At 68.5% G+C, this 55177-nt stretch carries 59 protein-coding genes and 1 tRNA gene (1 of these 60 cut by a window edge); 35 read left to right on the forward strand and 25 right to left on the reverse strand.

Annotated elements, in window-relative coordinates; genetic code table 11:
- The first annotated feature begins 87 nt into the window (after positions 1 to 87).
- Complete coding sequence (locus tag ACLJPX_RS36785; RefSeq protein ID WP_101611168.1) at positions 88 to 1353, forward strand: aspartate kinase; 1266 nt, start codon at positions 88 to 90, stop codon at positions 1351 to 1353.
- Positions 1353 to 2390, forward strand: coding sequence for an aspartate-semialdehyde dehydrogenase (locus ACLJPX_RS36790; RefSeq protein WP_410604928.1), 1038 nt, complete (start codon positions 1353 to 1355; stop codon positions 2388 to 2390). Before ACLJPX_RS36785 ends, ACLJPX_RS36790 begins: the two co-directional genes overlap by 1 nt.
- 117 nt (positions 2391 to 2507) lie before the next feature.
- Here ACLJPX_RS36790 and ACLJPX_RS36795 read toward each other — a convergent pair whose 3' ends face one another.
- Together ACLJPX_RS36795 and ACLJPX_RS36800 are read right to left on the reverse strand one after the other, a co-directional pair.
- Complete coding sequence (locus ACLJPX_RS36795) at positions 2508 to 3614, reverse strand: DUF4034 domain-containing protein (protein ID WP_410604929.1); 1107 nt, start codon at positions 3612 to 3614, stop codon at positions 2508 to 2510.
- A gap of 9 nt (positions 3615 to 3623) precedes the next feature.
- Complete coding sequence (locus tag ACLJPX_RS36800; RefSeq protein WP_410604930.1) at positions 3624 to 5132, reverse strand: M48 family metallopeptidase; 1509 nt, start codon at positions 5130 to 5132, stop codon at positions 3624 to 3626.
- Positions 5133 to 5365: 233 nt separating this feature from the next.
- Here ACLJPX_RS36800 and ACLJPX_RS36805 point away from each other — a divergent pair, with 233 nt between their 5' ends.
- Together ACLJPX_RS36805 and ACLJPX_RS36810 are read left to right on the forward strand one after the other, a co-directional pair.
- Complete coding sequence (locus ACLJPX_RS36805) at positions 5366 to 6556, forward strand: RtcB family protein (protein ID WP_410604931.1); 1191 nt, start codon at positions 5366 to 5368, stop codon at positions 6554 to 6556.
- Positions 6557 to 6629: 73 nt separating this feature from the next.
- Positions 6630 to 7001, forward strand: a complete 372-nt coding sequence (locus tag ACLJPX_RS36810) for a hypothetical protein (protein ID WP_101611163.1) — start codon at positions 6630 to 6632, stop codon at positions 6999 to 7001.
- Between the two features lie 73 nt (positions 7002 to 7074).
- Here ACLJPX_RS36810 and ACLJPX_RS36815 read toward each other — a convergent pair whose 3' ends face one another.
- Positions 7075 to 8220, reverse strand: coding sequence for an MFS transporter (locus ACLJPX_RS36815; RefSeq protein ID WP_410605077.1), 1146 nt, complete (start codon positions 8218 to 8220; stop codon positions 7075 to 7077).
- Between the two features lie 193 nt (positions 8221 to 8413).
- Between ACLJPX_RS36815 and ACLJPX_RS36820 the strand changes: the two genes are divergently transcribed.
- Complete coding sequence (locus ACLJPX_RS36820) at positions 8414 to 9856, forward strand: catalase (RefSeq protein ID WP_410604932.1); 1443 nt, start codon at positions 8414 to 8416, stop codon at positions 9854 to 9856.
- 445 nt (positions 9857 to 10301) lie between these two features.
- Positions 10302 to 10832, forward strand: a complete 531-nt coding sequence (locus tag ACLJPX_RS36825) for a hypothetical protein (RefSeq protein ID WP_410604933.1) — start codon at positions 10302 to 10304, stop codon at positions 10830 to 10832.
- 272 nt (positions 10833 to 11104) lie between these two features.
- Here the strand turns inward: ACLJPX_RS36825 and ACLJPX_RS36830 are convergent, their stop codons facing one another.
- Entirely contained in the window at positions 11105 to 12151 is a 1047-nt protein-coding gene (locus ACLJPX_RS36830) for an alpha/beta hydrolase (protein WP_101611160.1), read from the reverse strand.
- Between the two features lie 147 nt (positions 12152 to 12298).
- Here ACLJPX_RS36830 and ACLJPX_RS36835 point away from each other — a divergent pair, with 147 nt between their 5' ends.
- The 6 genes from ACLJPX_RS36835 to ACLJPX_RS36860 all read left to right on the forward strand — a co-directional run bounded on the left by ACLJPX_RS36835 (position 12299) and on the right by ACLJPX_RS36860 (position 16363).
- On the forward strand, positions 12299 to 12874 hold the full coding sequence (locus ACLJPX_RS36835) for an NADPH-dependent FMN reductase (protein ID WP_101611159.1): 576 nt from the start codon (positions 12299 to 12301) through the stop codon (positions 12872 to 12874).
- Positions 12875 to 13013: 139 nt separating this feature from the next.
- Positions 13014 to 13436, forward strand: a complete 423-nt coding sequence (locus ACLJPX_RS36840; RefSeq protein WP_076156049.1) for an organic hydroperoxide resistance protein — start codon at positions 13014 to 13016, stop codon at positions 13434 to 13436.
- Positions 13437 to 13493: 57 nt separating this feature from the next.
- Positions 13494 to 13970 carry a DNA starvation/stationary phase protection protein Dps gene (gene dps / locus ACLJPX_RS36845; RefSeq protein ID WP_410604934.1) on the forward strand — a complete coding sequence of 159 codons (477 nt, stop codon included), beginning with the start codon at positions 13494 to 13496 and terminating at the stop codon, positions 13968 to 13970.
- A gap of 135 nt (positions 13971 to 14105) precedes the next feature.
- Positions 14106 to 15479, forward strand: coding sequence for a glutamate decarboxylase (locus ACLJPX_RS36850; protein WP_410604935.1), 1374 nt, complete (start codon positions 14106 to 14108; stop codon positions 15477 to 15479).
- A 62-nt stretch (positions 15480 to 15541) separates the two neighbouring features.
- Positions 15542 to 16168 carry a TIGR03085 family metal-binding protein gene (locus ACLJPX_RS36855; RefSeq protein WP_410604936.1) on the forward strand — a complete coding sequence of 209 codons (627 nt, stop codon included), beginning with the start codon at positions 15542 to 15544 and terminating at the stop codon, positions 16166 to 16168.
- Between the two features lie 9 nt (positions 16169 to 16177).
- Positions 16178 to 16363, forward strand: a complete 186-nt coding sequence (locus tag ACLJPX_RS36860; protein WP_410604937.1) for a 2-hydroxymuconate tautomerase — start codon at positions 16178 to 16180, stop codon at positions 16361 to 16363.
- Between the two features lie 15 nt (positions 16364 to 16378).
- Here the strand turns inward: ACLJPX_RS36860 and ACLJPX_RS36865 are convergent, their stop codons facing one another.
- A complete protein-coding gene (locus ACLJPX_RS36865) occupies positions 16379 to 18223 on the reverse strand; it encodes a prolyl oligopeptidase family serine peptidase (RefSeq protein WP_410604938.1) in 1845 nt (614 codons plus the stop codon).
- A gap of 39 nt (positions 18224 to 18262) precedes the next feature.
- On the opposite strand from ACLJPX_RS36865, the gene ACLJPX_RS36870 reads away from it, so the two are divergent.
- Positions 18263 to 18955, forward strand: coding sequence for a methyltransferase domain-containing protein (locus ACLJPX_RS36870; RefSeq protein WP_410604939.1), 693 nt, complete (start codon positions 18263 to 18265; stop codon positions 18953 to 18955).
- 432 nt (positions 18956 to 19387) lie between these two features.
- Here ACLJPX_RS36870 and ACLJPX_RS36875 read toward each other — a convergent pair.
- The 3 genes from ACLJPX_RS36875 to ACLJPX_RS36885 form a co-directional block, all read right to left on the reverse strand.
- Positions 19388 to 19461 (reverse strand) — tRNA-Pro (locus ACLJPX_RS36875).
- Positions 19462 to 19489: 28 nt separating this feature from the next.
- Positions 19490 to 20470, reverse strand: coding sequence for a metallophosphoesterase (locus tag ACLJPX_RS36880; RefSeq protein WP_410604940.1), 981 nt, complete (start codon positions 20468 to 20470; stop codon positions 19490 to 19492).
- A 231-nt stretch (positions 20471 to 20701) separates the two neighbouring features.
- Positions 20702 to 22876 (reverse strand): transglycosylase domain-containing protein, encoded by a 2175-nt coding sequence (locus ACLJPX_RS36885; RefSeq protein ID WP_410604941.1) that lies wholly within the window; start codon positions 22874 to 22876, stop codon positions 20702 to 20704.
- A 349-nt stretch (positions 22877 to 23225) separates the two neighbouring features.
- On the opposite strand from ACLJPX_RS36885, the gene ACLJPX_RS36890 reads away from it, so the two are divergent.
- On the forward strand, positions 23226 to 23543 hold the full coding sequence (locus ACLJPX_RS36890) for a WhiB family transcriptional regulator (protein ID WP_020632155.1): 318 nt from the start codon (positions 23226 to 23228) through the stop codon (positions 23541 to 23543).
- Between the two features lie 63 nt (positions 23544 to 23606).
- On the opposite strand, the gene ACLJPX_RS36895 is transcribed toward ACLJPX_RS36890, so the two are convergent.
- The 4 genes from ACLJPX_RS36895 to ACLJPX_RS36910 are packed head-to-tail and all read right to left on the reverse strand — an operon-like array spanning position 23607 to position 26966.
- A complete protein-coding gene (locus ACLJPX_RS36895; RefSeq protein WP_101611152.1) occupies positions 23607 to 24737 on the reverse strand; it encodes an ArsA family ATPase in 1131 nt (376 codons plus the stop codon).
- Positions 24737 to 25741, reverse strand: a complete 1005-nt coding sequence (locus ACLJPX_RS36900) for an ArsA-related P-loop ATPase (protein ID WP_410604942.1) — start codon at positions 25739 to 25741, stop codon at positions 24737 to 24739. Before ACLJPX_RS36900 ends, ACLJPX_RS36895 begins: the two co-directional genes overlap by 1 nt.
- Before the next feature lie 22 nt (positions 25742 to 25763).
- Positions 25764 to 26012, reverse strand: coding sequence for a hypothetical protein (locus ACLJPX_RS36905; RefSeq protein ID WP_410604943.1), 249 nt, complete (start codon positions 26010 to 26012; stop codon positions 25764 to 25766).
- A gap of 9 nt (positions 26013 to 26021) precedes the next feature.
- Complete coding sequence (locus tag ACLJPX_RS36910; RefSeq protein ID WP_101611149.1) at positions 26022 to 26966, reverse strand: esterase/lipase family protein; 945 nt, start codon at positions 26964 to 26966, stop codon at positions 26022 to 26024.
- 129 nt (positions 26967 to 27095) lie between these two features.
- Between ACLJPX_RS36910 and ACLJPX_RS36915 the strand changes: the two genes are divergently transcribed.
- The 7 genes from ACLJPX_RS36915 to ACLJPX_RS36945 all read left to right on the forward strand — a co-directional run bounded on the left by ACLJPX_RS36915 (position 27096) and on the right by ACLJPX_RS36945 (position 31452).
- Positions 27096 to 27257 (forward strand): DUF4177 domain-containing protein, encoded by a 162-nt coding sequence (locus ACLJPX_RS36915; RefSeq protein ID WP_005166970.1) that lies wholly within the window; start codon positions 27096 to 27098, stop codon positions 27255 to 27257.
- 12 nt (positions 27258 to 27269) lie between these two features.
- Positions 27270 to 27725, forward strand: coding sequence for a RidA family protein (locus ACLJPX_RS36920; protein ID WP_101611148.1), 456 nt, complete (start codon positions 27270 to 27272; stop codon positions 27723 to 27725).
- Positions 27725 to 28354, forward strand: a complete 630-nt coding sequence (locus tag ACLJPX_RS36925) for a hypothetical protein (protein WP_101613579.1) — start codon at positions 27725 to 27727, stop codon at positions 28352 to 28354. The genes ACLJPX_RS36920 and ACLJPX_RS36925 overlap by 1 nt, the downstream gene beginning before the upstream one ends.
- A gap of 38 nt (positions 28355 to 28392) precedes the next feature.
- On the forward strand, positions 28393 to 29535 hold the full coding sequence (locus tag ACLJPX_RS36930; protein WP_101611147.1) for a hypothetical protein: 1143 nt from the start codon (positions 28393 to 28395) through the stop codon (positions 29533 to 29535).
- Between the two features lie 89 nt (positions 29536 to 29624).
- Complete coding sequence (locus ACLJPX_RS36935) at positions 29625 to 30437, forward strand: NUDIX hydrolase (RefSeq protein WP_410604944.1); 813 nt, start codon at positions 29625 to 29627, stop codon at positions 30435 to 30437.
- Entirely contained in the window at positions 30434 to 31204 is a 771-nt protein-coding gene (locus tag ACLJPX_RS36940) for an MBL fold metallo-hydrolase (RefSeq protein WP_410604945.1), read from the forward strand. Before ACLJPX_RS36935 ends, ACLJPX_RS36940 begins: the two co-directional genes overlap by 4 nt.
- Positions 31201 to 31452 (forward strand): glutaredoxin family protein, encoded by a 252-nt coding sequence (locus tag ACLJPX_RS36945; protein ID WP_101611145.1) that lies wholly within the window; start codon positions 31201 to 31203, stop codon positions 31450 to 31452. Before ACLJPX_RS36940 ends, ACLJPX_RS36945 begins: the two co-directional genes overlap by 4 nt.
- A 126-nt stretch (positions 31453 to 31578) precedes the next feature.
- Here ACLJPX_RS36945 and dnaN read toward each other — a convergent pair whose 3' ends face one another.
- From dnaN to ACLJPX_RS36965, 4 genes are all read right to left on the reverse strand, one after another.
- A complete protein-coding gene (gene dnaN, locus ACLJPX_RS36950; protein ID WP_410604946.1) occupies positions 31579 to 32643 on the reverse strand; it encodes a DNA polymerase III subunit beta in 1065 nt (354 codons plus the stop codon).
- Between the two features lie 9 nt (positions 32644 to 32652).
- Positions 32653 to 33915 (reverse strand): MFS transporter, encoded by a 1263-nt coding sequence (locus tag ACLJPX_RS36955; RefSeq protein WP_410605078.1) that lies wholly within the window; start codon positions 33913 to 33915, stop codon positions 32653 to 32655.
- Positions 33916 to 34383: 468 nt separating this feature from the next.
- The gene (locus tag ACLJPX_RS36960) at positions 34384 to 35058 is read right to left on the reverse strand and encodes a Crp/Fnr family transcriptional regulator (protein ID WP_003081747.1); all 675 of its coding nucleotides are present in this window, start codon (positions 35056 to 35058) and stop codon (positions 34384 to 34386) included.
- A gap of 158 nt (positions 35059 to 35216) precedes the next feature.
- Entirely contained in the window at positions 35217 to 35468 is a 252-nt protein-coding gene (locus ACLJPX_RS36965) for a hypothetical protein (protein ID WP_005166943.1), read from the reverse strand.
- Between the two features lie 238 nt (positions 35469 to 35706).
- Between ACLJPX_RS36965 and nth the strand changes: the two genes are divergently transcribed.
- Genes nth through ACLJPX_RS36985 form a run of 4 tightly spaced genes read left to right on the forward strand, consistent with a single transcriptional unit; the run spans position 35707 to position 38878 of the window.
- Positions 35707 to 36390: an endonuclease III gene (gene nth / locus ACLJPX_RS36970; RefSeq protein WP_410605079.1), complete on the forward strand. Its 684-nt coding sequence runs from the start codon at positions 35707 to 35709 to the stop codon at positions 36388 to 36390.
- Positions 36387 to 36983, forward strand: a complete 597-nt coding sequence (locus tag ACLJPX_RS36975) for a TlpA family protein disulfide reductase (protein ID WP_410604947.1) — start codon at positions 36387 to 36389, stop codon at positions 36981 to 36983. Before nth ends, ACLJPX_RS36975 begins: the two co-directional genes overlap by 4 nt.
- Positions 36980 to 37687, forward strand: coding sequence for an NUDIX hydrolase (locus tag ACLJPX_RS36980; RefSeq protein WP_410604948.1), 708 nt, complete (start codon positions 36980 to 36982; stop codon positions 37685 to 37687). Before ACLJPX_RS36975 ends, ACLJPX_RS36980 begins: the two co-directional genes overlap by 4 nt.
- 6 nt (positions 37688 to 37693) lie before the next feature.
- Positions 37694 to 38878: a MarP family serine protease gene (locus ACLJPX_RS36985; RefSeq protein WP_410604949.1), complete on the forward strand. Its 1185-nt coding sequence runs from the start codon at positions 37694 to 37696 to the stop codon at positions 38876 to 38878.
- 87 nt (positions 38879 to 38965) lie between these two features.
- Here the strand turns inward: ACLJPX_RS36985 and ACLJPX_RS36990 are convergent, their stop codons facing one another.
- Genes ACLJPX_RS36990 through nhaA form a run of 4 tightly spaced genes read right to left on the reverse strand, consistent with a single transcriptional unit; the run spans position 38966 to position 42069 of the window.
- Positions 38966 to 39382: a DUF1992 domain-containing protein gene (locus tag ACLJPX_RS36990; protein WP_410604950.1), complete on the reverse strand. Its 417-nt coding sequence runs from the start codon at positions 39380 to 39382 to the stop codon at positions 38966 to 38968.
- Positions 39379 to 40302: an alpha/beta fold hydrolase gene (locus ACLJPX_RS36995; protein WP_410604951.1), complete on the reverse strand. Its 924-nt coding sequence runs from the start codon at positions 40300 to 40302 to the stop codon at positions 39379 to 39381. The genes ACLJPX_RS36990 and ACLJPX_RS36995 overlap by 4 nt, the downstream gene beginning before the upstream one ends.
- Positions 40303 to 40317: 15 nt before the next feature.
- Entirely contained in the window at positions 40318 to 40818 is a 501-nt protein-coding gene (locus tag ACLJPX_RS37000) for a phage holin family protein (protein WP_101611136.1), read from the reverse strand.
- A 48-nt stretch (positions 40819 to 40866) separates the two neighbouring features.
- On the reverse strand, positions 40867 to 42069 hold the full coding sequence (nhaA, locus tag ACLJPX_RS37005) for a Na+/H+ antiporter NhaA (RefSeq protein ID WP_410604952.1): 1203 nt from the start codon (positions 42067 to 42069) through the stop codon (positions 40867 to 40869).
- Between the two features lie 206 nt (positions 42070 to 42275).
- Here nhaA and ACLJPX_RS37010 point away from each other — a divergent pair, with 206 nt between their 5' ends.
- From ACLJPX_RS37010 to ACLJPX_RS37030, 5 genes are all read left to right on the forward strand, one after another.
- On the forward strand, positions 42276 to 43736 hold the full coding sequence (locus ACLJPX_RS37010) for a peptide MFS transporter (protein ID WP_410604953.1): 1461 nt from the start codon (positions 42276 to 42278) through the stop codon (positions 43734 to 43736).
- A gap of 167 nt (positions 43737 to 43903) precedes the next feature.
- Positions 43904 to 44221 carry an SAV_915 family protein gene (locus ACLJPX_RS37015; protein WP_410604954.1) on the forward strand — a complete coding sequence of 106 codons (318 nt, stop codon included), beginning with the start codon at positions 43904 to 43906 and terminating at the stop codon, positions 44219 to 44221.
- Positions 44218 to 44505, forward strand: a complete 288-nt coding sequence (locus ACLJPX_RS37020; RefSeq protein WP_410604955.1) for a hypothetical protein — start codon at positions 44218 to 44220, stop codon at positions 44503 to 44505. The genes ACLJPX_RS37015 and ACLJPX_RS37020 overlap by 4 nt, the downstream gene beginning before the upstream one ends.
- Before the next feature lie 2 nt (positions 44506 to 44507).
- Complete coding sequence (locus ACLJPX_RS37025; RefSeq protein WP_410604956.1) at positions 44508 to 45671, forward strand: hypothetical protein; 1164 nt, start codon at positions 44508 to 44510, stop codon at positions 45669 to 45671.
- The gene (locus ACLJPX_RS37030; protein ID WP_410604957.1) at positions 45658 to 46479 is read left to right on the forward strand and encodes a hypothetical protein; all 822 of its coding nucleotides are present in this window, start codon (positions 45658 to 45660) and stop codon (positions 46477 to 46479) included. Before ACLJPX_RS37025 ends, ACLJPX_RS37030 begins: the two co-directional genes overlap by 14 nt.
- Here the strand turns inward: ACLJPX_RS37030 and ACLJPX_RS37035 are convergent.
- Positions 46466 to 47185: a VIT family protein gene (locus ACLJPX_RS37035; protein WP_410604958.1), complete on the reverse strand. Its 720-nt coding sequence runs from the start codon at positions 47183 to 47185 to the stop codon at positions 46466 to 46468. The two genes, ACLJPX_RS37030 and ACLJPX_RS37035, sit on opposite strands and share 14 nt — an antisense overlap.
- A gap of 150 nt (positions 47186 to 47335) precedes the next feature.
- On the opposite strand from ACLJPX_RS37035, the gene ACLJPX_RS37040 reads away from it, so the two are divergent.
- Both ACLJPX_RS37040 and ACLJPX_RS37045 read left to right on the forward strand, forming a co-directional pair.
- The gene (locus ACLJPX_RS37040) at positions 47336 to 47788 is read left to right on the forward strand and encodes an AAA family ATPase (protein ID WP_410604959.1); all 453 of its coding nucleotides are present in this window, start codon (positions 47336 to 47338) and stop codon (positions 47786 to 47788) included.
- Positions 47785 to 48567: a tRNA(His) guanylyltransferase Thg1 family protein gene (locus ACLJPX_RS37045; RefSeq protein WP_410604960.1), complete on the forward strand. Its 783-nt coding sequence runs from the start codon at positions 47785 to 47787 to the stop codon at positions 48565 to 48567. Before ACLJPX_RS37040 ends, ACLJPX_RS37045 begins: the two co-directional genes overlap by 4 nt.
- On the opposite strand, the gene ACLJPX_RS37050 is transcribed toward ACLJPX_RS37045, so the two are convergent.
- Positions 48531 to 49211, reverse strand: coding sequence for a DUF2848 domain-containing protein (locus tag ACLJPX_RS37050; protein WP_101611132.1), 681 nt, complete (start codon positions 49209 to 49211; stop codon positions 48531 to 48533). The two genes, ACLJPX_RS37045 and ACLJPX_RS37050, sit on opposite strands and share 37 nt — an antisense overlap.
- Positions 49212 to 49320: 109 nt before the next feature.
- Between ACLJPX_RS37050 and ACLJPX_RS37055 the strand changes: the two genes are divergently transcribed.
- Together ACLJPX_RS37055 and ACLJPX_RS37060 are read left to right on the forward strand one after the other, a co-directional pair.
- Complete coding sequence (locus ACLJPX_RS37055; RefSeq protein ID WP_410604961.1) at positions 49321 to 50628, forward strand: MFS transporter; 1308 nt, start codon at positions 49321 to 49323, stop codon at positions 50626 to 50628.
- Positions 50625 to 50960 carry a cupin domain-containing protein gene (locus tag ACLJPX_RS37060; protein WP_410604962.1) on the forward strand — a complete coding sequence of 112 codons (336 nt, stop codon included), beginning with the start codon at positions 50625 to 50627 and terminating at the stop codon, positions 50958 to 50960. Before ACLJPX_RS37055 ends, ACLJPX_RS37060 begins: the two co-directional genes overlap by 4 nt.
- Before the next feature lie 56 nt (positions 50961 to 51016).
- On the opposite strand, the gene ACLJPX_RS37065 is transcribed toward ACLJPX_RS37060, so the two are convergent.
- Positions 51017 to 51520 (reverse strand): DUF6319 family protein, encoded by a 504-nt coding sequence (locus ACLJPX_RS37065; protein ID WP_410604963.1) that lies wholly within the window; start codon positions 51518 to 51520, stop codon positions 51017 to 51019.
- A 173-nt stretch (positions 51521 to 51693) separates the two neighbouring features.
- Here ACLJPX_RS37065 and ACLJPX_RS37070 point away from each other — a divergent pair, with 173 nt between their 5' ends.
- Positions 51694 to 52548, forward strand: coding sequence for a GyrI-like domain-containing protein (locus ACLJPX_RS37070; RefSeq protein ID WP_410604964.1), 855 nt, complete (start codon positions 51694 to 51696; stop codon positions 52546 to 52548).
- Positions 52549 to 52617: 69 nt separating this feature from the next.
- Here ACLJPX_RS37070 and acs read toward each other — a convergent pair whose 3' ends face one another.
- Together acs and ACLJPX_RS37080 are read right to left on the reverse strand one after the other, a co-directional pair.
- Positions 52618 to 54588, reverse strand: a complete 1971-nt coding sequence (gene acs, locus ACLJPX_RS37075; RefSeq protein ID WP_410604965.1) for an acetate--CoA ligase — start codon at positions 54586 to 54588, stop codon at positions 52618 to 52620.
- Between the two features lie 100 nt (positions 54589 to 54688).
- A protein-coding gene (locus ACLJPX_RS37080; RefSeq protein WP_410604966.1) for a GNAT family N-acetyltransferase crosses the window boundary here: on the reverse strand, positions 54689 to 55177 show its 3' portion. Its footprint extends 90 nt past the window's final position; only the last 489 of its 579 coding nucleotides appear in the window; the start codon falls outside the window, past its right edge; it ends in the stop codon at positions 54689 to 54691.

Raw genomic sequence — 55177 nt, forward strand, 5'->3', positions numbered from 1 at the left:
CCCGGTAGGCTTTCGCTCAAATAAGGGACGCGGGGGCTCCTTCGGTGCCCACCATGGAGCCGCCCGGCCCGTCGAGGAGGTTCGGGCGTGGCCCTCGTGGTCCAGAAGTACGGCGGTTCGTCGCTGGAAAGTGCCGACCGGATCAAACGCGTCGCGGAACGCATCGTCGCCACCAAGAAGGCGGGCAACGACGTCGTCGTCGTCTGCTCCGCCATGGGCGACACGACGGACGAGCTGCTCGACCTGGCTCAGCAGGTCAACCCGGCCCCGCCGGAGCGTGAGATGGACATGCTGCTCACCGCGGGTGAGCGCATCTCGAACTCGCTCGTCGCCATGGCGATCTCCGCGCAGGGCGCGGAGGCGTGGTCGTTCACCGGTTCGCAGGCAGGGGTGGTGACGACGTCGGTGCACGGCAACGCGCGGATCATCGATGTCAGCCCCAGCCGCGTGACGGAAGCCCTCGACCAGGGCTACATCGCGCTGGTGGCGGGGTTCCAGGGCGTGTCGCAGGACACCAAGGACATCACCACCCTCGGCCGCGGCGGTTCGGACACCACCGCCGTCGCACTGGCCGCGGCGCTGAACGCCGACGTCTGCGAGATCTATTCCGATGTGGACGGTGTGTACACCGCCGATCCCCGCGTCGTGCCCGACGCCCGCAAGCTCGACACCATCGCCTACGAGGAGATGCTGGAGCTGGCCGCGAGCGGCTCGAAGATCCTGCACCTGCGCTCGGTGGAGTACGCGCGCCGCTACGGCGTCCCGATCCGAGTCCGTTCTTCCTACAGTGACAAGCCGGGCACCACGGTGACCGGTTCTATCGAGGAGATCCCCGTGGAACAAGCGTTGATCACCGGTGTGGCGCACGACCGCTCCGAAGCCAAGATCACGGTGACCGGCGTGCCCGACACCGCCGGTGCCGCGGCCAGGATCTTCCGGGTGATCGCCGACAACGAGATCGACATCGACATGGTGCTGCAGAACGTGTCCAGCACGTCGTCCGGCCGCACCGACATCACCTTCACGCTGTCGAAGGCCAACGGTGCCAAGGCCGTGCAGTCGCTGGAGAAGATCAAGGACGAGATCGGCTTCGAGTCGGTCCTCTACGACGACCACGTCGGCAAGGTGTCGCTCGTCGGCGCGGGGATGCGTTCGCACCCCGGTGTCACGGCGACGTTCTGCGAGGCGCTCGCGCAGTCGGGCGTGAACATCGAAATCATCAACACCTCGGAGATCCGGATCTCGGTACTGATCCGGGACTCGCAGCTCGACGACGCGGTGCGAGCGATCCACGAGGCATTCGAACTCGGCGGCGACGAAGAAGCCGTCGTCTACGCGGGGAGTGGTCGCTGATGTCGAACGGTTTGCGGGTAGGGGTCGTCGGGGCGACCGGCCAGGTCGGCGCGGTCATGCGCCGTCTGCTGGCCGAACGGGGTTTCCCGGTCGCCGAGATGCGGTACTTCGCTTCGGCGCGGTCCGCCGGTTCCAAGCTTTCTTGGCAGGATCAGGAAATCGTCATCGAGGACGCGACGACCGCCGATCCGTCCGGTTTGGACATCGCGCTGTTCTCCGCCGGTGGCTCGACCTCCAAGGCGCAGGCGGAGCGGTTCGCCGCGGCGGGCGCGACGGTGATCGACAACTCGTCGGCCTGGCGGATGGACCCCGAGGTCCCGCTGGTCGTCAGCGAGGTCAACCCGGAGGCGATCAAGGAAGCGCGCAAGGGGATCATCGCGAACCCCAACTGCACCACGATGGCCGCGATGCCGGTGCTCAAGCCGCTGCACGCCGAAGCCGGACTGGTACGGCTGGTCGCCAGCACCTACCAGGCGGTGTCCGGCAGCGGGCTCGCCGGTGTCGAGGAACTGGAAGGCCAGCTCGCCGCGGCGGCGCCGAACGCGGGCGCGCTGACCCACGACGGCGCGGCGGTGACCTTCCCCGAGCCGAAGAAGTACGCGCGGACCATCGCGCACAATGTCCTCCCGCTCGCCGGGTCCATTGTGGACGACGGCTTGTTCGAGACGGACGAAGAGAAGAAGTTCCGCAACGAGAGCCGCAAGATCCTGAGCATCCCGGAGCTGCGCGTTTCCTGCACCTGTGTGCGGGTGCCGGTGTTCTCGGGGCACTCGATCTCGATCAACGCGGAGTTCTCGCAGGCGCTTTCGGTCGCCCGCGCGACCGAACTGCTGACCGGCGCCCCCGGCGTGGAGCTGTCCGAGATCCCGACCCCGCTGCAGGCCGCGGGCCAGGACCCGTCCTACGTCGGGCGACTGCGGACGGACCCGGGCGTCGACGGCGGTCGCGGTCTGGCGTTGTTCCTGTCGAACGACAACCTGCGGAAGGGCGCGGCGCTCAACGCGGTACAGATCGCGGAACTGATCGCGAACTCCTGACGTACCGAACGCTATGAAAGGCCCGTTACTTGCAAATTTTGCAAGTAACGGGCCTTTCATAGCACGCGCGACCGGAAGACCAACCGCAACTAGAGGACTAAACGCGCGCGAGGGTGGTCAGGGCTTCGTAGCCCCGGCGCAGGCCGCGTACCGCGTCGCCAGGAACTCGCCCCGCGCGTCCCCGCTGTAGGTCCACACCCCGCTGTCGGCCCGGGTCCCCAAGAACCGGAACTGCTCGACGGCCTCGTCGAAGCGCCCGTTCTCCACGAGCGCCTTCGCCGCGTACGCCCGGTCTCCGCGCGTCGCCGGGTGATCGCGCCCTTCGCCGTTCAGCCAGGCCACGATCCCGTCGAGCGCGCCGGCGACCCGCGGGTCACGCCACGCGGGAGTGTCCTGGAACTCGGATTCGTGCGCGGCGATCAGTAGCAGCGGAGCCAGCTTCGGCGACTTCGCCGCGGCGGTCTCGGCGAACTCCCACATCCGCTCGTTCGAGCCGAACCACTTCGCGCACCAGTACTGCAGTGCCCGCGTGTGTGCCCCGCGGTGCTGAGGGTCGCGTTCGGCGAGCTCCGCCCAGATCTCCAGGTACTGGTCGTTCTCGTACTGCCGTCCCATCGCGATCGCGAGCGCGGTCACCCACGGCGTCGGGTCCTCGGGGGCGAGCGCGGACGCTTCGCGCACGGCCTCCTCGGCCTGCTCCAGCACCCGGAAGAACGCGGCGAACTGCTCCTCGGTGACGTGTTTCGCCTGCAGGCCGCTGCGCACCTCCCACGCCACGTGCACCAGCGATTCCGCGTTGACGAGCGCGGCGCCCGGGTCGCCGGGGCGGGCCTTGCGCCACGCCCGCAGCCATTCGTCGTCCTGCGCGGCGGCCTCGCCGAGCGCGCCGTTCACCAGGTTGCGGCGGTCCCAGTTCCCCCAGGTCGACGCGAGCAGTGCGGCGGCGCCTTCCCATTCGCCCCGCGCGGTCGACTCCTGAACAGCGAGCACTTCTTCGTCGGTCCAGTACTCCTTGGTCGACACCTCGCCGTCGGCCGGGAGCCCCCAGCGCGTGACGTCCGGGATCCTGCCCTTGAACTTGGGCTTCTCCTGCGGCAAGAGCGCGGCGAACTCTTCCGGCGTCAGCACGTTCTTGAGTTCGTCGATCTCGACGCCGCGTCGTTTCGCCTCCTTCATCATCGCGAAGACGGCCTTGCGTTCACGGGATTTGAGCAGCCAAAGCATTGAAACTCCTTAGGAACGAACAAGAATGGGAGACGGCCGGTAGCCGGCGGACACCCCGGCGGCCGTCAGCAGCGCGCGCAGCGGCGCGGTGTCGGCTTCGGCGGCGGTGGCCTTGTCGAGCGCGGACGGCAGCCGCTCGTCCAGCGGCTCGTCCACGGTGAACGGCGCCGGTCCGGACCACGAAAGCGACCATCGCGCCACGCCGACGTCGGTGAGGGCCGCGTGGACCACGATCCCCACCCGCCTGCGGACGGAGACGGCGGCGAACTCCCGGCGGGCGCGGGGCCCGGCACCGGCGGGCGGCTTCGCAGCGGTGTCGGCGGGGTCGGCGAGTTCCTCATGCCTGCCCGCGTCGAGCAGGTCCAGCGCCATGTCCAGGGTGCGTTCGCCCAGAATCTCGGCGGCCGCTTCGGCCGCGACGTGACGGCGGCCGATGGCGACCAAGGACTGCCAGTCGGTCCGCCGCATCGCGAGCGCCTCGTCGGAGAAGACGGTGAACAGCGCCCTGTCGAGCATCTTCTCGGCGCTGGTCAGCAGGTCGGCTGCCGGATGCTCGCCGCCGGGGCGGACCGGGATCCGGGCCCCGGCCTCGAGCGTCGCGACGCGGTCCCGGGTCGCCGGGTGCGTGTCCCACCGCGAGGTCTTGTCCTCCGGCGGGTTCCGCCGCATCTCCTCCATCTGCTCCGCCCTTTTCGGGTCGGTGAGCAGCGCGCGGTAGCCCTCGCCGAACCGGTCCGGGAGGTAGCCCGCGTCCCAGCCGATGGCGGCGTAGTTGTTCATGAAGAACCGCCAGGTGACGGCCAGCGCTTCGATCTCACGCAGGGCCGAGGTCGCCGCGTCGGTCCCGGCGAGCCGCGCGGAGACGGCGTCGGCCGCGAGTTCCTGCGCTCGGCAGACACTCATCGAGACGACGAAGTACAGCTTCGCGTACTGCTTGAAGAGCCAGCCGACGAAGCGCTCGAAGTAGCCTTCGCGGCCGAGGCCACTGACGACTCTCGCGATGGATTTGCGCCCGCGATAGGTCAGCGCGGAGAACCGCGTGTCCTTGTTGCCGTAGTGGCCCAGCTCATGCGCGAGCACCGCCCGGAACTGGTCCTGGCGCAGGCCCATGATCAGCGGGACCCCGATGATCATCCGGCGGCGCAGCACCCGCAGCCCGAGCCACGAGGTCCGCTCGGTGACCGCGGCGTTGACGTCCGCGTCGAGATAGATCTCGTCCGGCGGCCGGGTGCCCGCCTCGTCCGCCAGCTCCCGGACCAGCGCCCAGAGCGCGGGCTGGTCCTCCGGTGTCACCGCGACGCCGGGCAGGTCGTCGCCGGTCGCCCGCTCGACCGTGAGCAGGGTCTTGAGCAGGATCCAGCCGACCGGGACGGTGACGATGCCGAGCTTCACCGCCGCGAAAACGTTGTGGCGCAGCGCCAGCACCTCGAGCGTCACGATCCCGCCCACGAACGCCAGCACGAGCAGCGGGAATCCCGCCAGCAGGACGGCAGCGAGCAGCCCACGTAAAGACTTCACTGTGAAACGGACCTTCCCCAGAGTTGGTGTACCCCCGACACCGAGCGCTCATTGTGCCCGAAGCGGCAGTAAGAGCCGAGCACTTTTCGAACACGATCTACGACTTCGCGATGAACATCAGCCCACGCAAACGCACGTGACAGTCCACTGTGGATGGCGGTAATTGCCTTGTCCGGTTCGTCCGGCCCGTGCATCCTCAAGGGTGACAAAACGTTTTCCACGAAGGGAAAGTCATGTACACGGCGGTCGAAGGCTCGCGGGTTCCGATCCGGATGTGGGCCGACCCCACGTCGGTCGAGGACCAAGCCATGCGACAGCTGCACAACGTCGCCAACCTGCCGTGGGTGCACGGCGTCGCGGTCATGCCCGACGTCCACTACGGCAAGGGTGCGACCGTCGGCAGCGTGATCGCGATGCGCGACGCCGTGTCCCCGGCCGCCGTCGGCGTGGACATCGGCTGCGGGATGAGCGCGGTGCGGACCTCGCTCACCGCCGCCGATCTGCCCGACGACCTGCTGAAGCTCCGCCGCCGGATCGAGTCGGCCGTCCCGGTCGGCTTCGGCCTGCACAAGACCCCGGTGAACCCGGCGAAGGTGCACGGTGTCGGTGGCTGGGACGCGTTCTGGAAGTCCTTCGGCGATTTGCACACCGGCGTCCAGGACCTGCACGACCGCGCCGCCCGTCAGATCGGGAGCCTCGGTGGTGGCAACCACTTCATCGAGGTCTGCCTCGAACAGGACGGCGACGACGAAGGCCGCGTCTGGCTGATGCTGCATTCGGGTTCGCGCAACATCGGCAAGGAACTCGCCGAACGGCACATGGCCGTCGCGCGGAAGCTGCCGCACAACGCGGACCTGCCGGATCCGGACCTCGCGGTGTTCGTCGCGGGTACGCCGGAAATGCAGGCGTACCGGCGCGACCTGTTCTGGGCGCAGGACTACGCGGCGCGTAACCGCGCCACCATGGTCGCGCTCGTCAAGCAGGCGCTGAAGGACGTCGTCCCGCAGACGACGTTCGACGACGCGATCAGCTGCCACCACAACTACGTCGCCGAAGAGACCTACGACGGTGTCGAACTGCTGGTGACCCGCAAGGGCGCGATCCGCGCGGGTTCGGGTGACCTCGGGATCATCCCGGGCAGCATGGGCACCGGTTCGTACATCGTGCGCGGTCTCGGGAACACGTCGTCCTTCCAGTCCGCGTCGCACGGCGCGGGCCGCCGGATGTCGCGGAACAAGGCCAAGAAGCTGTTCACCGCCGAAGACCTCGCCGCGCAGACCGCCGGGGTGGAATGCCGCAAGGACTCCGGTGTGGTGGACGAGATCCCGGCCGCGTACAAGGACATCGAAACGGTGATCAAGGCGCAGACCGACCTCGTCGAGGTGGTCGCGCATCTGAAGCAGGTCGTCTGCGTGAAGGGCTGAATTACCGGGCGGTTCGTGGGTGGTGGTCAGGGGAACCCGACGTACCACCCACGAAATCGCTACCCTGGATCTCATGAAGAGGTTGGGAATCGCGGCGCTCATGGCGGCCGCCGGACTAGCGCTGGCCGGCTGCAGCGAGGTCACGAACGCCATCGATCAGACGAACAAGGCCGCGACGAAGGTCGGCGCGTGCGCCGAGGCGCTCAGCCTCACCGACCTCAATCCGGACCCGGCGACGCTCAAGGAGCGGGCCGCGGACAAGGAGAAGCGCCTGCGTGAGCTGGCGTCCAGCGTCGGCGAGCAGGACGTGGCGGGCGCGCTCACCGGCATGGCCGACTCGTACCTGCAGGCCCAGAAGGAGAACATCCAGGACGCGGGCAAGATCGCGGACTGGACCAAACGCAACATCGACCGGGTCGACGCCCTGCGCAAGGTCTGCGCTTAACCCCCTCTCCGCAATTCGTCCTCTGGTTGCGGTAGTTCGCTCTCGAACCACCGCAACCAGAGGACGAAACGCGTCAGGAGGAGGTGAGCGCGGGCACCGGGGCGGCCGGGGTGCGGGACCGCCGCCAGAACAGGCCGAGCGAAGCGATCGCCAGTGCTCCGATCGCCGAGGCCGCGAATCCCCAGCCCGGGCTGGAGTGATCGATCACATACCCGATGATCGGGCTCCCGATCGCCAGCCCGATCCGGCTGGCCGCGTCCAGCAGCCCCATCGCCTCGCCGCGCACCCGCGGTGGCGCCGCCGCGCTGACCGTCTCGGTGCTCGCCGCGAGCGTCGGCGCGCACAGCACGTTGCTCGGGAAGAGCACGATCGCCAGCAGCCACCACGGGTGGTCGACCAGCCCGACCGGCAGCGTGAGCACCGCGAGCAGCACCATCAGCGTGCCCTGCGAAAGCGACCGCCGGACGGCCCCGTGTATCGCCCCGCCGAGCACGGAAGCGATGCACATCAACGTGATCAGCAGCCCGGACCAGGCGATGTCGCCGCTCGCGCGCACCGTCGCCAGCGCGGCGAGCTCCATCCCGACCAGGCAGAACAGCGCGCCGGCTGCGATGAACATCGCCATCACGAGCCGTCCGGTGAGCCAGCTCCGCACGGGCGGCCGCTCGCCGGTGAGCACCTCGGCGTCGGCCTCGGCGCGGATCGGCGGGTTCTGCCGGTAGATCAGCGTCGCCGAAAGCGCGAAGCAGATCCCGATGCCGGTGAGCGCGTAGACCGCGGGCAGTTGCGTGATCGCCATGATCCCGGCCGACGGCCCGATCATGAACGACGCTTCCACCAGGATCGTGTCCAGCGAGTACGCCGCCCGCCGCTGCTCGAGCGGCACGAGCGCGGTGAGCACCAGCCGCGCGAGCGTCCCGGCGGGCACCGACAGCACGCCCGCGGGGAGCGCGACCGCCAGCAGCATTTGATAGGGCAGATGCGGCGCGCTGATCCAGAACGTCGTCGAGGCCAGGCCGCAGATCGCGACCACCGGCCGCAGCCCGTAGCGGTCGACGTACCGGCCGACGAGCGGCGCCCCGATCGCGCTGCCGAGCGTGGTGGCCGCGCCGACCAGCCCGGCCTCGCCGTAGCCGCGGCCGAGGTCGTTGACCACGTAGAGCGTCATCGTCACGCCCATGGCCGTCATCGGGAGCCGGGCCAGGAACATCAGCATCATCGAGCTGGGAACCCCGGGCACGGCTAACACACGACGGTACGGAGCGAGGGCCATACGTCCGATGAGAACTTAACCTGGTACGCGCGTGCAAGTTTTTTTCCCGCCGCCGGTCACCCGGTCCGGGGTGTTTTCTTGACTGATTCCAGAATAAGCGAGAGGGTGGCGGTACCACCACGAAACAGGAGGCACCGGCGTGACCTTGCCGACCACGAACAACGTGGGTATCCCCGTCGCGAGCGACAACGACTCGCTGACGCTGGGTGCCAACGGTCCGATCCTGCTCCAGGACCACTACCTGATCGAGAAGAACGCCCAGTTCAACCGTGAGCGCGTGCCCGAACGCGTCGTCCACGCCAAGGGCGGCGGCGCGCACGGCTTCCTCGAGGTCACCGAGGACATCAGCCAGTTCACGAAGGCCGCCCTCTTCCAGCCCGGTGTGCGCACCGAGAGCCTGGTCCGCTTCTCGTCGGTCGCGGGGGAGAACGGCTCGCCCGACACGTGGCGCGACCCGCGCGGGTTCGCGGTGAAGTTCTACACCTCCGAGGGCAACTACGACCTCGTCGGCAACAACACGCCGGTGTTCTTCATCCGCGACCCGATCAAGTTCCCGGACTTCATCCACTCGCAGAAGCGCCGCGCCGACAACCACCTGCGCGACCACGACATCCAGTGGGACTTCTGGACGCTGCGGCCCGAGTCCGCGCACCAGGTCACCTGGCTGATGGGCGACCGCGGCATCCCGTCGAACTGGCGCGAGATGGACGGCTTCGGCTCGCACACCTACCTGTGGGAGAACGCGGGCGGCGAGAAGTTCTGGGTCAAGTACCACTTCAAGACCGACCAGGGCATCGGCTACCTGCCCCAGGCCGACGCGGACCGTATCGCGGGCGAGGACTCGGACTACTACATCCGCGACCTGTTCAAGAACATCGAGAAGGGCAATCACCCCAGCTGGACGCTGTACGTCCAGGTGATGCCCTACGCCGAGGCCGCGGACTACCGCTTCAACCCGTTCGACCTGACCAAGGTGTGGCCGAAGGGCGACTACCCGCTGATCAAGGTCGGCCGCTGGGTGCTCGACCGCAATCCGGCGAACTACTTCGCGGAGATCGAGCAGGCCGCGTTCGAGCCGTCCAACCTGGTGCCGGGCATCGGCCCGTCGCCGGACAAGATGCTGCAGGGCCGCCTGTTCGCGTACCCGGACGCGCACCGCTACCGGATCGGCGCCAACTACACGCAGCTGCCGGTCAACGCGCCGAAGTCCCCGGTGAACAGCTACTCGCGCGACGGCGCGATGCGCTACAACAACCCGGGCGACCCGGTGTACGCGCCGAACTCCAAGGGCGGCCCGCACGCGAACGCGGAGATCGCTTCCGAGACCGCGTCGGGCTACGGCGTCGAGGACGAGGTCATCCGGTCGGCGTACAAGCTCCACGCCGAGGACGACGACTTCGGCCAGCCGGGCACCCTCGTGCGCGAGGTGATGGACGACGCGCAGCGTGAGCGGCTCGCGAACAACATCATCGGGCACGCTTCGAACGACGTCTCGCAGCCGGTGCTCGAGCGCGTCTTCGAGTACTGGCGGAACGTCGACAAGGACCTCGGCGACAAGGTCGCGGACGCCTTCCGCAAGTAGAACGACCTCTTCGAGAGGCTGCTCCCACCACCGAACGCACCCGGCGCGCGTCATCCCCCGCGCACCGGGTGCGTTTCCATGTCCCCACTCGCATGTGAAACCAGAAGGTGGCGTGGCGTGCGTGGGGGACAACCCGAGTGGAGCAGTGCGACACGCTTGTCCGACGGAGTGATGAAGCCAAACGATCACCGGTTACACCGCTGTGGGTGAACGAACCGTTCTCCCGTGTCGACCGGTCACAGGTGGTCATAAAATTGTCGGAAAAGGATGATCTTCAGGGGGACGCACAAGATTTCGTCGTTAATCAATTGCGGGGTTCTTCACCGGGAATGAATCCGGCACGTAAGGGTTAGAAAACGGTTCAAACCGGTGATCGGGTGGTGTTCGGCCGATACGGCGGGTATCGATTTACCTCGTCAGGTCCCAGAGGCCAGGAGGTAAGGGAATGAAAGGCAACATTGCCCGGACGATTGCCGCGGTCGCCGCAGGCAGTCTGTTGGCGGTGGCCTCAGCCGGCGCCGCAACGGCTAGTACCGATGGTGGAAAGGGTTCGTCCAACACGCAGGCACTCGCCGCGCAGGTGTTGCAGATGCGGGACGGGCTCACCAAGGTGGCCTACGCCGGTGACGTCTCCAAGACGCGGGCGGACTTGGACAAGCTGAGCCCCGTCCTCGGTGACATCGCCGCAGGCAAGCGCTACCAGATCCAGACCGAAACACAGAAGCTCGGCGACCTGGCCAAGGGTCGTTCCGACGAATCCAGCAGGCTGCTGGCCGACCCGAAGGCCAAGGCACGCCAGCTCCCGCCGCTGCCGGTACCGATCCCCTCGCTCCCGGACCTGCCCGGACCGTTGAAGATCGTCAGTGACCTGGTGAAAGCCCTGTTGACCGCGGTGACCGGCATCCTCGCCGGCCTGCTCGGCGGACTCCCTGTCCCGCCGCTGCCGGTACCGCCGGTGCCGCTCCCCACGCCCTAGACCGTCAGGAGTCGTCTGGTTTCGCCGTGCAGGGCGGCGGGCCACGAAATGGGGGCCGGAGCCCGAGTGGGGACATTTCTCCTCACTCGGGCTCTGGCCGTGTCAGTCTGTCGCGCGCGACGGAAACACTCCGCAGGGCGAAGTCCTGCCTGATCGGCAAGACTTCAGGTAGTCGCCCTGCAAAGTGTTTCCGTGGCCTTCGGCCAAAAGAGGCGCGCGACGGTGAAGTCTCCATCGGGCGCAGAGCGCCCTCTGGAGACCTCGCGGTGCTGCTACTTCGGGGCGAGGCCCAAGCGAAGGGCGCCTGCCGCTTCGGCGGTCGCCTCGCGGAACCGCTGACCGACCCCGAGAAAGTTGATGTACCCGTGGATCAGGTCCGGCTGACGGCTGAGCGCCACCGGAACCCCGGCCTTCCGCAATTTCTCCGCGTAAGCCTCGCCCTCGTCGCGCAGCGGGTCGAAACCGGCGGTCGCGATATACGCGGGCGGCAATCCGGAAACGTCGCCGTGCAGCGGCGACAGTTTCGGGTTGTACAGATCGGTGCCCTTCGGCACGTAATGCCCTTCGAACCAGGTCATATCCGAGTCGGTGAGGAACAGGTCCTCGGCGAACAATTCCCGGGAACGGCGGCGCACGGTGAAATCGGTCGCCGGGTAGAACAGCAGCTGGAACGCCGGGACCCCGCCGCCGCGTTTCACCGCCTGCTGCGCCGTCACCGCCGCGAGGTTCCCGCCCGCACTGTCGCCGCCGACGGCGATACGGGCCGGGTCTGCGCCCAGGTCCCGCGCCTTCGCGAAGGCGTACTCGAAGGCCGCGATCGCGTCTTCGGTGGCGCCGGGGAACTGCGTTTCCGGCGCGAGCCGGTACTCCACCGAAAGCACCCGCACGCCGGCCTGTTTCGCCAGGTAGCGGACCGTGTTGTCGTGGGAGACGCGGCTGCCCACCACCCAGCCGCCGCCGTGGAAGAACACCAGCAGCGCGGACGGATCCGGCAGCCCGGCCGGGGTGTAGAGCGTGGCGGGGACGTCGCCGTCACCCGTCGGGATGAGCAGCTCCCTGGTGGCGACCGGCTCGATGATCTTCCCGCTGACCAGGTGCCTGCTCGCCAGGAGCAGGCTGCGCGACTCTTCGACGCTCCCTCGCACCAGCGATGCCTTCGCCAGCTTCTGCAGGCGAAGCAGGAGCTGGGCGTCCAGCGCGAGCTCCTGCCCGTCCAAGCGGAGCGGCGGTCCGGCGATGGCCCTCCTGGCCGGCCTCGGGAGCCAGAACGCCAGCTGCGAAAACGCGGCCTCGGCACGGATCTGGAGCGGTATCGCCATGCTTCCTCCTGGGGGCTTCCCGTCAGGTTACTTTCGAGTAGGTATGCCGTCCAGCGGGAACCGGGCCTTTGCGGCGAACGGGTGTGACGCAGACCTCCGTTCCAGATCCTGGTCCTCCACTTAAGTAGAGGGGTTAGCCTCGAAAGCGTGACTTCGACGAACGCGGTTCATGTCCTCGGCATCGGCGGCTCTCTGCGGGAGGGCTCGCAATCCGAGCGCGCGCTGCGCATCGCGCTGGGCGGCGCGGCGGAAGCCGGGGTCACCACCGAGCTCATCTCGGGGCCGGAGCTGGTTTTGCCGTTCTACGACACCGCGTTGGAAGAGCGACACGAACAGGCCGTGCGGCTGGTCGAGGCGATCCGCCGCGCCGACGGGATCATCGTGGTCTCGCCCGGCTATCACGGCGCGTTGTCCGGTCTGGTCAAGAACGCCCTAGACTACGTCGAGGACCTGCGCGAAGACGCCCGCCCGTACCTCGACGGCCGCGCGGTCGGCCTCGCCGCCGTCGCGTACGGCTGGCAGGCCGCGGTCACCACGCTGGAGCAGCTGCGCACGATCACGCACGCGCTGCGCGGCTGGGCCACCCCTTTGGGTGGTTCGATCAACACCGCGGAGACCAAGTTCGACGAAGGCGGCGGCGCCTCCGACGACAAGTCCGTCCGCACCCTCCGCCTGATCGGCACCCAGGTCGCCGAGTTCGCGCTGAGTCGCGCCGGTCACTGATTCGTTTGCTTCGGTCTTCTTCCGGGTAATTCCCGGAAGTGATGCCTGCCATGGGGTGGCAAGGTTTCGCGGTTGCGGGACGTTGGCACCACAGAGACGCTCAACGGGGCGTGTCTTGAGACCAGGAGGTAGGCGAAGAATGGCTGAGGCTCTGTACACCGCTGTGGCCACTGCTCGCGGCGACGGCCGCAACGGTGAGGTCACGTCCTCTGACGGCGTCATCGACGAATCGCTGGCGATCCCGAAGGAGATGGGCGGACCCGGTGGTGACAAGACCAACCCCGAGCAGCTCTTCGCCGCCGGATACTCCGCCTGCTTCCACTCCGCGCTGCAGCTCGTCGCGCGCCAGGCGAAGGTGAAACTGGACGGCTCGACCGTCACCGCCGAGGTCAGCGTGCTCAAGCAGGGCGAGGGCTTCGGCCTGGGCGTCGCACTCAACGTTTCTCTTCCCGGCCTGGAGCAGGCGCAGGCCGATCAGCTCGTCGAGCAGGCGCACCAGGTGTGCCCCTACTCGAACGCGACCCGCGGGAACATCGAGGTCGCGCTGTCCGCGTCGGTCTGATCCCGGACGCGGCAGGTCCACTCCCGAACCGGCTATTTTCTGAAAGGAACACCGAAGATGGGCAAGTCTCCGATCAAGAGTCCGCTGAGCGAAGCCGACAAGGAGATCACCGGTAACGCCTTGCAGGCCACGCTGGTCGATCTGGTGGATCTGTCGCTGATCGCGAAGCAGGCCCACTGGAACGTCGTCGGCTCGAACTTCCGCAGCGCGCACCTGCAGCTCGACGAGCTGGTCGCCACCGCGCGCCAGTACGTCGACGAGGTCGCCGAGCGCGCCAACGCCATCGGCGTCTCGCCGAACGGCCAGGCGAAGGCCGTCGTGGAGAGCTCTGGCCTCCCGTCGTATCCCGACAACTGGCAGTCCGTCGAGTCCACGGTCGCCGCGATCGTGGACATCCTCGCGGCGCTGATCGAGCGTCTGCGCAAGCGCATCGACGAGACCGACAAGAGCGACCTGGTGACCCAGGACCTCCTGATCGCGATCACCCAGGAGCTCGAGAAGGCGCACTGGATGTGGCAGGCGCAGCAGGCCTGACCCTCCCTGTCACGCCTCACTCGCGCGCTATGAAAGGCCCGTTACTTGCAAATTTTGCAAGTAACGGGCCTTTCATAGCATTGGCCGAGGGTGAGTCCGCGTGCCGGTTCCACGCCGCCGGGCTACGTTCGGTCCATGGTGCTGCACAAGGGGAAAGCGACCGACCCGGACCGCGAGGGCGGGACCAACCCGCTGTACGCCGGCGCGTACCCCGCGCTCGCCGCGAGCATCCGCCTCCCGCACGACAGCCTCGCCGAGGATCCGCTGCCACCCGACACCGCGCTCCAGCTGGTGCGCGACGAGCTGATGCTCGACGGCAACGCCCGGCTCAACCTCGCCACGTTCGTCACCACGTGGATGGAGCCGCAGGCCCGCGAGCTGATGGCCGAATGCGTCGACAAGAACATGATCGACAAGGACGAGTACCCGCAGACGGCGGAGCTCGAGCGACGCTGCGTGAACATCCTCGCCGACCTCTGGCACGCACCCGATCCGAGCGCGATCATGGGCTGCTCCACGACCGGTTCCTCGGAAGCCTGCATGCTCGCCGGGATGGCGCTGAAGCGCCGCTGGTCGAAGCTCGGGCGCACCGGCAAACCGAATCTGGTGATGGGCGCGAACGTCCAGATCTGCTGGGAGAAGTTCTGCGAGTACTGGGAGGTCGAGCCGCGGCTGGTGCCGATGGAAGGCGACCGCTTCCACCTCACCGCCGACGAGGCGATCGCCCGGTGCGACGAGAACACCATCGGCGTCGTCGCGATCCTCGGGTCCACTTTCGACGGCAGTTACGAGCCCGTCGCCGAGATCGTGGCCGCGCTCGACGGGCTCCAGGAACGGTCCGGCTGGGACATTCCGGTGCACGTCGACGGTGCTTCGGGCGCGATGATCGCGCCGTTCCTCGATCCGGAGCTGGTCTGGGACTTCCGGCTGCCGAGGGTGGCGTCGATCAACACCTCCGGGCACAAGTACGGGCTGGTCTATCCCGGCGTCGGCTGGGTGGTGTGGCGCGACAAGGCGGCGTTGCCGGAGGAGCTCGTCTTCAACGTCAACTACCTCGGTGGCGACATGCCGACTTTCGCGCTGAACTTCTCGCGTCCCGGCGCCGAGGTGGCCGCGCAGTACTACACGTTCGTCCGGCTCGGACGCGAAGGTTTCCGTGCTGTGCAACAGGCTTCGCGTGACGTGGCGACCCAGCTGGCCGACGGGATCGCCGGATTGGGGCCCTTCGAGCTGCTCACCCGCGGCGATCAGCTGCCCGTGTTCGCCTTCACGACGAAGGCGAATGTCGAGGGCTTCGACGTCTTCGATGTGTCACGGCGCCTTCGCGAGCGTGGCTGGCTCGTCCCGGCGTACACGTTCCCGGAGAACAGGACCGATCTCGCGGTGCTGAGGATCGTGGTGCGCAACGGTTTCACCCACGACCTCGCGGATCTGCTGCTCGCCGACCTCCGGCGCCTGCTGCCCGAGCTCGACCACGGTCCGCGACGGCGGACGGCGTTCCATCACTGAGCCGGGTGCCCTGCGTCACGCCGGATTTCCCCGGGCCCTACCGGCGCGTAACGTCGGGGGGTATGGGAGTCGCCGGAGACGAACGTCAAGCGTTGAGCGAGCTTTTCGAAGAGGTCGGCCCGGACGCGCCGACCCTGTGCACGGGCTGGAAGACGCGGGATCTCGCGGCGCATCTGCTGGTGCGTGAGCGCAGGCCGGACGCGATGCCCGGGATCCTGGTGCCCGCGCTGGCGTCGTACACGCAGCGGGTGCAGGACTCCTACGCCGCGCGGCCGTGGGCCGACGTCGTGGGCAAGGTCCGGTCCGGCCCCGCCTGGTACTGGCCGACGTCGATCGGCGCCGTCGACGAGCTGACGAACAGCGCGGAATTCCTGATCCACCACGAGGACGTCCGTCGCGGACAGCCCGGCTGGGAACCGCGTCCCGCGGACCCCGCGCGGGACGCGGCGGCGTGGAAGTCGGCGAAACAGACGTCGAAGCTGAACCTGCGGAAATCCCCGGTCGGCGTGATCCTGAAGACGCCCGAAGGCCGCGAAGCGCAGGTCAAGGAAGGCCCCGACACGGTGACCGTGGTCGGTGCGCCGATCGAGCTGCTGCTGTTCGTCTTCGGCCGCGACGCCGCCCGGATCACCTTCGAAGGTGACGCCTACGCGGTGGACAGGCTCCGGAAGCACGACCGCGGGCTCTAGAGTTCGGCCATGCCGATGATCAGTGTTTCGATGTTCCCCGGCCGGACGGCCGAACAGAAGCAGGCCCTCGTGCGTGAGGTGACCGACGCCTTCGTCCGCACCTGCGGAGGCAAGGCCGAAGGTATCTGGGTGACGATCAACGAGATTCCCGCCGAACACTGGGCGTCCGGCGGGACTCTCTTCTCCGAGCGCTGACCCCGCTCGCCGGGGTCAGCGAAGCCCGACGGCCCTCAGCGCGAAGAACACCTCGATCGCCGTCTGCTTGATCGTCTCGGCGATCACCAGCGACCCGTGGCCCGCGTCGAAACGGTAGAACTCGAACGAGATCTCCCGCTTCTCGAGCCTGTCGAGGTAGTTCTCGACCTGCCGGATCGGGCAGCGCGGGTCGTTGTCCCCGGCGAGTACCAGCACCGGCGCCGTCACGGCCTCGACGTAGGTGATCGGCGAGCATTCCCGGTACACCGCGGGCACCGTCTCCGGCGAACCGCCGAACAGTGCCCTGTCGAACGAGCGAAGCTGCTCCATCTCGTCCTCGTACGCGGCGACGTAGTCCGCGACGGGAACCCCGGCGATCCCCGCGGCCCAGCGCGCGGGCTGGGTGCCCAGCGCCAGCAGGCTCAGGTAGCCACCCCACGAAGCGCCGTTCACCACGCACTTCGCCGGATCCGCGAGTCCACTTTGGACCGCCCAGTCGTGCACGGCGGCGACGTCTTCGAGTTCGGTCAGCCCGGGACGTCCTTCGATCGCGTCGCGCCAGGCGGAACCGTAGCCCGTCGAGCCGCGGTAATTGACCTCGACGACGGCGAATCCGGCGTCGAGCCAGACGGCGCGATAGGCGGAGAATCGGTCCTCGTCGGCCGAATGCGGCCCGCCGTGCAGGGAGAAGACCGTCGGGAGCGGGCCTTCGGGCGCGTCGGCGGGACGGGACACGAGCGCGTGGATCTGCCCGCCGATCCCGTCGACGAACGCGTCGGTGACCGGCGCGGACTCCGGAGCCCGCTCGCCCGGCGGTTCGAGGAGGACCGAGTCGGTGCCGTCCGCGGTCCTGGCGCGGACGGCGGTCGGCCGCGCGGCACTGGACCACGAGTACTCGACGGTGCCGTCGGGCCGCACCCCGGCGCCGCCGATCCGGCCCGGCGGGGTGTCCAAAGAGGACAATCCGCCGCTCGCGAGGTCGTAGCGGTGCAGGGAACTGCGGCCCTGGTGGAAGTGGACGACGAGGAGCGCGTGCGCGTCCGGGTACCAGCCCGCGATCACTTCGCCCGGCAGATCGAGCTCGATCTCCAGCTCGGTGTCCGCGGCGGTGTCCCAGATCAGCAGTTCTTCGCGACCGCGCCGCTCGTGCAGCACCAGCAACCGCTGGTCGCCCGCGACCGGCGAGAACTCCAGCGCGCCGAGGCCCTTGCCTTCGCCGTCCCATTTGTCGGCAATCGTGGCGAAGCCGTCGGTCGACAGGACGCGCAGCGCGGGGTGGCGCGAATCACCGTGCTCGGAATGCGAGATCACGAGCCGCGACTCGTCGCGGGAAAGCGAAGAGATCCCGGCGTCGTCGTCATGACGGTAGAAGCTGGTGGTCTTGCCGTCGATATGGGCGAAGAGTTCGCTGCCGTCGTCGGTCGAGACGCCGACCGCGATCACGCGGGTGCCGATCTCGAGCCCGGCGGGGTAGCCGTCGTGGACGTCCGGCACCGCGCGCTCGGCGGCGGCTCCCGGTGCGAACGGTTCGCGGACCCAGGAACCGAATTCGTCGCCGTCGGTGTCGTTGAACCACCAGATCCAGCGGCCGTCGGGGGACGGGGTCGCGTGCATGGTGCCGGCGGGGCGGTCGGTGACGCGGCGGTGCTCGCCGGTCGACCGGTCCCAGGAATAGACCTCCCAGACGCCGCTGGCGTTGGAGACGTAGATGTTCGCGTCCGGGGCGTCGATGGCCCACTCGGGGACCGAGATGCGCGGTGCGTGGAAGCGGGCCCGCCACCTGGCCTCGGCTTCGGCGTCGTCGAACAGGCGGTCCGGGACCGCCGCGGACGGATATTTGTTGCCTGGCTGCGTGCTCACCCCTCGATCCTGCCACCCCGGAGCCGTACTGTGTGCGGGGTGCTGGAGGGAAACACGCCGCGCGCCGCGGTGTCCGCGCGGTCAGCGCGCCAAGCGGTCGAACGGGCCGTGTTCGCGCAACCGCTGTTCGGGCCGGGGATGGGGGTCGTCGACGTCGGCTGCGGCCCGGGTTCGATCACCCTCGGTATCGGCGACGGGCACAGAAAGTCCACAGTGGACTTTCTGTGGGCCGACGCTCGCGCGCTGCCGTTCGCCGAGGCTTCGGTCGACGTGGTGTTCGCGCATGCCGTCTTCGAGCACCTGAGGGAACCGGGTGCCGCCCTGGCGGAGCTGCGGCGGGTGCTCAAACCCGGTGGCGCCCTCGCACTGTCCACATCGGACTGGAGTCGCGCGCGGCTTCGGCCGAAGACGGCGAACGTCGACGCCGCCCTCCGCGGGCACTACCTGCTGTGCCGTCGCGCCGGTGGCGATCCGTTCGCCGGACGCTCGATTCCCGCCGCGGTCACGGCCGCCGGTTTTACCGACGTGCGAACGAAAATCCGCTACCGCGCGGACGCGACGTACCGGGCGCTGGCGACGTCGGTGGAGGCGCGCCTGGTGACGGCGCTGGAAACCGCGACGACCCCGGATCGCGACCAACTCGCCTCGGCCGCCCGCTCGGCGTGGTCATGGGCGCGCTCCGGTGACGGCGATTTCGCCCAATGCTGGACGGAACTCCTAGCCACCCGCTGACGCCCTCTCTCGGGAGTGTCTCTGCTCTCCGGTGTCCCCAATGCCGCATCGGGGACACTCAGCGACTCAAATGCGACATTGGGAACCCCCGCGGCCAGTTGTCCACACCCGCCCCCCGTTGTGGACAACCGACCCCGCCACCCCCGCTTTCGCCCGGTCCCGACGCCCCTCGCCGATACGCTGGGTCCGGGGTCGCCCCCCTGGGAGCGGCGGGGGCTGCCCGCGCGGGTTCGGTGGGGAGGGGTGCCCGCGTTTAGTCCTCTGGATGCGGTTGGGAGCTGAAGGGGACCATGCCCGCATGGCATGCGGGGAAAGCGCCCTTCGCCGCATGCGACGTGGGGTAGGGGCCCTTCAGCCCGTAAGCACGACCTGGACGCAACGCAAGAAGGCCCCGTTCGCGTGTTCTGCGAGCGGGACCTTCTTGATCTAGCGTCGGGGTGGCGGGATTCGAACCCACGACCTCCTCGACCCGAACGAGGCACGCTACCAAGCTGCGCCACACCCCGGATACTTCTTAGCGGGTCGTGGAGAAGTTTAGCGGACGGTGTTTCGCGCTTTGCGGGGGGCTGCTTTCCGGTGATCGCCGCTGGTCGTACCCCGTGGGACGAGGGTCAGCAGGCTGGCCTCGGGAGGGCACGCGAAGCGCGCGGGGGCGTACGGCGAGGTGCCCAGTCCGGCGGAGACGTGGAGCCACATCTGGGCGCCCCAGCGGGACGCGCCGCGGGCGCGGGTGCGGTCGAGTTCGCAGTTGGTGACGAGCGCGCCGTAGCCGGGGACGCGGAGCTGCCCGCCGTGCGTGTGGCCCGCGAGGACGAGGTCGTAGCCGTCGCCGGCGAACTCGTCGAGGACGCGCGGTTCCGGGGAGTGCGTGACACCGATGCGGACGGCGGCGCCGCGGTCGGCCGGGCCCGCGATGTCGGCGTACCGGTCGCGCCGGAGGTGGGCGTCGTCGACGCCGGCGGTGAACACGTACTGGTCGGCGACCTCGATGGTGCGGCGGACGTGCGTGAGGTCGTCCCAGCCGTGTTCGACGAAGGCCGCGCGGAGGTCGCGCCAGGGCAGGTGCTCGCCGTGGATCCGCTTCTTCTTGCCCTTCGGCATGAGGTAGCGCGCCGGGTTCTTCGGTTTCGGCGCGTAGTAGTCGTTGCTCCCGAAAATGAACACGCCGGGCCGGTCGAGCAGGGGGCCGAGTGCGCGCAGCACCGACGGGACGGCCTGCTGATGTGACAGGTTGTCACCGGTGTTGACGACGAGATCCGGTTCGAGCTCGTCGAGCGCGGCTACCCAGCGTTGCTTGCTCACGTGCCCGGGCAGCATGTGCAGGTCCGAGATGTGGAGGATCGTGAAGGGCTTCGCCCCTGCGGCGAGGACCGGGAGCTCCGCGGTGCGAAGCGTCCACCGGCGCCTTTCGATGCCGACCGCGTAACCGAGGGTCGCGGCTCCCAGGGCGACGGTTCCCACGGCCAAGCGCCGTACCGTCGCCCTCGAGGTGTTGCTGTTACTGAGCGTGCTCACGATGTCCAGTTTACGTGCTCATCGGTGGTGATCGTCCGCCCCCATTCCGGCGATCCCGAAGAATCGCTGGAATGGCCTCTTTTCTTCACTTTCCGTGGTCGGCGCGGGGTGTGGTGATCAGCCGACATGATCCCGTCGACCAGTGTTCCCCGTTAGGCCGCCAGCTACTCACTCAAAGTTAGATTCATGTGACTCATCGTGATTTGCGCTGGTGAACACGGCCCTGGTCGGTCAGCGTCCGCCGCCCATGTACTTCGGGTCCGGCTGCGGCAACGGCAGCGGTTCCTGGCCTTCGAGGATCTTCGACATCGCCCCGAACCAGGTCTGCGCCGGCGTCTTCCCGCCGAACATGTTTTCGCAGCGGGTGTTCACGTTACCCGGGCCGAGGTAGCACAGACCGCCGTTTCCACCCTTCGGGCGGAACACCATCGCCGCACCCGCGAGCTGCGGGGTGGCCCCGAGGTACGTCCCCGAGCCGTTGCTCTGCGTGGTCCCGGTCTTGCCCATCACCGGGCGGGTCCACTTGGCGCCGTTCGCGGCGCCGAACGACGTCCCGCCGGGCTGGCTGTCCCTGCTCAGGCCGACCGCGAGGGTGTTGGCGAGACCTTCGGGGACCACCTGCTCGCAAGCGGCTTCCTTGACGGACACCGGCTTTCCGTCCCGGTCGGTGACACCGGCCAGCGGGGTCGGCGGGCACCAGACGCCGCCGCTCATGATCGTGGCGCCGACGTTCGCCAGTTCCAGGCCGCTCAGCGGGGCGGGGCCGAGGGTGAACGAGGCGTTCCCGGCCCAGCCGGGCCGCGGGCCGAAGGCCTGGAGCTGGCTGGCGTTGGCGCCGGGATTGGTGGAGTTCGGGTCGACGGCGCCACCACCGAGGTTGCTGGCCATGGTGTCGCGCATGCCGAGCTTGCGCGCCATCTCCACGATCGGCCCGGTGCTCCCGACCTTCTCTTCGAGGTTCACGAACGCGGTGTTCGGCGAGGTCGCCAGCGCCTGCTGCATCGACATGGCCCCGCCGGCGGGGTTGTAGTCACCCGCGTTGCCGAGGCAGTACCACTTCCCGCCGGGTCCGGCGGGAGGACGCGGAGCCGGTCCGCACTTGCTGCCACCGCCGCCGAACACACTGGAGGTGTAGAAGTCGGGCACCGGAAGGGAACTGTTGATCCCGGCGACGCCCGCTTCCAAGGCCGCGGCGGCGGTGAAGACCTTGTACGCCGAGCCCGCGCCGCCGGTGTTGTAGACGCCGGAAGGCAACGCGAAGGTCGTCTGGCCCTGGTCTTCGTGCAGCCCGTAGTCACGGTTCGCCGCCAGCGCCACGACTTCGTGCCGGTCCTTGCCCGGCTTCACCAGCGACAGCGTGTTCGCGACGTTGTCCTGCGTCTTCTTGACCTGCGCCTCGGCCGACATCTTGGCTTCGTGGTTCGCCCGTTCGTCCAAAGTGGTCTTGATCTGGTAGCCGCCGGTGTAGAGGTCGTCCTTCGTCATGCCGTTCTTGAGGAGATAGTCCTCGACGTACTGGCAGAAGAAACCGTTTTCCGTTCCGGCGCCGGTGCAGTTCGACGCGGGCTTCTGCGGACCGCCCTCGACGACGCCGAGCGGCTCGCCCTTGAACCGGTCCGCGTCCACCTTCGCGAGCTTGTGGTTGTCGACCATGCGGTCCAGCACCAGGTTGCGGCGCTCGGTCGCCTTCGCCGGGGCCTTCCACGGGTCGTTGACGATCGGGTTGTTCACCAGGCCGGCCAGCAGCGCGGCCTGCGGCACCGTCAGCTTCTCGACGGGGGTGTTGAAGTACGCCTGCGCGGCCGCGCCGACGCCGAAGATCTCCCGCGAGAATTCGACGACGTTCAGATAGCCGGTCAGGATCTGCATCTTGTTCAGCTTGGTTTCCAGCTGGATCGCGATCCGGGCTTCCTTCAGCTTCCGGGCGACCGACTGTTCCTGTGCGCGCTTCTGGCCCGGCTTGTCGTCCCGGTAGACGACGTTGATCAGGTAGTTCTTGACGTACTGCTGGGTCAGCGTCGACGCGCCCTGCGTGTCCCCGCCGGTGCTGTTGCTGACCGCGGCGCGCAGCGTGCCCTTCCAGTCCACCCCGTTGTGCTCGTAGAAGCGCTTGTCCTCGACCGAGATCAGCGCCCACTTCATGGCGTCGTTGATCTGCGTCTCGGCGGTGGGGATGCGGAACTGCTTGTACAGCGTCGCGATCTGCTTGCCGGTGTTGTCGGTGATCGTGGTCACCAGGGGCGGCGGAATGTCCGCAAGGTCCGAAGATGTCTTGTCGACGGTCTCGCTCGCCTGGTTGGAGATCACGCCCGCGGCGCCCGCCACCGGGAACAACATTCCCGCGACCAGCACCCCCGCGAGCACACACAGGCCAATGAGCTTCAGCAGACCGTCCGTTTTGCGCACGCGGACCAGGGTACGCGGATCCCGTTAGCCCACCGTGACGTCACCTCGCTGTCGGTGCGGATTCGGTCACGAAATCGACCCCATGTGGTGACGTCCGGTAACGGGAGGCATTCTAGGGCTTGGCGGAGGGAACCGAGGGCCCTTACAGTCCGTCAACGTCTCACGTATGAAAAAGCCGACAGACGGGTGAGTGCGAGCGGCAGTCGCATTCGACCGAACGGAGGCACCGGCACCGGGGAGGTGCCGGCTCAACCGACGTGAGCACAAGGGAGACACGCTCATGGGGGCAGGAGCGCAGGCTTTTCGTCCCCCCGTGGTGTGTCGAACACCAGGGTAGGGAGCTGGGGGTATGGAAACCAACCAGTCGAGCTGGCGAGTCAATGCGTCGTGCCGCGACACCGATCCGGACGGTTTGTTCGTCCGGGGGGCGGAACAGAACCGGGCCAAGGCGGTCTGCCTCGGTTGCCCGGTCAGGACGGAATGCCTCGCGGAAGCGCTCGATGGCCGGATCAACTTCGGTATCTGGGGAGGTATGACCGAACGGGAACGGCGGGCGCTGCTGCGACGGCGGCCGGACGTGACCAGCTGGGCGGATCTGCTTGAAGCCGCGAAGCGCAGTTTCACCGGGATCGACGAAGAGGAAGACGTACGCGTCCGAGTCTCGTGATCAGGAGTCCGTGGAGGGCCCCTTCCCTGAGTCCAAGGTAGGGAAGGAGTCCTTCACGGACTTTCAGGACTGGGTACCCAACCTGGTTCCGATGTCGCGCAGGCCTTCGAGATCGTGCACGTCACTGGGGAGCGCGGGCACCCGCACCAGCGGGACCTCGGGATGAGCCCGCGTGAACCTGGCGAGCAGCCGCGTCTCTCGTTCGGCCAGCGCGACCCGGTCCGCGTGCAGGCGGAGGACGGCTTCGGCCAGCGGCGCGCCGGCCTCGCCCTTCGCCAGCTGCTCGGCGGCCGCGATGGCCTCCGCGCCGGTCAGCGCCGCGAGCACCGGATGCGTCCGGTTCGCGACCAGTCCGGCCAGCGGCATGCTCTCTTCCGAAAGCCGCTCCACGAAGTAGGACGCCTCCCGCAGCGCGTCCGGCTCCGGCGCGGCGACCACGAGGAACGACGTCCCGCCGGACCGCAACAGCTCGGAGGTCTTGCGCGCGCGTTCGCGGAAGCCGCCGAACATGCTGTCGAAGGCCTGCATGAACGCCGAAGCGTCGGTCAGCAGCTGGCCGCCGATGATCGTCGAGACGGCCTTCGCGAACATCGAGAACCCGGCGTTGACGACCTTGCGCAGTCCCCAGCCGCCCGCTTTGGCCGGACCGGTGAGCAGCCGGATCATCCGGCCGTCGAGCGCGCTGGAAAGCCGCGTCGGCGCGTCGAGGAAGTCCAGCGCGGACCGGCTCGGCGGGGTGTCGACGATGATCAGGTCCCACTCGTCGGTGGCCGCGAGCTGCCCCAGCTTCTCCATCGCCATGTACTCCTGCGTTCCGGAGAACGACGTGGAAATGGTCTGGTAGAAGGGGTTCTGCAACAGCTGCTCGGAGCGTTCCGGGCCGGCGTGCACCCGCACCATGTCGTCGAAGGTGCGGCGCATGTCGAGCATCATCGCCCAGAGTTCGCCCTTGGGCTCGAAGCCTTCGACGTGCACCTGCTTCGGGTGATTGCCCAGTTCACGCAGGCCGAGCGCCTGCGCCAGCCGCCGCGCCGGGTCGATGGTGAGCACCACCGTCTGCCGTCCGCGTTCGGCCGCGCGCAGCGCCAGCGCCGCCGCGGTGGTCGTCTTGCCGACCCCGCCGGACCCGCAGCAGACGATGACCCGGCTCTCCGGATCGTCGATCAGCTTGTCGATCTCCAGGATGTCCGACATCAGCGCACTCCCTGCTCGGTCAGCGCTTCGGCGAGGTCGTAGAGCGCCGCGACGTCGACCCCGTCGGTCAGATCCGGCAGTTCGAGGCCGGGAAGGTCCGCTTCGGACAGTTGCTCGCGGGCGCGTTGTTCGGCCGCGACCCGGACGGCGTGCTCGACGGTCTCCTCGACCAGCGCGTCGAGGGTGCTGTCGGGCAGGTTCAGCCCGGCCGACTCGAGCCCGGCGCGGACGCGTGAGGCGTCGACGCGGCCGTCCGCGGCGGCCGTCACCGATCGCGCGGGCAGCCTCGGCGGGCGGACCCGGTTGACCAGCACCGCGCCGGGGCGCAGATCCGCGCCGTCGAGTTCGGCGACCGCTTCGACGGTCTCCCGCACCGGCATCTCTTCCAGCAGCGTGACCAGGTGGATGGCGGTCTCGCCGGAATGCATCAGGCGGACGACGCCGTCGGCCTGACCGCGGATCGGGCCGGTTTTGGCGAGATCGGTCAGCGCCTTGGTGACGTCGAGGAACTTCACGACCCGGCCGGTGGGCGGCGAGTCGACGACGACGGCGTCGTAGGTGTGGCGGCCGTCCGATTCGGTCCGGCCGACGCATTCCTTGATCTTGCCGGTCAGCAGGACGTCGCGAAGCCCCGGCGCGAGCGTCGTGGCGAACTCGATCGCGCCCATCCGCCGCAGCGTCCGCCCCGCGAAGCCGAGGTTGTAGAACATTTCGAAGTATTCGAGGAGCGCGGCCTCGACGTCGATGTGCAGCGCGCGCAGCTCACCGCCGCCGGGCACGGCCGCGATGCGCTGCTCGGCGTACGGCAGCGGCTCGGTGTCGAAGAGCTGGGCGATGCCCTGGCGGCCTTCGACCTCGATCAGCAGCACGCGGCGCCCGCCCTTGGCGAGCGCGAGGCCCAGCGAGGCGGCGAGCGTGGTCTTGCCCGTCCCGCCCTTGCCGGTGACGAAATGCAGCCTGGCTCTCGCGAGTTCGTCGGTCCAGCCGGCAAGGGATGTGCTCACCGGTCCCACCCTAATTGAGGGTTCAGCCCGCCAGCAGCATGACGCCGAGCGCAGCGGCGACCATCGCGACGATGCCCCAGGTCAGGACGCCGGGCAGCACCGTGAGCATCACCACACCGAGCAACAGGAGGACCACGAAGGCCACCGCGCCGGTGATCGCGACCGTCCCCGAGCTGTCGGTGCGGTCCCGTGCCTTCGCCATCAGGACGAGCACCAGCGGCAGCCCGGCCGCGGCGAGCAGGACGGTCGCGACCACGCGCCAGGTCTCCACCCGGCCACGTTAGCTCCCGATCGGCGTCGCGGGCACACACGGGACGGGCTTCGCGTGCGCCGGGTCGAGGGCGTTGAGGACGTGCCCGGCCGCGTTGCGGTCGGCGGCGACCCCGGCGTGCTCCGCCAGGTCCAGCAGGCAGCCGTCCTGCAGGACGATGTTCTTCACGTTCGGGCCCTTGCCCATGCCGCTCGTGTACGGGACGACGGCCTCGTCGTAGCGGGTCATGATGTTCGTGTACGTCACGCCCGGCTGGAAGACGCCGTTCCCGGAGCGCAGGTTCGTGAGGAACTCCGAACCGCGGAGGAACTGGCGGCACGAGCCGCAGGCCGGGTCGAGGATGCCGTTGATCCCGGGTGCGAGCCCCAGCGCGCCCGCGAGCGCGTAGAGATGCGAGGCGCCGAACAGGGTCGTGCCGTCCCACAGCGGGGTCAGGCTGACGTACTTGTCCACTTTGGATGCTCCGCCGAGGAACTTCACGTAATAGGAAGGCATCAGCGTGCCCTCGGAGTGTCCGAGGATGTCCACCTTGGACGCTCCGGTCGCACCGAGGACCTTGTCGACGAACGCCGACAGTTCCTTCGCGCTCTGTTCCATCGGAAGGAGCCCGCCGGGCTGGTAGATCGGCAGCGGCTTGCCGGGGATCCCGTAGGTCAGGGAGAAGACGCAGTACCCGTTGTTCTTGAGCAGCGGGCCGAACGTCTGCCAGTTCACCGTCTGGTTGGCGCCGAGACCGTGCGTCAGCACCACGGGGTTCGGGTGGGCGGTACTCGGACTGCAGTCGAAATCATTCGACCCGGGTGGCGGGCCGCCGGGATTCGCCGCCTGCGCGGGCAGGGCCGCGGCGAGCGTCCACGGAACGGGAAGTTTCTGGGCGGCGTTCGCCGGTGCGGCGCAGATCAGGGCAAGGGCCGCGGCCGCGCAGGCGGCGGCAAGGGACTTCGTCGTCCGCATGTCAACGTCCTATCTACTGACGAGTAGGTGTGAAGTGAACCACATCGGCGGGAAATCGGCGAACCGGTCGCGAGAGGGTTTTCCGCATGTGTGTCGGGCGCTCTTGCCGGTTTGGCTACGCTCCCCGACATGAGCGCCACCAAGTGGGAGTACGCGACCGTCCCCCTGTTGATCCACGCCACCAAGCAGATCCTCGACCAGTGGGGCGAGGACGGCTGGGAGCTCGTCACCGTGCTCCCGAACCCGACCGGCGAGCAGCACGTCGCCTACCTCAAACGAGCCAAGAACTGAGGGATTGAAGCCATGACCTGGAGCGATCGACTCGCCGAGCTCGGTATCGAACTTCCCGGCGTCGCCGCCCCGCTGGCGGCCTACGTGCCCGCCGTCCGCACCGGTTCGCACGTCTACACGTCGGGGCAGCTGCCCTTCGTCAAGGGTGAGCTCGAAGCGACCGGCAAGGTCGGCGCCGAGGTCAGCCCCGAAGAGGCGAAGCAGTACGCGCGGACTTCGATCCTCAACGCGCTCGCCGCGGTCGACTCGATCGCCGGTGTCGACAACATCGTGCGCGTGGTCAAGGTCGTCGGGTTCGTGGCGTCCGCGGAGGGCTTCACCGGTCAGCCCGCGGTGATCAACGGGGCGTCCGAGCTGCTCGGCGAGATCTTCGGCGACGCGGGCATCCACGCCCGCTCGGCCGTCGGGGTCGCCGAGCTGCCGATCGGGGCGCCGGTCGAGATCGAACTGATCGTGGAGGTGAAGTGATGGACCCGGACATCGAAAAGTCCTCGCACGAGCTTCTGCTCCGGCTGGCCGGACGGCTGCCGGATCAGCTCTTGTGGCGGTTCCGCGACTGGCTGGGCGAAGGCGCGATGGGGACGCTCGCGCGGACGCTCCCCAGGTCTTTGCTTAAGCACAGGATCGATCTGGACCAAACCGAGTATCGCCTGCTAGTCGCCGGGCTCATTCCTCACGGGGCGGACTGGCATCAGGTGAGTTCCACCCTGGGGGTAGACGACGTCACCGAGACCAGGTACACATTCACGCAGAGTGCGCCCGAATGGGTGAACTCCGTCGACTCTGTGTCCGTATTGATCCACGCAACGTTGCGGGGGCGGCCGGATGTGGGTGAGGTGCGGCAAAGCTGGCGACACCTTGGTGTGGTCGGCGAGGGTGGGGCGAAACGAGTCCTCCTGGTCACGGCGCTCAACGGGCTGCCGAGGCTGACGGGCGAACTGCAGCGCGTCCTGCGCGTGCTGGGGGACGAGGAGCCCGGCGTCGAGGTCCTCCCGCCGAGCATCGATCTCACCGGCTATCACCGCACCGCGCTCGCCAGCTCCGAACTGGTCTGTGTGGGCGCGGTGGACACCGGAAGTCGGCTGGTCGCCGCTTAACGCTCGCACCACCAGGCGAGCCGGGAGGGAGCAGAGCAATGGTGGAGGTCCACGACGGCCCGCCCATGGACGGGTTCTCGGTGCCCCTGCGCCTGCACAACCTGTTACTGGCCCTGGCGGGTCGTATCGACGACAGTGCTTTGACCGAAGCGCGTGAGCTGATCGCGCGTGCGCACATCGACGAAGCGGTGGAGCTCACCACCGGCACCCTGATCGCGGGGAAGATCCCGGTGAGCTCGTCCGAACAACGTGAACTCGCGCTCGTCCTAGAGATGAGCCGGTCGGACGCCACACTGGCGAACGACCTGCTCGTCGAGGAGGACGAGTCGGTGCTCACCCACCGGTTCACCGGTGAGAACACGCCCGAATTCGGTCTCGCCGAGGCGCTCGACCGCACCCTTCAGGTGCTGCCGGACGTCCGGTCGGTGCACGCGGTGTGGCGGAACACGCCCGCCGGCAGCGTGCCCGGCGCGTTGCCGCAGCGGGTGGTCCTGGTCGAGATCGGCCCGGAGGGCAACCCGCCCGCGGTCGCGTTCCGCGTGGACACCGCGCTTCGCCGCGCGGGGATCCGTTCGGTCGTCGAGGTCGCGGGACCCGGTGTCGCCCGGTCCGCCTACCACCAGGCCGCTTCGTCGGCCGCGAGTCCTGTCTGGGTCACCGGGAGTACCCATTCCAGTGACTTTCGGTCAGAGCCGGTGACCCCACCGGCCGCTCCGGCCCCGGCTCCCGAGCCGGCCAAGGAGCAGCCGAGCAGGCACGGGCTGCGCCCGGTGGGCAGCGGTGGTCACGAACCGGCCGAGCCGATCGCACCGGTGGTGCCGATCGTGCAGCAGGTGCCCGCGCCGGTTTCGCCGCCGCCTTCACCGGAGCCGGCGCCGCCGCGCAAGTCGCGGGCGGAGACCCGCGCCGAGCGCACGGCGGACCTGACCCCGGCCGAAGTCGCGCAGCTGCGGCAGGCGCTCAAAGAGGACCCCGAAAAGGGCCGTGAGATCGCCTCGGGCAAGCCGAGCATGCACGAGGTCGTCGAGCTGCCCGCTCTCGACCTCGACGACCCCAGCCTGAGCGAGCGCGATCGTGCGCTCCTTCGCGAGCTGCACGCCGAGCTCGCCGAACGGGAGCGCGCCGAAGCGGCGAAGATCCGGCTGAACGGGGCTTCGCGCAGCAGCGGCTGGTCCTCTTAAAGAGTTCCACGCGTTTCGTCCTCTGGACGCGGTGGTTGCACGCGCAACTATCGCAACCAGAGGACGAAACGCGATGTTAGGTTGCGGGTGTGGCTGAAGAACTGACATTCGACATCCCGGTGGGGGCCGGGGTGGGCACCCGCGCCAACGCCGACGGCGAGCCGGTGACGCCCAAGGACGCGGCGACCGTGATCCTCCTCCGTGACGGCGCGCAAGGCGTCGAGGTCTTCCTGCAGCACCGCGTGAAGGGCATGCCGTTCGCGGGCGGGATGACCGTTTTCCCCGGCGGTGGCGTGGATTCCCGCGATGTCGACGCTTCGGTGAGCTGGGCGGGCCCGGAGCCCGCTTGGTGGGCGGAGCGCTTCGGCTGCGAAGAATCGCTCGCCCGCGCCCTGGTGTGCGCGGCCGTGCGGGAGACGTTCGAGGAGTCGGGCGTGCTGCTCGCGAGCATCGGGGACGCGGTCGTCGCCGACGCGACGCCGTATCACGACGCTCGCGAAAAACTGGTCTCCCGCGAACTCTCGCTCGCCGCGTTCCTCGAGGCGAACGGCCTGACGCTGCGCGCGGATCTCCTGCGCCCGTGGGCGAACTGGGTCACTCCGCCCCAAGAACCTCGCCGCTACGACACCTGCTTCTTCGTCGCCGTGCTTCCCGAGGGTCAGCAGGCCGACAGCGCCACCTCCGAGGCCGTCGGCTCCGGCTGGCAGCGGCCGGAGGAAGCCATCGCCGACGCCAAGGAAGGGCGCCGCATGCTCATGCCCCCGACCTGGATCACCCTTGCGGAACTGGGCGCTTTCGACTCCGCGGCCGCCGCGCAGGCGGTCGAGCGCGAGATCAAGAAGATCATGCCGACGCTGGTGCGCGACGGCGACAAGGTCCGCGTCGTACTGGATCCGGCGTGAGCGCCCCCGCGTACGGCGTGCTGCGCCGGGTCACGCCGACGGCTTCCGTGCTGCTGGAGCACAATCCGTCGTCGATGACGTTGGAGGGCACCAATTCCTGGGTGCTCCGCGGTCCCGGCGCGACCGGTTCGGTGGTCGTCGATCCCGGCCACGAGGACGTCGAACACCTGACGCTGCTGGCGGAAACCGGCGACGTCGAGCTGATCATCCTGACCCACCACCATCCCGACCACGCCGAGGGTGCGCCCTGGTTCGCCGAACGCGTCGGCGCACCGGTGCGGGCGTTCGACGAATCGCTCTGCGTCGGCGGAAAGTCCCTTGTGGACGGTGAAGTGGTCGAGGCGGCCGGGCTGGCGCTCTCGGTGCTGCACACACCCGGGCACACCGGCGACTCGATCTGCCTGGTGTCCGACGGGCAGATCCTGACCGGTGACACCATCCTCGGCCGCGGCACCACCGTGCTGCACGACCTCGGTGACTACCTGCGCTCGCTGCGGAAACTCATCGAGCTGCCCGGCGGCACCACCGGCCTGCCGGGGCACGGCCCCGAACTGCCCGACCTGGCCGCGACGGCGCGCGAATACCTGGCGCACCGGGAAGAACGGCTGGACCAGGTGCGTTCGGCACTGAAGATCCTCGGCGCGGAAGCCACTCCGCGCCAGGTGGTCGAGGTCGTCTACGCCGACGTCGACAAGGCTTTGTGGGCGCCCGCCGAGTGGAGTGTGCGGGCGCAGTTGGACTACCTGAGGTCGGAGGACGGCGAATGAGTGACGTCGAGGTCGAGTTCTACTGGCGCCCCGGATGCGGGTTCTGCGCCGCGCTGGAGCGGCCGCTCTCGAAGAGCGGTTTCAAGGTGAAGCGGGTCAACATCTGGGAGGACCCGGAGGCGGCCGCGCGCGTGCGCTCGGTGGCGGACGGGAACGAGGTCGTGCCGACGGTGTTCGTGGGCTCGACGGCGATGGTGAACCCTTCGTTCGGCGAGATCGAGGCCGCGGTGAAGGCCGCTTCCGCCTGACCTGTTTCGCGCTCGCGAGAGTGCTATGAAAGGCCCGTTACTTGCAAATTTTGCAAGTAACGGGCCTTTCATAGCATTTTTGGGGGCCACTCACAGACCCCGGAGCTCACGGCACGGACCCGGGAGTCAGCGCGGGAGCATCGGCATCACGTAGTACGTCAGGTCCACTTCGCTCGGCTCAACGGAGCGGATGACGCAAGCCCGCATCCCGGGCTGGATGTCGAGCCGCACCCGCTCCCCGGCGAAACCCTGCAGCGCGTCCAGCAGGTAGCGCGCCTGGAACGAGGGCGACGTCCGGCCGCCGGACACTTCGGCCTTCAAGGTCTGCTCGGCCTCGCCGGTGTCCTGCTTGGAACTGGCGAGCCGCAGGTGCGAATCGCCGACCTCCAGCGTCAGCACCCGGCGCTCGTCCGCGTAGACGCCCACCCGGCGCACGGCGGCGGCCAGCGCGTCGGCGGCGACCTCGACCGTCGTGTCCACAGTGGACGATTCGATCAGCTTCTCCGACAGGAATCCCGCGTCGAGTACGGCGGTGGTGACCGCGACGCCCTCCCAGCTCATCCCGAACCGGGTTCCGTCGCCGTGCAGGCCGACGGGGCCCCGCGCTTGCTTGGCCGTCTCGGCGAGCAGGCCAGCCGGGACGAGCGCGTCGATCGGGTCGCCTCCGGCGCGCAGCGGCAGGGTGGCCACGGCCATCCGGTACCGGTCGGACGCGGTCAGCCGCAGTTCACGGCTGAAACTCTGCACGCGGACGCCGGTGAACATCGGCAGCGCGTCGTCCTTGGCCGCGGTGCCCGCGACCGTGCGCAACGCCGTCACCAGCGCGGAACCGTCCACTTCGGACACCAGGGGCGGCATGTCCGGCAAGCGCAGTTCGCGGCTCAGCAGCGGCAGCGCGAACCGGCCGCCCTCGACCCGCACGGCCAGCCGTGAACCTTCGACGACCAGGCGCACCTGATCGTCGTCGAGCATGCGCAGGGTTTCGGCGAGCGGCCCGGCGGGGACGACCACCTCACCGTCGGTGTGCGAGACGGCGTCGCAGGTCAGGCGGACTGCTCGTTCGCTGTCGTTGCCGCCGACGGTCAGGCCTTCCCGCCCGGCTCGCAGGAGCAGGCCGGAACGGGCGGAAAGCAGGCGGGCGGCGGCGGAAACGGCGGACGAGAGGGAGCGGGTGGCGGCAGTCAGGTCCATGCCCGCAAGTTAGCGGGCGGCACCGACAAGTTCGGGGGCTTCGGCGACGGCTCCGGACGGCTGCGGGCGGAAGGTGCCGCGCAGCAGCCAGACCACCGCGGCGAGCGCGAAGCCGACGACGCCGGCGGCGAGGAACGCCGCTTCGTACCCCGCGTGCTCGACGAGGTAGCCGCTGATCGACTGGCCGAACGCGAGACCAAGGGTCACCGCGGTGAGCACCCAGCCGAACGCCTCGGCCGCCGTGCCCTTCGGCGCGGCGATCTCGATGGCCGCGGAGTGCGTCGTCGACTGCGGCGTGATGAGGGCACCCGCGGCGAGCATGGCGAGCGCGAGGCCCCAGAGCGACCCCGGCAGCGCGAGCAGCGCCACCAGCGCGCCGAATCCGGCGAGCAGGACCGGCAGCCGCAGGCCCATCTGACGCGGCCACGGGCGCAGGCTGTACGCGACGCCGAACGCGACCGAGCTGACCGACCAAGCCGAGAGCAGCAGTCCGCCGATGGAGGTGTTGCCCGCTTCGGTGGCGGCCGCTGGGACGGCGACCTCGACGAAGCCGATCACGGCGCCGAAGCCCAGCGCGGCGATCGCGAGGGTGCGCATGCCGGGGCTGGCCAGCGCGCCGAGCAGTTTGCCGCCCGAAGACGGTGACGGTCCCCAGGCCCGCACGGTCGGGCTCAGCGCGAACACCACCGCGCCCGCGATCATGGTCAGCGAGCCCACGACGATTCCGGTGCCCGCCCACGGCGCGGCGATCAGCAGCCCGGCGAACCCCGGGCCGAGGATGAAGAAGACCTCCATGCTGATCGCTTCGTAGGAGAACGCCGCGTTCCGCGTCGGCCCGGCGGGCAGCAACCGTGTCCACAGTGCCCGCGAGGCCGAGCCGACCATCGGTTCGGTGATCCCGGTGCCGAAGGCGAGCGGGACCAGCACGAGCGTCGGCGCGTGCGCCTCGATCGCGAATACCAGCCCGGTCATCGCCAGCGCGAAGAACACCGTCGTGGTCAGCAGCGGCCGCGTCGGCCCGAAACGGTCGATGAGCCGTCCCTGCACCACCGCGCCGACGGAGACACCGACCAGCGACCCGGCCGACACCAGCCCGGCCGAGGCGAAGGAGCCCGTCTCGCGCTGGACGTAGAGCAGCGCGGAAATGCCGATCATGGCGATCGGCAGGCGGGCGAGCAGGGACGCGATGACCGCCCCGCGGGATCCGGGCGCCGTCAGCGCGGCTCGGTAGTCGGCGAGGGAGGTGCGGTGGTTCTCGGCGGAAGCGGACACAGACTGGGACACGCGTACCAGTATGAACTACTTTGGTACGCGAGTACCAGATCTCGGGCGGTAAGTTTGGTCACCACCGGATTCGGGTACTACGAGCCCTGAAGCCCACAGGTTCGTCACGATCGGGTAACAGTCGGTCAAATCTGAGTCATTCGGGGCAACAAATCGACGCAGATGGCGTCCTTGAGAGTGAAAGAACTTGAATCCACGGCCGACGGCCGTGGATGGTTGTACGACAACACACAATCTCCAACTCCCTCCGGCGTACGGGTCGGGGCCTGAATCCGGAGGGCGGGGAGCGCGGATCGTCGGGGGATGGTCCGCGCACAGCGAAGAGCCGGTGCGCCACGTCGGGGGTGGCGCCCGGCTCTTCGTTGTCTCTCCGCAAGTAGTCCTCTAGTCGCGGTACTTGAACGCACAACTGCCGCAAGTAGAGGACTACTTGCGGCAGTTGAGGAGTGCTGTCGGTTACCGGGCGCGTCGGGCCAGGCGCTCCGGGTCCAGGATCAGGACGCTCTTGCCCTCGAGCCGCAGCCAGCCGCGGTGCGCGAAGTCGGCGAGAGCCTTGTTGACGGTCTCGCGCGAAGCGCCCACGTACTGGGCGATCTCTTCCTGCGTCAGGTCGTGCGTGACCCGCAGCAGGCCTGCTTCCTGGCTGCCGAACCGCTGCGCGAGCTGCAGCAGCGCGCGCGCCACACGTCCGGGGACGTCGGTGAAGATCAGCTCGGCGACCATGTTGTTCGTCCGGCGCAGCCTACGGGCGACCACGCGCAGTAACTGCTCGGCGATCTCCGGGCGGGTGGAGATCCACTGCCGCAGCGCCGGGCGGTCCATCGTCACCGCGCGGACCTCGGTCACGGTCGTCGCGCTGGACGTCCGGGGGCCGGGGTCGAAGATGGACAGCTCGCCGAACATGTCGGACGGACCGAAGATGCCCAGCAGGTTCTCGCGGCCGTCGGGTGACTTGCGGCCGATCTTCACCTTGCCGGACTGGATGATGTAAAGCTTGTCGCCGGGTTCACCCTCGTTGAAGATGACATGCCCGCGAGGGAACTCCACGGATTCCAAGGTCTGTGCCAGCGCCTCGGCGGCTGCCGGCTCAACACCCTGGAAAATGCCCGCTCGGGCCAGGGTTTCGTCCACCTCGGGTGCCTCCTCATCGAGATACGACGTCGATCCCCCACTGCCGGGGACCGTGTCGCCGCTCACTTTTGCGTCAGTCTAGGTCGTGCGCGCGAGATCGCTCGTCGGCACGCCGCAGGCGCGTCGGTGCCGGGAACGATCTCGCTCGAACGTGGAGCCTAACTCCGCACGCGCCGCGCGCGAAGCCTGGCCGCCTTCCCGCCCAGCCTGCGCAGCCGGAACAGCTCGAGCGCGCGCCCGATGCCGTGCCCGTACAGGGCTCGGACCTCGTTGGGCTGCGCCTGCTCGAGGAACTCCTCGACTTCGTTCTCCTGCACCGCGACGTGCTTGAGCCTGGTCTCCACGCGTTCCATGAACAGCGCGAAGAACATGATCACCAAGGGGACGAGGATGACGAACCAGACTGTCATGAGCCCTGCCCTGGGAATTCCGAAAAATTGTGCATTACTCCAGATCCTCGCTCATGGCGTCCTCGATCGAAGCGCCGAGGTGGTGCTCTGGCGTGTCGGACGACGACCGGCGGGTGCTCCCCACTGGCTCGTCCGATGGCGCCCGTAGGCTATCGGGGTGCCTCCTGCTCCCACCAATGCCCCCCGCGCGGGGGGCAAGGGTGAAAGCCGGCTCGCATTGGTGAGACGCGCCAGGCGGATGAAGCGTTGCCTCGACGACGAGTTCCCGGACGCGCACTGTGAGCTTGACTTCACCACTCCGCTCGAACTGCTGGTCGCGGTCGTGCTTTCGGCGCAGACCACCGACGTCCGCGTGAATCAGGTCACCCCCGCGCTCTTCGCGCGCTATCGAAGTGCCGCCGACTACGCCGGCGCCGACCGAACCGAACTCGAGGAATACCTCCGGTCGACGGGCTTTTTCCGGGCCAAGGCGAACTCGGTGATGGGACTCGGCGCCGCGCTGGTGGAGCGCTACGACGGTGAAGTGCCCGGCAAGCTGAAGGACCTCGTCACGCTGCCCGGTGTCGGCCGCAAAACGGCCAACGTCGTGCTCGGCGACGCCTTCGGAGTGCCGGGGATAACCGTCGACACCCACTTCGGCCGCCTGGTCCGCCGCTGGGGCTGGACCGAGGAGGAAGACCCGGTCAAGGTCGAGCACGCCGTCGGCGAGCTGATCCCGCGCAAGGAGTGGACGCTCCTGTCGCACCGGACGATCTTCCACGGCCGCCGCGTCTGCCACGCCCGCAAACCCGCCTGTGGCGCCTGTCCGCTGGCCAAGATGTGCCCCTCGTACGGAACCGGCCCGACGGACTTCGAAGAGGCCGCGAAGCTGGTCAAGGGCGAAGAACGCGAGCACATCCTGGATCTGGCGGCCGCGCGGTGACCAGGGTCACCAAACTGGCCCTCGGCGCCGCCGTGCTGGTGGTGGCCCTGATCGTCGCGTTGCTCACGACTCGTGACAGTCAGGGGCCGGTGAAGACCTCCGGCGACCTGACAGCCGCCCGCGCGAAGGCCGGGCTGGCCGCGTGCCCGCCGCCTGGCCCCGGCGAGGTGGCGAAGCTGCGCGGGGTCGATGTCGAATGCCTCGGCGACGGCTCCCGGGTCGATCTCGCCCGGGCGCTTTCGGACGGTCCCGTGCTGGTCAACCTGTGGGCGTCGTGGTGCCAGCCGTGCCGCTCCGAGCTGCCGCTGCTGCAGGAGTACGCCGCGCAGCCCGGTGCCGCGCGCGTGCTCCTCGTCCAGGTCGCGAGCTCCGGGGCCGACGGTCTGGCGTTGCTGGCCGAGCTCGGTATCCGGCTGCCGTCGGTGTTCGACGGTGACGGTCAGTCGGGGCCGGCGCGGACGGCACTGAAGGTCCCTCCCTCTCTTCCGGCGACGTACCTGGTCACGAAGGGGGGAGACGTCCGGCTCATCGAGAACCCACGCGTCTTCCTGAACACTGAGCAGGTGCGCGCCGCAGTGGAAGGGACACCATGACCGGCCCTCTCGTGCACCCGGAGGCCGTGCCCGCCTGGCTGCAACCGCTCGTCAAGATCAGCGGGGACGTCGACGCGGCCGCCTTCAGCCGGTTCAGCGTGCCACCGGACGCGAGCTACCGGTCCGCGTCCGTCCTGATGCTCTTCGGCGAGGGCCCGCAGGGGCCGGACGTCCTGCTCCAGCGCCGCGCCGACACGCTCGGCTCGCACGCGGGCCAGGTCTCCTTCCCCGGCGGTGGCGCCGAGTCCGGTGACGACGGGCCGGTCGGCACCGCGCTGCGCGAGGCGGAAGAAGAGACCGGCGTCGAGCCTTCCGGCGTGCTGCCGGTCGCCGTCTTCCCCGAACTGTTCGTGCCGGTTTCCGCCTTCGCCGTGACGCCGGTGCTCGCCTACTGGCGGACGCCGTCCCCGGTGCACGCCGTCGATCCCGGCGAGACGGCGGCGGTGGCGCGGGTGCCGGTCGCCGAACTGACCGACCCGGCCAACCGGTTCCAGGTCAGGCGCGAGGGATTCGACTGGAAGGGCCCGGCGTTCGACGTCGGCGGGTTGTTCGTCTGGGGCTTCACGGCCGGTCTGCTGGCGATGACGTTGTCGCTCGGCGGCTGGGAACGGGACTGGGACCACGGCGACGTCCGGGACCTTGACGTAGCGTTGGCCGAACATCAGGCGCGGGTCGACGGGCGGCAAGTGCCGGAGAAGGAGTAGGCGCCGGTGAACTGGGTTGACGTACTGGTGATCCTGCTCGCGCTGCTGGCGGGCGTGTCCGGCGCGTTCCAGGGGGTGATCATCGCTCTCCCCTCGTTGGTCGGGGTGGTGCTGGGCGCGCTCGCGGGGATCAAGATCGCGCCGCTGGTCGTCGAACTTTTCGAGCATCCGGCGGCGAAGGTCGCCTTCGCGGTGGCGACCGTGGTGTTCCTGGTCGCGCTCGGCGAGACCCTCGGCGTCTGGGTGGGGCGGAAACTGCGCCAGAAGATCAACCCGGACAAGCTTTCCGGCGTCGACAAGACGCTCGGCGCGGTGGTGCAGGCCGCCGTGGTGTTCGTGGTCGCCTGGCTGATCGCGACGCCGCTCACGGCCGTCTCGGGAGTGCCCGGGCTGGCGAAATCGATCAACAGCTCCGTCGTGCTCGGCGGCGTCAACGACGTCATGCCGGACGCGGCACAGGGATTCCCGAGCGAACTGCGCAAACTGCTGGACGCGTCGGGCTTCCCGTCCATTGTGGACCCGTTCCAGAAGCCGAACGTCCAGGACACCAGCCCGCCGGACACCGCGCTGCAGGCGAGCGCGATCGTCAAGCAGGTGCACGGCAGCGTCGTGAAGATCCGCGGCAACGCGACTTCGTGCTCGCGGGCGCTGGAAGGCAGCGGTTTCGTCATCGCGCCGCAGCGCGTGATGACGAACGCGCACGTCGTCGCCGGCACCGACGAGGTCGCCATCGAAGCGACTTCGGGCAAGTTCGCGGCCAGGGTCGTCTACTTCGACCCCGAGGCCGACGTGGCCGTGCTCGCGGTGCCGAGGTTGCAGGCGCCGGTGCTCCCGTTCACGCCGAAGGTCGCTCGGGCGGGCGACAACGCGATCGTGCTCGGCTACCCGCTCGACGGCCCGTACACCGCGACGCCCGCCAGAGTGCGCGGCCGGATCAACCTGCGCGGGCCGGACATCTACGAGTCCAACACCGTGCAGCGCGACGTGTTCACCGTGCGCGGGCAGGTCCGCAGCGGGAACTCGGGCGGGCCGATGATCAATCCCGAGGGTGAGGTCATCGGGGTCGTCTTCGGCGCGGCCGTCGAGGATCCGGAGACCGGCTTCACGCTGACGTCCGAACAGGTCAAACCGGTGGTGGACACGGCTCCGGCGCTGAGCGCGAACACTTCCACCGGTCCCTGCGCCAACTGAGCGTTCCGCCGCCGGCCGGTGCTATGAAAGGCCCGTTACTTGCAAATTTTGCAAGTAACGGGCCTTTCATAGCGCGCGCGAAGCGGGTCAGGAGCCCGAAGAGCGGCCCTCGCGCCACGAAGCCACGGTCTCCTCGACGTCCAGCGGCCGTGCCCGCAGTACCGGCCCGCCCGCCGGACGCCGGTGCTCGGTCCGGATCCGTTCGTTCAGTTCCTCGACGATCTCCCGCACCCGTGCCTCCCGGCGCACCCGCGCCAGTGTGTCCGGCAGGTCGTCGAGTTCCTTGGCGATCGCCAGCGACGGCGGCAGCAACGCCGAAACGTCGTGCCCTTCGCTGCGGACCTTGTTCACCACCCAGGCGAGCGCGGTGTCCTTGCCGTCGGTCTTCGGCAGCGGTTTCCCCGCGCCGGGAAGGTCGTCGAAGTCGCCCTTCGCCTGTGCGGCACTGACCTGCCGGTCCACCCAGGACTCGAACGACACGCCCGTCGGTTTGCGCTCGGTCATGCTTCCAAGATACGGAGGAAGTCCACCAGCGCGGCCGAAGTGCGCTCCGGGGCCTCCAGATGCGGGAAGTGCCCGATGCCGGGCCAGCGTTCGAGTCGCGCGTCCGGGGCCCAGCGGCGCGACGCGGCCGCGGTGTCCGGCAGGACGCACCGGTCGTCCTCGCCGTGCAGTTGCAGCACTCGGGCGGCATAGCGGCCTCGCAGTGCTTCGCTGAACCGGCGGCCTTCGCCGCGGAACTGCGCGCGGAACGCCCATCGGTAGTACTCGAGCGCGCTGTGCGGCACTCCCGGCACGAGCATCGCCTGCCGGAACGTCCGGACGGTTTCGGCGAAGTCCGAAGTATCCGTCCATTGTGGACCGGACCAGCTCCGGAAAAGCTCCTCGACGGCGAACGCGTCGTCCTTGACCAGCCATTTCTCCGGCGCCATCGGCACCTGGAAGCGAAACAGATGTCCCGAAGCGCGCAGCTGCCCCGGCCGCCGGACGGCCCGGCGCAACGCCAGCGGATGCGCGCCGCCCAGCACGCTGACCGACGAGACCAGCCGGGGGTGCAGCGCGCCGACCGTCCACGCGAGCATGCCGCCCCAGGCATGTCCGACGAGATGGGCCTTGCGCGCGCCGAGTGACTTGATCAGCCCGCCGACGTCGCCCGCGAGGGTCCAGGCGTCGTAGCCGCGCGGGGGTTTGTCCGAGTCTCCGTAGCCGCGCAGATCCACCGCGACCGCGCGGAAACCGGCGTCGGCGAGCGCGGTCAGCTGGTGGTGCCAGGTCCACCAGAACTCGGCGAACCCGTGCAGCAGCAGGACCACCGGGCCGTCGCCGAGTTCGGCGACGTGCAGTCGGATGCCATTTGCTGAGACGTCACGATGGGTCCACGGACCGTCGGTCCGGACGATCGACGGGTCCGGTGTCGCCTGCACCGATTCGAAGACTTCTCAGCCGCGATCCGCGGGCACGTCGTCCGCGTCGTGCTTCGGCTTGAACGCGGCGGCGGTGTCCTTGAAGCTGTTGATCGTGCGCTCCGGCGCCTTGATCTTCTTCACCTTCAGGTAGCCGAGGAAGCCCGCGGCGATGGTCGTGACGAGCATCAACCCGAACACGATCGCGAACGCCGCCCAGCGCTGCAGCCACTCCGACAGCAGTTCGCCGAGGAAGAAAAAGAAGAAGAACGAGCTGTACAGCCCGATGACCAGCGCGATCAGGAAGAAGAGGGCTCCCTTGAGGCCCTTCTTCGCCTCCGCGACGACCTCGGATTTGGCCAGCTCGACCTCGGCGCGGATCAGCGTCGAGACGTGCTGTGTGGCATCGCCGACGAGTTTCCCGAGGGACTGCTCGCTCGCTACCACGTCGTCATCGCTCGACAGGGGGAGGTAGGGCACGGCCCCCACGCCGTCGGGGCCGGTGCGTTCGTGCTTGGGGCTGCTCACACCGGTCATCGTGCCACGTGCCCTCATCCTGGGCGCGGCGGACCGGCGAGTGTCGCGCTAGAGATCCTCGCGCGCGTGCACGCGGCTGCGGTGCACGAGCATCGCGGCGGCCGAAAGCGAGGCGATGGCCGAAGCGATCAAGACCGCCGTCTTCGCCAGTTCGACGGACTCGCCGTCGAGCGCGAGGTCGGCGATCAGCAGGCTCACGGTGAACCCGACGCCGCCGAGCATCGACAGCGCGCCGATGTCCCGCCAGCCCATGCCCCTGGGTTTCTCCGCGAGCTTGAACTTCACCGCGAGCAGGCTGGCGCCGAAGATCCCGACGAGCTTCCCGCCGACCAGCCCGACCAGGACGGCCAGCGGCAACGCCGTGGTGAAGACGGCGCCGAGCGACTCGGCGTTCACGGTGATCCCCGCGGCGAACAGCGCGAACAACGGCACGGCGACCGCGGCCGACCACGGCTGCAGTCGGTGTTCGAGCCGGATCGCTGGTGCGTGCTCCTCGCCTTCGTCAGAGCGGACGCGGGTGAGCAGGCCGAGCGCGACGCCGGCGATGGTGGCGTGGATGCCCGCCGAGTGCACCGCGACCCAGGTGATCAGCGCGAGCGGCACGTAGATCCAGGCGCTGCGGACGCGACGGTGCTGCAGATAGGCGTACAGCGCGAGAGCGACGACGGCGACACCCGCGGCGACGAGGTCGAACTTCGCGGTGAACAGGATCGCGATGACGAGGATCGCGCCGAGGTCGTCGACCACCGCCAGCGAGAGCAGGAAGACCCGCGCGCTGCTCGGCAGGTTGGACGCGGTGATGGCGAGCACGCCCAGCGCGAAGGCGATGTCCGTGGCGACCGGGATGGCCCACGCGCGATCGATGCCCGGCGCCCCCCAGCCGACGGCGAGGGCGACCAGCGCCGGGACGATCATGCCGCCGATCGCGGCCACCACCGGCAGGATCGCCTGCTTGAACCGGGAGAGTTCGCCGACCACGAGTTCGCGTTTGAGTTCGAGTCCCGCGACGAAGAAGAACAGTGCGAGCAGGCCGTCCTTGGCCCAATCGCCGATCGTCAGATTCAGGTGCAGGAATTCGGGGCCGAGCCGGAAATCGCGGATCGCGCGGTAAAGGTCGTCGATGGGCGAATTAGCCCAGAGCAGGGCGATGGCGGTGGCACCGAGCAGGATCAGCCCGCCGGTGGTCTCGGTGCGGAGATAGCGGGCGAAGTCGGCGACGACGGCTTTCGCGGGACGGTTGGGGCCGGACAAGGCATCCTCCGGTTTTCGGCGACACGAATACTGTTGCCGACCAGACTTCCCGGCGCACCTTGACTCGATTTTAACGCCTTGAGCTGCGAATTTCATCTCTTCATGACGGTTGCCACAAGATCATCCGGACGTCGGTGTCCCGTCCACATGCTGGGCTTCTAGCATGTCAAGTGAAAACCGACAACGATGTCTTCGATAAGGACGGCATGGTGAGTACCTCTACCGAGGTCCAGCACGACACGAGGTTCTTCGGGCACCCACGAGGGCTGGCGAACCTCTTCGGCGTCGAGATGTGGGAGCGGTTCTCCTATTACGGGATGCTCGGCATCCTCCCCATCTACCTCTACTACGAAGTCAGTCAGGGTGGCCTCGCGCTGCCGAAGGCCTCCGCGCTCGGCATCGTCGGCGCGTACGGCGGCATGGTCTACCTGTCGGCGGTGATCGGCGCCTGGGTCGCGGACCGCGTGCTCGGCTCCGAACGGACGCTGTTCTACAGCGCGATCCTGATCATGATCGGCCACATCAGCCTGGCGATCCTGCCCGGGCTGGCCGGTATCGCCGTGGGTCTCTTCTGCGTCGCCGTCGGCAGTGGCGGGCTGAAGTCCAACGCCACGGCCATCGTCGGGACGCTGTACGCGAAGGACGACGAGCGCCGCGACGGTGGTTTCACGATCTTCTACATGGGCGTGAACATCGGTGGTTTCGTCGGACCGCTGCTGACCGGCCTCGCGCAGAGCGAACTCGGCTTCCACATCGGCTTCGGGCTCGCCGCGGTCGGGATGGCGCTCGGCCTGACCCAGTACACGATCGGCCGCAAGAACCTCGGCGAGAAGGCGAGCGAGATCCCCAACCCGCTGCCCGCGTCGCAGCGTCCGCTGGTCTTCATCGGTACCGCGGCCGGTGTCGCGGCGATCGTGCTCCTGATCGTCTTCGGGGTGATCAACCCGGCGAACCTGGTCGACATCGTCGTCTGGACCGTCGCGGTCATCTCGGTGATCTACTTCGTGGTGATCATCAGCAGCAAGAAGATCACCTCCGAGGAACGCAGCCGGGTGTACTCGTTCATCCCGATGTTCATCGCGAGCGCGGCGTTCTTCTCGCTGTACCAGCAACAGTTCACCGTCGTCGCGGCCTACACCGACGAGCGGCTGAACCGCACCATCTTCGGCTGGGAGATGCCGGTGGCGTGGGTCAACTCGATCAACCCGGTGTTCATCATCCTGTTCGCGCCGGTGATCGCGGCGATCTGGACGAAACTCGGCTCGCGGCAGCCGTCCTCGCCGGTCAAGTTCGTGCTCGGCACGGTGACCATGGGCTTGGCGTTCCTGTTGTTCCTCCCGATGGTCGGCAGCGGCAAGAACGCCAGCCCGCTGCTCGCGCTGGCGGGCATCCTGTTCGTGTTCACCATGGCGGAACTGATGCTTTCGCCGGTCGGTCTTTCGCTTTCGACCAAACTCGCGCCGGAGGCCTTCCGGACGCAGATGGTGGCGCTGAACTTCCTGTCCATCTCACTCGGTACGGCGATGTCCGGAAAGCTCGCCGAGTACTACTCGGTGGACGACGAAGCGCCGTACTTCAGCATCGTCGGCGGGGTCGCCATCGTGGTCGGTGTGGCCCTTCTGGTGGCGACGCCGATGATCCGCAAGCTGATGAAGGGCGTCCACTAGACGCTCCGATTCGAAAGTGAAGGCCTCCTTCCCGCGCACAACGCGAGGAAGGGGGCCTTCACGCATTTCGGGCCTTTCGGGAACCCGTCGTCATTGTTCTGCGTCCGAGGGGACGAACTGAGACGATCATCACGGACGACGCAAACCGGACCAACAGGGTTGACAAGATGACGAGTCCCGAAAACGCACAGTCGGACGGCAAACCGATCCCGCGGGAATTCCCGCCGGTCGTGTACCTGCCCTGCGTGGAAGCCGTGGCCGACGCCAGTGAAGCCCGCGTCGCCATGCGCACCACGAGAGACGGCCGGGTCGCGCTCCTCGCGTATTCCGCGCTCGACCGTCTGCATGACTGCTGCGGCCCGAACCAGCCATGGATCGTCATGCCGACGCCGGGACTCGACGCGCTCCAGAAAGCGCAGTCCTTCCAGCTCTTGCTGCTCGATGTCGTGATTCCCGAGGACAAGCGCCAGGAGGGGGCGGCATGACCGGGCCGAAGGTCGATCACGACGTCCTGGACGGCATCGCGAAAACACTGCGCGACGCCGGCTCCGACGTAGACAATCTGGGGAATTCGGTCCCGGGAACCCCTGACGCGGGTGATGGCACGCCCGCGGTGACCGGCATCCTCGCGCATTTCGTCGAGAACGCGAGTTCGTTCGTACTGGGGGCGGCGGGGGCCGGTGACGACGTCGCCACGGCGAACAAGGGATACCGCGAGCAAGACCATGCCGCGGGTGAAGACGTACAGAAGGCGGCCGGGGGGCGCTGACCATGGGAATCGACACCAAGATCGAGGGAAATCCGGAAAGCGTCCGCGGCGCGGGCCATTGGCTGCGGGACTCGCTGGCGAAAAGCGTTTCGGAAGCGGCGACGCAGATCTACAACGCCCGGAACAGCGCCGACGCCGGATGGGGTGGCGAGGGCGGCCAGGCCTTCCGCGCCAAGATGACCACCGGCGCCGAGAAGACCGATCAGTTGTCGGCCGCCGCGAAAGCGGCCGCGCAGAACTTCGACACCTACGCCGCGGACCTGCACCGTGCCCAGGAGGACATGCGCAAGGTCCGGGAACGCGCGGCGGGCGCCGGGCTCACGGTGAACGGCGAAGTGATCGTGGATCCGGGCAAGGGGCCGTCCGCACCCGGCGCGGCTCCCACCGGCGAGGCCGCGACGCCGGAGGCGGTGAAGTCGCACAACGACGCCGTCACCGCTTCCAACGCGCACGCGGCCAAGGTCACCGCCTACAACACCGCCAAAACCGAATCCGACGCCGCGCGGCACATCGCGAAGCTCGCGGGTGACACGTTGAAGAACGTCTGGCAGGACGTCACGCAGAAGTGGTTCCTCGTGGTCGGTGATCTCACCAGTGGCGCCGCCGGGACGCTCGCCGCGAAGCATTCGTCGATTCTCGGCAAGCAGGCGAAGTTCCTTTCCGAAGAATCCGCGAAGTTCCTGGAACGAGCGCGAACCGCGCCGGCGGGGACACCGGCGTCGCAGATTTATCGCGATGTCGACCTCGGCCGGACGGCGGCCGCGCAGGCCGACGACGTCGCCGCGGCGGCCAAGAGCACCGACGCCAACGCGGCGAAATGGGGGCTTCGCGCGGGTGGCGCGCTGGCCGTCGCCGGGGTCGTCTACGACATCGCGAACGGCAAACCGGCCGCACAGGCGATCGTCTCCGGCGGGGTCGGCTTCGGTGCGTCGGTGGCCGCGGGCGCGGCGATCGGCACCCTGATCCCGGTGCCCGTCGTCGGAACGGCGGTCGGTGCGATCGGCGGTGCTGTGGTAGGTGTATTCGCGTCGGGCATGGTCGATTCCCTGTGGACGAACGGGATCGGCGACGTGGGCGGAGCGATCGAGGACGGGGCCGAAGCCGTGGGCAATGCGGGCAAGGCCATCGGCGGACTGGCCAAGGACGCGTGGGATGCCATCTTCTGACCCGAACGGACGCCCCGCGGAATGGCCGCCCGGCGACGGCGCGAAGTACAAGGCGGCGCTGGTCTTCGTGGTGCTCCTCGGGGGCGCGTGCGTGCCCGTCGGGTTCGGTTTCGTCGCGATCGGCAAGGCGGGCGCGCTCAAGTACGCACTGCTGTTCGCGGCGTTGTTCCTGCTGACGGCGGCCTACGGGCTGGTGACCAGGGTCCGGCCGGGCCATCGTCAGGGCGACATCGCGATCACCACCTACGAGGGGCGGCCCGCGACCGAAATCCGGTACTCGCAGGCGGCCTTCACGATCCTGGCCGCGCTGATGGCCTGCGTGACGGCGATCTGCGCGCTGGGCGCGTGGGACTTCCTGTCCGCGGGCGAAGACGTCCCCGCGGCGCCGGTCGGGGCCGCGCTACTCGGGATCGCCGCCTTGTTCTTCCTCAGTTTCTTCGGCTTCGTGCTGGCTGGGCGGCTGCAACGCGGCAGGGTCGTGCTGGCGCAGCAGGGCATTTTCCAGCGCGGCAGGGCTTTCTCGTCGTTCCTGCCGTGGGAGGCGTTCGCCGGGGCGAAGGCCGCGTACAACGGGACACCCGAGGTCCTGGTGATCGCGTACACGAACGCGCCGTGGGACAAACGGCAGCTCAGCGGGTTCTGGAAGCTCGACAAGCTGCCGCCCGCGCCGATGATCGAAATCGACACGACTTCGTTCGCCGTCGATCCGAACGTCGTCTATCACCTGGTGCGGTTCTACGTGGAGAACCCCGCCGCCCGCGCGGAACTGGGCACGGACGCCTCTTTGCGCCGGTTCAGTCGACACTGACGCCGAACAGCACGCCGACGTAGTAGGTCACCACCATCGTCAGCGCGCCGACACCGACGTTCCTCGCGATCGCGCGGCCGACGTGCGCGTCGCCGAGTTTCGCGCTGAGGAAGCCGGTCAGGACCAGCCCGACCACGACCGCCGACGCGCAGGCCCAGACCCGCGCCGAGGTCGACGTCCACACGATCGACAGCAGTGGCAGCAGCGCGCCGACGGTGAACGCCACCAGCGACGCCCACGCCGCCTGCCACGGACTGGTCAGATTGTCCGGATCGATGCCGAGTTCGGCCTCGGCGTGCGCTTGCAGCGCGTCCTTTTCGGTCAGTTCGCGGGCGACCTCGGCGGCGAGTTCCGGGGAAAGGCCCTTCGCCTCGTAGATTCCCGCGAGTTCCCGTTCTTCGGCTTCGGGCATCTCTTTCAGTTCGCGTTTTTCCAGCCGCAACTGCGCGCGTTCGGTGTCGCGCTGGGTGCTCACCGAGACGTATTCGCCGCCCGCCATGGAAAGCGCGCCCGCGACCAGTCCCGCGATTCCCGCGGTCGCGATCGCGGTGGAGTCGGTGGTCGCGCCCGCGACGCCGACCACGATGCCCGCCACCGACACGATCCCGTCGTTCGCGCCGAGAACCCCGGCACGCAGCCAGTTCAGCTTGCCGCCGAGGTCCTCATGAGGTTCGTGAGGATGGGCTGTCGACACGGTATCGGTCACCGTTTCAGTGAAACACGAAGAACGGGAATCGGCGAGAGGAAACTGTTTCGGTCAATGCGGGCAAACCCGGAACCGTCGCGAAAGCCAGCGTGCGGGCGAGCGACAGAAAACGCCACTCACGACCCACCTGTACCGGGCTAAGTTGTGCCTGTGGCCGAAGTGGTGATCCTGATCGGGCTCCAAGCGTCCGGGAAGACGACGTTCTTCCGGCGGGAGTTCGCGGACACGCACGTCCACGTCAGCAAGGACACCTTCCCCAACGCCCGCCGTCCGCAGGTCCGCCAGCTGCGGATGCTCACCGAGGCGCTCGAAGACGGTCGTTCGGTGGTCGTGGACAACACCAACCCGTCGGCCGAGGAGTGGGTGCCGCTGATCGAGGTCGCCAAAAAGTACGGTGCGAAGGTTGCCGGGTACTGGTTCCCGCCGGACTTCGTCGGTTCGCAGGAGCGCAACGCACGCCGGCAAGGCAAAACCCGGGTGCCGGACGTCGGTCTGTATGCGACGCTCAAACGCCTCAGGCGACCTGGCGCCGAGGACGGTTTCGACGAGCTGTACACCGTCGGTTTCGACGGCGAGGGCGGTTTCGTCGTGGAACGGGGGTGATCGTGGAGTCCGGCGGTTTCGAAGCACGGCAACGGGAACGCGAGTGGTTCCACGGTCTGACGGTGCCGCCTGGCTCCTGGACGGTGCTCCGCGTCGACGGCAGGGGATTCTCCAAGTTCACCGAAGCGCGGTTCGAGAAGCCGTTCGATCCGCGGTTCGGCGAGTGCATGGTCGAAACCGCGAACGCCTTGCTCGCGGAGTTCGCTTCGCCTTACGTCTACACGGAAAGCGACGAGATCTCGGTCCTGCTCGACCCCGCCGCCGACCTCTTCGGCCGGGGTGTCGAGAAGCTCGTGTCGATCTCCGCGGGGGTCGCGTCGGCCGCGTTCACCCACGCGGCGGGGACGCCCGCGCACTTCGACGGCCGGGTCTGGCTCGGCACGACGGCCGACGACGTCGTCGACTACTTCTCGTGGCGTCAGGCGGACGCGACCCGCTGCGCGCTCAACGGCTGGTGCTACTGGATCCTGCGCAAGGCGGGGAAGTCGGCGAGTGAGGCCGGGGCCGCCATCGAAGGCGCGGGTACCGCGGAAAAGAACGAACTGCTCTTCGCGCACGGCGTCAATTTCGCCGAAGTGCCCACCTGGCAGCGACGCGGCGTCGGGCTGTACTGGGAGACCTATGAACGCACGGGTTTCGACCCGGTGCGCGAGATCGAGGTCTCCGCGACCCGCCGCCGCGTCCGCGTCGAGCGCGAGTTGCCGATGAAGGCCGAGTACCGCGCCTTCCTCGGCGAGCTGCTTCAGCCGATCGGTTCGGGCAGCCGCCGCACGGTGTAGGCGAGGTCGATCGTCTCGCCGGTCGCCGGGTCGCCCAGTTCCACGCGCCAGGAGTCGGCGAACTGGTCGACGCCGTGCACCATCGGGATCGTGCCCGAGATCAGCACCGTGCCCGGCGCGTGCAGACCGCGTTCGCGCAGCACGTCCAGCCAGTACGACGGCGGCAGCAGTTCCGCGAGTTTTCCTTGCTGGATCAGGGTTTCCCCGGCCCAGGCGGACAGCGTGAGCTCGTCGAGCCGGTCTTGGACGTCGACGAGCCGCCACGCCTTGGCGGCGAGGACGTCGGGGCCGGCGTTCTTGCTCCACGCGACGCCATGGGCTTCGAGCGCGCGGTCGGTGTGGTCGCAGGCGGCGGTCAGCAGGACGTCCTCGGGGGCCGGACCGGTGATGACGAGGGCCCATTCCGCCTCGCCGGAGGTCCGTTCGTGCTGCACGGGGACCTCTTCGGTCTGGCTCGCCAGGTACGGCGCGACCGGGTAGAGCGCCGGGATCACCGAGGGCGCCGGGACACCGAGTTCGGCCAGTTCGGCCACGTGGGCGGCGACGTCTTCCTGGCTGCGACCGGCGTATCCGGCGTTCAGCAGCGTGTGGACCTCGGTCCGCCGCTCCTGGCCGTCGGGAAGGGTGAAACGCAGCTCAGGCATCTGTCCTCCGAAATTGGGGGTTGCGCATACAGCTTGTATACAAGGAGTATATCCGCAATTCAACCCCTCCCGGCGGGGTTGAGGGACCTCGAACGGACGGGAAGTGGACATGACCGCACCAGCCGGTGACCGGCGCTCGCTGCACAAGGCCTTCGCGGCCAGCCTCTCGGGAACAGCGCTCGAGTGGTACGACTTCGCGGCCTACTCGGTGGCGGCCGCGACGATCTTCGGGCATCTCTTCTTCCCCTCGGAAGACCAGCTCGCGAGCACGATGGCGGCGTTCTCCACCTACGCCGTCGGCTACCTCGCCCGGCCGCTCGGCGGGTTCATCTTCGGCCGCCTCGGCGACGTGCTCGGCCGCAAGCGCATCCTGGTCATGACGCTCGTGCTCACCGGGGTCGCGACGTTCCTCATCGGCGTCCTGCCCACGTACGAGAGCATCGGCGGCTTCGCGGCGATCCTGCTCGTGGCGCTGCGCTTCGCACAGGGTGTCGGCATCGGCGGCGAATGGGGTGGCGCCGTCCTGCTGTCGAGTGAGTTCGGGGATCCGGGCAAACGCGGGTTCTGGGCGTCGGCCGCGCAGATCGGCCCGCCCGCGGGCAACCTGCTCGCGAACGGCGTCCTCGCCGTATTGGCCGCGCTGCTGACCGAGGACCAGTTCAACAGCTGGGGCTGGCGGATCGCGTTCCTGTTGTCGGGAGTGCTGGTCGTGTTCGGCCTGTGGATCCGCCTCAAGCTGGAGGAAACGCCGGTCTTCAAGCAGCTCCAGGAGCGTGGCGAACGTTCGTCGGCGCCGATCTCCGAGGTCTTCCGCACCGAACGCCGCGCGCTGATCGCGGCCGTGCTGATCCGTGTCTGCCCGGACGTCCTCTACGCGCTGTTCACCGTTTTCGTGCTGACCTACGTCACCACGCACACCGGCCTCTCGCGCGGCGCCGGGCTGGCCGCGGTGATGATCGGCTCGGCGTTCCAGCTGGTACTGATGCCCCTGTTCGGCGCGCTGTCGGACCGGGTCTCGCGCCGCAAGATGTACCTGTTCGCGACCATCGCCGCCGGGATCTGGCCGTTCGTGTTCTTCCCGATGGTCAGCGGTGGTTCGTTCGCGATGCTGGCGATCGGCATCGTGCTCGCGCTCGTCATCCACGCGGCGCTCTACGGGCCGCAGGCCGCGCTCGTCACCGAGCAGTTCTCGCCGCGACTGCGCTACACCGGCAGCTCGCTGGCGTACACCCTCGCCGGGGTCATCGGCGGAGCGCCCGCGCCGTTGCTGTTCACGGCGCTGCTCGCCGGCTTCGACAGCTGGCTCGCGATCGGGGTCTACCTGCTGGCGACCGCGGTCGTGACCGTCATCGGGGTCCTGCTCGCCCGTGACCCGGACCGCGAGGAAGAGGCCGCGGCCCTGGAGGCCGCTCGATGACCTGGACGCCGATGTCCACAGTGGAGGGTCTGTCGCTGATCGGCGGACAGGGCCGGTTCCGGACGGCCGCCACGGCGGAAGGCGGTCTGGTGTACGAGATCTTCTACCCGGCGGGCGTCGCCTCTCCCGTGCACAGCCACGATCACGACAGCATCGTGTACCTGGTTTCGGGTTCGCTGCGCGGCACGCTCGACGGCCGGGAGGTGACGCTCGAGGTGGGCGAGACGATCGTCCACCCGCGCGGTGTCCCGCACAGCGTCGAGGCCATTGTGGACAGTCAGTGGATCGAGTTCAAAACGCCACTGCCGTCGCGGCCGCCGATCAGCGGATAAAAGAAACCGGGGCGGACACTGAAGTTCCAGCGTCCGCCCCGGTCGGGAGGAAAGTCTTACGCGTCCAGCTCGGCCAGGGCCAGCTTCGCCTTCTCCAGCTCGGCTTCGAGCTGGGCGACCTTCGCGGCCTGAAGCTCGCGAGCGGCGTTGATGACCTCGTCGATCGGGCCCGACAGGTCCGCGTGCAGTTCCTTGGCGGCGCGGGACACGGCGGCGGCCGGGATCTCCAGGCCCTTCGCGACCCACTTGGCGCCGTTCTTGAGCTCGGCCTGCCACTCGCCGTCGGCGGTGCCGGTGACCGTGAGCGTCAGCTCGACGGTGCGGGTCTTCTTCGCCGTCGTGGCGACCTTGGGGCGGCCACGCTTGGGCTTGGGGGACTCCGCCGCGGCTTCTCCGGCGGGGGTCTCCGTCTTGTCTTCGGCCGGGGAGTCCCCGGTCTCGGTGGCCGTCGCGTTCTCGGCCGTCTCGGTGGACTCTGCCTGCGGCTTCGAGTCGACGGGCGCTTCAGTAGCCGCTTCTTCGGACACGGCGTCAGTGCGTGTCAAGGCATCCACGGTCATCGTCGGTGTCGTCTCCTTGCCCGGGTATGGGGTGGTACCCGGCACATCCTAGAACAGGCGTTCGACTGTCGCGCGGCAGGGTGTGCTAAGCGTGTCGCATGATCGGATCGGTCCGCGACGATCGGGCGCGGTCCGGTCGCGCTCCGTCAGAGTCGACGGCGAAGGGAGGCCTCGTGATCTCGGCACTCAACCGGCTCGTCGACCTGGTCGATGAGCACCTCACCGACGAGCTCGACGTCATCGGGCTGGCCGGTGCGCTCGGCACGACCGAGTACCACCTGCGCCGGATGTTCTCGTCGCTGGCGGGAATGCCGCTGTCGGAGTACATCCGCCGTCGCCGCATGACCGCCGCCGTCGCCGACGTCGTCCGTGGCGAGGACGATCTGCTGACCATCGCCGTCCGGTACGGCTACGGCTCGGCAGAGGCGTTCGGCAGGGCGTTCCGGGCGGTCCACGGCGCCGGTCCCGGTGACGTCCGCCGCGACGGAGGCCCCCTTCGCACACAACCGCGGCTCAGGTTCCGCCTGAGCGTCGAAGGGAGCATCCCCATGGAAACCCGCATCGTCGACCGCCCCGCTTTCCGGCTCGTCGGGCACGCGACCCGCGTCCCGCTGGTCCACGAGGGCGTCAATCCGCACATCCAACGGCACATCACCGCGCTGCCGCCGGAAGCGCACGCCCGGCTGAAAGCGCTCAGCGACACCGAGCCGCCGGGGCTGCTGCAGGTCAGCGACGCTCTCGACCCGGACGGCGCCGAGCTGACCTACCTGCACGGGGTCGCCATCACCGGGGAAGCGCCCGGCGATCTCGACGTCATCGAGGTGCCGTCCGGGCGGTGGGCGGTCTTCCGTACCGACGGCCCGCATCCGGAGGCGCTGCAGAAGGTGTGGGCGGCGACGGCGACCGAGTGGTTCCCGTCCAACCCGTGGCGGCTGCGGCCGGGGCCGTCGATCGTCACGATCCTGGAGCACTCGGACGACTTCGGGACCGCCACTTGTGAGCTTTGGCTGGCTGTCGAGCCTGCCTGACCGATGCTATGAAAGGCCCGTTACTTGCAAAATTTGCAAGTAACGGGCCTTTCATAGCGCTCTCGGGAGCTACTCCTCGGACTTGCCCGACTTCAGGCCCGAAGAGATCAGGTCCATCACGGACGAGTCGGCCAGCGTGGTGACGTCGCCGACCTGGCGGTTCTCGGCGACGTCGCGCAGCAGGCGGCGCATGATCTTGCCGGACCGCGTCTTCGGCAGTTCCTGCACGACCAGGATCTGCCGCGGCTTCGCGATCGGGCCGATCTCCTTGGCGACGTGGTTGCGCAGTTCCTGCACGGCCTTGTCACCACCGTCGACGGCGTTGCCGCGCAGGATGACGAACGCGACGATGCCCTGTCCGGTGGTCGGGTCGGACGCGCCGACGACGGCGGCCTCGGCGACCGTCGGGTGCGAGACCAGCGCGGACTCGACCTCGGTGGTCGAGATGCGGTGCCCGGACACGTTCATCACGTCGTCGACCCGGCCCAGCAGCCAGATGTCGCCGTCGGCGTCGTACTTCGCGCCGTCACCGGCGAAGTAGTAGCCCTGGTCGCGGAAGCGCGACCAGTAGGTGTCGCGGAACCGCTCCTCGTCGCCCCAGATGCCGCGCAACATGCCCGGCCACGGCTTGTCGAGCACCAGGTAGCCGCCGCCACCCTTGCCGACCTCGACGCCCTGGTCGTCGACGACCTTCGCCGAGATGCCCGGCAGCGCCTTCTGCGCGGAGCCCGGCTTCGTGGAGGTGACGCCCGGAAGCGGCGAGATCATGATCCCGCCGGTCTCGGTCTGCCACCAGGTGTCGACGATCGGCGCCGAGTTCGCGCCGACGTTCTCGCGGTACCAGATCCACGCTTCGGGGTTGATCGGCTCGCCGACGCTGCCCAGCACGCGCAGCGAGGAGAGGTCGTACTTCTCCGGGATCTCGTTGCCCCACTTCATGAACGTGCGGATCAACGTGGGCGCGGTGTAGTAGATGGAGACCTTGTGCTGCTGGACGATCTCCCAGTGGCGGCCCTCGTGCGGCGTGTTCGGCGTGCCTTCGTAGACGACCTGCGTCGTCCGGTTCGCCAGCGGCCCGTACACGATGTAGGTGTGCCCGGTGATCCAGCCGATGTCGGCGGTGCACCAGTAGACGTCTTCGCCGGCCTTGTGGTCGAAGACGTTGTGGTGCGTGTACGCCGCCTGGGTCAGGTAACCGCCGGAGGTGTGCAGGATGCCCTTCGGCTTCCCGGTGGTGCCGGAGGTGTAGAGGATGAAGAGCGGGTGCTCGGAGTCGAACGCCTGCGGCGCGTGCTCCGCGGACTGGCCGTCGACCAGTTCGTGCCACCAGAGGTCGCGGCCTTCGGTGATGGGCACCTCGTCGCCGGTGCGGCGGACGACGATGACCTTCTCGACCGATTCGGCGCCTTCGAGCGCTTCGTCGACGTTGACCTTCATCGGCGCGGCCTTGCCGCGGCGGTACTGGCCGTCGGTGGTGATGACGATCCTCGCCGCCTGGTCGTCCACCCGGGATCGCAGCGCTGTCGGGGAAAAACCACCGAAGACGACACTGTGCAGAACACCGATGCGGGCGCACGCGAGCATCGCGAAGATCGCTTCGGGCACCATCGGCATCTGGATGGCGACGCGGTCGCCCGCGGTGAGGCCGAGGGACTCGAAGGCGTTCGCCGCCCGGGAGACCTCGTCCTTCAGCTGCGCGTACGTGATGTCACGGCTGTCGCCGGGCTCGCCGACCCAGTGGATGGCGACCTGGTCTCCGTGTCCGCCGTCTACGTGGCGGTCGACACAGTTGTAGGCGACGTTCAGCTTCCCGCCCACGAACCACTTCGCGACCGGCGCATTGGTCCAGTCCAATACCTGCGACCACTTCGTGTCCCAGTGGAGGCGCTCGGCCTGCTTGGCCCAGAAAGCTTCCCGGTCCGCGTCGGCTTCGGCGTAGAAGTCGGCGGTGGCATTCGCTTGCGCGCTGAAAGCCTCACTCGGGGGGAAGGTCCTGCTCTCCGTGAGCAAATTGTCCAGCGCCGGCGACTGCTCGGTCATGGTGCGATGCCTCCTGTGATTCGCGTGTCTTCACGCCCGTTGGCACGCTATCGACGTTACGACGCGAAGTAAAAGGTTGCATCGTGGTTGCGCGCGGCATTCATCCGCTTGAGGACAAAGCGGAACGGACCGCGGGCCATTCTGGTCCGGTGAGGGAGTAGACAACGGTGTCACGGACGGTTCCGTCGGGCCGGACGCGATGCGCGCGCAGCACCCCTTCCCGCTGTGCGCCGAGGCGTTCGATCGCCTTCTGTGACTTCAGGTTGTTGATGTCGGTCTCCCACGAGACACGGTTCGCGCCGAGGTCGTCGAAAGCGTGGCGCAGCAACAGGAGTTTCGACTCGCGGTTGAGCCCGGTCCGCTGCCACGCGGAGCCGATCCAGGTGTAGCCGAGGGAAATGATCTTGTGGCGCGCGTTCATCGCGTAGAACGACGTCGTGCCCGCGACCTCGCCGGTGTGCGCGTCGAGCTGTACCCAGGCGCGGCGGTCCGGGTCGGCGAGGATGTCTTCGACCATCGCTTCGGCCGCGGCGAGGTCCCGGGGCTGCCGGAGGCTGAGCCAGGTCCAGATCGCGGGGTCGGATCCGGC

It is taken from the genome of Amycolatopsis sp. lyj-90, from assembly GCF_046549035.1.
In the GTDB taxonomy this organism is placed as follows: domain Bacteria; phylum Actinomycetota; class Actinomycetes; order Mycobacteriales; family Pseudonocardiaceae; genus Amycolatopsis.

Bases quoted from the DNA above. Each gene is read 5' to 3' on its own strand.
- ACLJPX_RS36790 (WP_410604928.1), top strand. From the start codon at position 1,353: ATGTCGAACGGTTTGCGGGTAGGGGTCGTCGGGGCGACCGGCCAGGTC.
- ACLJPX_RS37020 (WP_410604955.1), top strand. From the start codon at position 44,218: ATGACCGGGCCGAAGGTCGATCACGACGTCCTGGACGGCATCGCGAAA.
- ACLJPX_RS36805 (WP_410604931.1), top strand. From the start codon at position 5,366: ATGTACACGGCGGTCGAAGGCTCGCGGGTTCCGATCCGGATGTGGGCC.
- ACLJPX_RS36980 (WP_410604948.1), top strand. From the start codon at position 36,980: ATGACCGGCCCTCTCGTGCACCCGGAGGCCGTGCCCGCCTGGCTGCAA.
- ACLJPX_RS37065 (WP_410604963.1), bottom strand. From the start codon at position 51,520: ATGACCGTGGATGCCTTGACACGCACTGACGCCGTGTCCGAAGAAGCG.
- ACLJPX_RS36965 (WP_005166943.1), bottom strand. From the start codon at position 35,468: ATGACAGTCTGGTTCGTCATCCTCGTCCCCTTGGTGATCATGTTCTTC.
- ACLJPX_RS36945 (WP_101611145.1), top strand. From the start codon at position 31,201: ATGAGTGACGTCGAGGTCGAGTTCTACTGGCGCCCCGGATGCGGGTTC.
- ACLJPX_RS36895 (WP_101611152.1), bottom strand. From the start codon at position 24,737: ATGTCGGACATCCTGGAGATCGACAAGCTGATCGACGATCCGGAGAGC.
- ACLJPX_RS36830 (WP_101611160.1), bottom strand. From the start codon at position 12,151: ATGGCGATACCGCTCCAGATCCGTGCCGAGGCCGCGTTTTCGCAGCTG.
- ACLJPX_RS36860 (WP_410604937.1), top strand. From the start codon at position 16,178: ATGCCGATGATCAGTGTTTCGATGTTCCCCGGCCGGACGGCCGAACAG.
- ACLJPX_RS36890 (WP_020632155.1), top strand. From the start codon at position 23,226: ATGGAAACCAACCAGTCGAGCTGGCGAGTCAATGCGTCGTGCCGCGAC.
- ACLJPX_RS36910 (WP_101611149.1), bottom strand. From the start codon at position 26,966: ATGCGGACGACGAAGTCCCTTGCCGCCGCCTGCGCGGCCGCGGCCCTT.
- ACLJPX_RS37050 (WP_101611132.1), bottom strand. From the start codon at position 49,211: ATGCCTGAGCTGCGTTTCACCCTTCCCGACGGCCAGGAGCGGCGGACC.
- ACLJPX_RS36815 (WP_410605077.1), bottom strand. From the start codon at position 8,220: ATGATGCTGATGTTCCTGGCCCGGCTCCCGATGACGGCCATGGGCGTG.
- ACLJPX_RS36825 (WP_410604933.1), top strand. From the start codon at position 10,302: ATGAAAGGCAACATTGCCCGGACGATTGCCGCGGTCGCCGCAGGCAGT.
- ACLJPX_RS36810 (WP_101611163.1), top strand. From the start codon at position 6,630: ATGAAGAGGTTGGGAATCGCGGCGCTCATGGCGGCCGCCGGACTAGCG.
- ACLJPX_RS37030 (WP_410604957.1), top strand. From the start codon at position 45,658: ATGCCATCTTCTGACCCGAACGGACGCCCCGCGGAATGGCCGCCCGGC.
- ACLJPX_RS37055 (WP_410604961.1), top strand. From the start codon at position 49,321: ATGACCGCACCAGCCGGTGACCGGCGCTCGCTGCACAAGGCCTTCGCG.
- ACLJPX_RS36840 (WP_076156049.1), top strand. From the start codon at position 13,014: ATGGCTGAGGCTCTGTACACCGCTGTGGCCACTGCTCGCGGCGACGGC.
- ACLJPX_RS36850 (WP_410604935.1), top strand. From the start codon at position 14,106: ATGGTGCTGCACAAGGGGAAAGCGACCGACCCGGACCGCGAGGGCGGG.
- acs (WP_410604965.1), bottom strand. From the start codon at position 54,588: ATGACCGAGCAGTCGCCGGCGCTGGACAATTTGCTCACGGAGAGCAGG.
- ACLJPX_RS37010 (WP_410604953.1), top strand. From the start codon at position 42,276: ATGGTGAGTACCTCTACCGAGGTCCAGCACGACACGAGGTTCTTCGGG.
- ACLJPX_RS36855 (WP_410604936.1), top strand. From the start codon at position 15,542: ATGGGAGTCGCCGGAGACGAACGTCAAGCGTTGAGCGAGCTTTTCGAA.
- ACLJPX_RS37000 (WP_101611136.1), bottom strand. From the start codon at position 40,818: ATGACCGGTGTGAGCAGCCCCAAGCACGAACGCACCGGCCCCGACGGC.
- ACLJPX_RS36920 (WP_101611148.1), top strand. From the start codon at position 27,270: ATGACCTGGAGCGATCGACTCGCCGAGCTCGGTATCGAACTTCCCGGC.
- ACLJPX_RS37015 (WP_410604954.1), top strand. From the start codon at position 43,904: ATGACGAGTCCCGAAAACGCACAGTCGGACGGCAAACCGATCCCGCGG.
- dps (WP_410604934.1), top strand. From the start codon at position 13,494: ATGGGCAAGTCTCCGATCAAGAGTCCGCTGAGCGAAGCCGACAAGGAG.
- ACLJPX_RS36925 (WP_101613579.1), top strand. From the start codon at position 27,725: ATGGACCCGGACATCGAAAAGTCCTCGCACGAGCTTCTGCTCCGGCTG.
- ACLJPX_RS36915 (WP_005166970.1), top strand. From the start codon at position 27,096: ATGAGCGCCACCAAGTGGGAGTACGCGACCGTCCCCCTGTTGATCCAC.
- nth (WP_410605079.1), top strand. From the start codon at position 35,707: ATGAAGCGTTGCCTCGACGACGAGTTCCCGGACGCGCACTGTGAGCTT.
- ACLJPX_RS36990 (WP_410604950.1), bottom strand. From the start codon at position 39,382: ATGACCGAGCGCAAACCGACGGGCGTGTCGTTCGAGTCCTGGGTGGAC.
- ACLJPX_RS37025 (WP_410604956.1), top strand. From the start codon at position 44,508: ATGGGAATCGACACCAAGATCGAGGGAAATCCGGAAAGCGTCCGCGGC.
- ACLJPX_RS36930 (WP_101611147.1), top strand. From the start codon at position 28,393: ATGGTGGAGGTCCACGACGGCCCGCCCATGGACGGGTTCTCGGTGCCC.
- ACLJPX_RS36795 (WP_410604929.1), bottom strand. From the start codon at position 3,614: ATGCTTTGGCTGCTCAAATCCCGTGAACGCAAGGCCGTCTTCGCGATG.
- dnaN (WP_410604946.1), bottom strand. From the start codon at position 32,643: ATGGACCTGACTGCCGCCACCCGCTCCCTCTCGTCCGCCGTTTCCGCC.
- ACLJPX_RS37060 (WP_410604962.1), top strand. From the start codon at position 50,625: ATGACCTGGACGCCGATGTCCACAGTGGAGGGTCTGTCGCTGATCGGC.